The organism is Deinococcus depolymerans (assembly GCF_039522025.1).
GTDB lineage: Bacteria > Deinococcota > Deinococci > Deinococcales > Deinococcaceae > Deinococcus > Deinococcus depolymerans.
The window spans coordinates 172445-229623 of the sequence record NZ_BAAADB010000004.1; the positions used below are offsets into that span (position 1 = coordinate 172445).

Consider the following 57179-nt stretch of genomic DNA (forward strand, 5'->3'; position numbering starts at 1 on the left):
CTCCCGGGCCAGCGTCACGAGTGACCCGTCGGCGTCCAGACTGGCCACCCGCACGAACGGATGCCCCAGCCGCTCCTCGATCAGCTGCACGACCCGGCAGGCCACCTCCTGCACCGTCTGCGCCCGCTGCAGCTGCAGGCTGGTCTCGTGCATCAGCGTGAGTTCCTGCACCCGCCGCTCCAGGAAACGCCGGTCCCGCTGCTGCGCCGTCACGTCCCGCGAGTGCACCACCACCCCCCGCACCGCCGGTTCATGCAGCAGGTTCCGGCCGCGCGCCTCCAGCCACAACACCCGCCCGTCCCGGTGCAACGCGCGGAAGGTCAGGTTCACGGTCGAATCCGGCACCCGCCCAAGCGCCGCGAAAGCTTCCTGCACCCGCTCCAGGTCGTCGGGATGCACGACGTTCAACGCCGCCCGTCCCGTCACGTCCTTGGCGCTGCGGCCCAGCAGCAACCGCGCGCCTCCACTCTGGTACAGCACGAACCCCTGACGGTTGAGGACCGTCACCAGATCCGTTCCCTGATCCGTCACGGTCCGCAGCATCGCCTCGCGCGCCCGGACGCCCTCCTCGGCCTTCATGCGGCTGAGCAGCGTCCCCCACAACGCCCCGATGGTGCCCAGCACCCCCAGCCCGTTCAGGTCCGGGCGGGGCCGGTTGAACAGCAGGTTCACCGTTCCGACCAGGTCCGGGCCGTTGAACAACCCGAAATTCACGAGGTGCTGCGCTCCCAGCCGCGCGTAGTTCCGTTCCGGCGGTCCACGCCACTCGGGCGACGGCACGGCCGCACTGATCCAGGTGCCGGCCGTCAGCAGCGTCACCCACTCGGGCTCCATCACCTGCACCCGGTGAACGTCCAGCAGCGGATGCTCACCCCACGACGCCCCCAGCGTGTACTCGTGCTCCGAGACGCGCAGGTGCAGCAGCCCCAGGTCCGCGCCGAGCAGCTCCGACAGGAACGTCAGGCCCTCACGGCACAGTTCGTTCTCACTGGACTGGGCCAGCAGCTTCCGGGTCACGGCGAGCAGCAGCGTTTCACTATCGGGAGCGGAAGTGGACATAAGTTCTTAGCGGACATCCTACCGGCTGGGTCTGCCCGGCGGTACCGAATCCCCCACCAGTGTGATGATTCACACAAGAGGGGCGCAGACCACCCGCCCAACCCTCACTGGCCCGGACCCTCCGTGTGCGCGGTGCGCCGCGCGGTGCCGGAGCCGTGCCCACCCGGACAGGCGGGCCGTCGGGTGGATTTCAGCATGGCTGCAGTTCGGCATGGCTGCAGCGGCCACGCTCCATTGCCGCACTCAACTAAGAAGTTCAGTTTTCAAGCTAAGTCTGATTAGTGTGAAATCGCCGGGAGCAACCGGCCCTTCCAGGACCCCGCAGGCCTGTGGAGAACGGCCCTGACGGCCCTCCCAGCAGACAGGGGATTTCTGTGCGTGCAGGACGGCAAAAATCACTACGGAATTCACTCTGCTCCCATCCGGGTCCGTCCCAGGGTTGAAGGGAGGCGCGAAGAGCTGTGCTCTTCGCGCCTCCCTTCAACCCTGCGTCCGGCGCAGGCTGCTCAGCGGCGCCCGCCACGTCCCCGGGGACGCTGGGGTCCCACGCGGCCCGCGCCGGTCCCGGCCGCACTGTCGCCGCGGCCCTGGCCACCCTGCCGGGACCGGTCGCCCTGACTGCGGGTTCCGTGACCGGCGCCCTGATGGCTGCCCTGGCCGGCGCTCTGCGCACGGGACCCGTGACCGGACTGGCCGCCCGGTTGACCCTGGGCGCGGCCCTGGCCCTGGCGGCCACCGCCGGGACCCTGCTGCCCGCGGCCCTGGCCCTGCTTCTCCTGGATGTCCTTGTCGATCTGGCTTTCCTCGCGGGTCAGGGGCGGATGCAGCGCACCCGGCAGTTTCCGGCGCACGTTCTGCCACAGGGCGCGCTGCTCGGGGATCAGCAGCACGAGGTTCGTGCCGGGGCGGCCGGCACGGGCCGTGCGGCCGGAGCGGTGCACGTGGTCCTCGGCGGTGGACGAGATGTCCATGTGAATCACCAGACGCACCTCCGGCAGGTCGATGCCGCGGCCGGCGATGTCCGTGGCGATCAGCACGCGGGACTTGCCCTCGCGCAGCAGCGCCATGGTCCGTTCGCGTTTCTTCTGGTCCATGTTGCCTTCGAGGGGACTGACGATCTCGCCCGGCAGCAGCTCGTTCAGTTTCTCGGCGCGGCGCTTCACCAGGGACTTGGTGCGGCTGAAGATCACGACGCAACCGCCGGGTTCCCGCAGGACTTCACGGGCGCGGTCAGCGGCGAGGTCCAGCACCTGGTCGCGGGTGGTGTTCACGAGCAGGTGGGTGGCGCCGGTCGCGCCGCCCAGCACGTCGGCGGCGTTCGCGGCGGCGTCGTCGGAGCGGGCCGGGGCGATGTCGATGCGTTCCGGGTTCACCATGAACCGTTCCGCGACCGCGCGGATCTCGGCGGGGAACGTGGCGGAGGCCATGGCGACCTGCAGGTGTCCGTTGTTGGAACTCTGCTGCTGCGCGGCGCGCAGGATGTCTCCCACGTCACGCAGGAAGCCCAGCGACAGCAGTTCGTCGGCCTCGTCCAGCACCACGTAGCGCAGACCTGCGAGGCTGAGTTCGTTGCGGTTGATGAGGTCCTTGAGTCGTCCGGGCGTGCCGGAGATCAGGCCCTTGCCGGTCGCCTCGCTGCGCGTCTGTCCGGGCGTGATGCCACCCGTGATGCGCCCGGCGGTCATGCCGAGTTCGCGGGCGACGTCGCGGATCTGCACGGCGAGTTCACGGGTGGGCGTGATGACCAGCACTTCCGGGCGCATGCCGCGCACGGCGCTCATGCCGGTGCCACGCGCCGCCGCCGGAATCAGGAATGCCAGCGTCTTTCCGCTGCCCGTCCGGGCGGTCGTGATGACGTCACGGCCGGACAGCAGGGCGGGAATGGCGCCCGCCTGCACCGGGGTGGGCGTGCGGTCGCCCAGCAGGGCGCGCCAGTCGGCGTTCACGCGGGCCGTTTCCGGCTGGGGCCGGCGGGCGGGGGCCGTGCGGGAGGTCGGGGTGGCCGGGGCGGCCGCCGAAGAGTCAACCGGCGTGCGCCGGGGTCTATCCTGAATTCGGGTCATGAAACATCCTGTCGACGCCCACACAGGGCGCGCCGCGCCGGAGCGCAGCTTGAAACTAATGGGGCGCCGTCACACGTCCGTCCAGGCGGACAGAACCAGACATCCCGGCGAGAACAACACACGAGCCGGTCACCGTCGGCGACCAGTCATCCCCCCATCATGCCCCATCCGGCGCGAAAAACACAGTCTCCCGGTGCAGGACACCCGGGTGTGCGGCCGGTCAGTCGGGTGTTGCCGTGGAGGGTCGGGGGGAGGTGGGGGAAAACCTGCTATCATATACACGTAAATATTTAAGCTGACTTCCCGGAGGTTCCCATGCCCGGCCCCCACCCCGACGAACTCGCCCTCAAACTCACGCGCGCCCTCACGGACCTCGACCTCGACACCCTGGTCGCCACCCTCCAGGCGGGCGGCCACCTCACGCGCCCGCCCGCGCAGACCCGCGCCAACCTGAAACCCATCCTCGAACAGGCCCGCACCGACCACGTCAACCTGCTGCGTCCCCCCGCCGACTTCCACGCCTGGCTGCGCACGCCCCTGCTGAGCAACGCCCGCGGCGGCGTCGCCAGCAACAACACCATCATCGCCCGCACCAGCACCCTGCGCGGCCTGTACACCACCCTGCGCCGCGCCGGCCTGATCAGCAGCGACCCCCTCACCGACTTCCAGACGCCGCCCGCCGAACACGCCCGCGACGCCCTCCCCCACCCGGACGCCCTGACCCGCCTGCTGCTGAACGCCACCGACCCCGCCCTGCACGCCGCGCTGACCCTGATGTACCGCCAAGCGCTGCAGGTCACGGAACTGCTGTCCCTGCGCTGGGGCATGTACGACCACGCCCGCGGCCGCCTGCTGCGCCGCCGCACCGTCAGCGCCCTCGACGCGCCCAGCGTCCAGGCGCTCGAACCGCTGCTGGCCAGCGCGGGCGGGCCGCTGCACGTCCACGACGACGCGCACGTCTTCCCGTACCGCACCCAGGACGACCTGCGCCTCGCGGTCTTCCGGGTGTGCCAGGGCGCCAACCTGCCGTTCATCGGGCCGTCCCAGATCCGCCGGGCCAGCCTGCGCGACTTCCCGCTGTCGCAGACGGACGCCGGGTACACCGACCCGCGCTCCTTCGAACTGGCGCAGAACCTCGCCCGCAGCCTCGGCACCGCCGAACCCGGCACCTCCCCCACCTGAACCCCGGCAGGTACGCGCGGCGCGTGAACGCCACGCAGATCGTTCCGGGCGAGACGGGCCGGCGCGGGTCAGGTGAGGCTGGGCTGGCGGCCAGTGACGGTCAGGCGGACCATGTTCGCGACGAACACGACGCCGCACCCGGCGGTCAGGATGAACAGCGTCACGAAGGCCGCCTGGGGGCCGAGGGTGGGTTTGAACGCGGCGAAGATCAGCGGCAGGAAGAACCCGCCGAGCCCGCCGAGCAGGCCCACGAGCCCGCCGACGACGCCCATCTGACCGGGGTTCCACCGGGCGATCAGGGTGTACGTGCTGGCCTTGCCGACGCCCATGCCGACGCCGACGACGGCGGTCAGGAGCAGGAAGGGCGTGAGGGGCAGGTCGCGCATCAGGGGCAGCAGGCCGGCCAGCATGACGGCGAACGCGGCCACGGTCACGGCGCGCGGCGAGAAGCGGTCGGACAGGTACCCGCCCAGGGGGCGCAGGAGACTGGCGGGAAAGATGAACAGCGCGGTCAGGAGGCCGGCGCGGGCCAGGGGCAGGCCGTAGTGGTCGACGTAGTACCGGGGCAGGAACAGGGAGTACGCGACGTACGCGCCGAAGAACACCACGTAGTACAGCCCGAAGCGCCACACCTGCAGTCTGGCCAGGGGGCGCAGCCAGTCGGCCAGGGTGCGTTCGCCGCGCGGCGCGGCGTCGACGGGCGTGAAGCGGGCGGTGGCGGCGGCGCACAGCAGCAGCAGCACACTGAACACGAACGGCACGAAGTGCCACCCGCCGGGGATCAGCAGTCCGGCAGGGACGGCGGTGATCATCAGGGGCGCGAGGAGTTTGGTGAGGCTGGCCCCGGCGTTCCCCGCGCCGAAGGTGCCGAGCGCGAGGCCCTGGCGGGCGGTGGGAACCCACTGCGCGATCCAGGCGTTCCCGACGGCGAAGCTGACGCCGGCCAGGCCCACGCCGAGCGCGAGGATCAGCAGCAGGGTGTAACTGCTGGCGTAGGCGAGGGCCAGGGCGAACGCGGCGGTCAGGAGGGTGGTGGCCAGGAACACGGTCCTGCCGCCGTAACGGTCGGCCCAGATGCCGGCCGGGAGGCGCAGCAGCGAGCCGGTCAAGACGGGAATGGCGGTCAGCAGCGTGAACTGCGCGTCCGAGAGGCCGAGTTCCTTGCGGATGGGCAGGCCCACGATGGCGAACATGACCCACACCGCGAACATCAGCGTGAAGCCCAGCGTGGCGAAGGTCACGACGCGGCGGGCGTCCGGGGTCAGGGGGGCGTTCCCGGTGAGGGTCGGGGCGGGGCCGGGGGTGGGGGCGCTGGGGGCGTGCGTCATGGGGTTCCTCCTGGGGGGTGGGGGGGCCTGGGGGCCGGTGAGGGGGGCACCGGATGGGACCGGGGTGGGGGGCGGGCCAGGAGCGGCCCGCCGGTCAGGGGGTGGGGGTGGGCCTCAGGGGGCGGGGCAGGGGACCGGGGTCGGTCGTGGGGTCAGGAGCGTGCACGGGGGCGGGCCGCAGCGTGACGGGCGTGACCTTGAAGCCCGGCATGCGCGAGTGCGGGTCCAGGGCGGCCGGGTCGGTGAGCAGGTTGGCCGCGCCCGGCCAGTGGAAGGGGACGAACAGCGTGTCGGGGCGGATGCCGGGGGTCAGGGTGACGGGCAGCGTGGCCTGACCGTGCGCGGTGACCAGCGTGACGGGCTGCCCGGCTTTCAGGCTGTGGGCGCGGGCGGTGTCCGGGTGGATCTGCACGGTGTTCTCGGCTTTCAGGGCGGCGTTGCGGCGGGTCTGGGTGCCGCTCTGGTACTGGTTGCCGAGGCGGCCGGTGGTCAGGTGCAGGGTGCGCGGCGCGAGGTCCGGGGTGGGCAGGCGCGGCACGTGCAGGGTGGCCAGTCCGTCCGGGGTGGGGTAGGTGGGGGCGTAGGCCAGGGGCGTGTCGGGGCCGTCGGCGCGCGGAACGGGCCACTGGGCGCTGGCGCGGTCGAGGCGTTCGGCGCTCAGGCCGCTGTAGTCGGCCCTGCCGCCGCGCGTGGCGAGAAAGAAGTCGTCCTGCAGGTCGCGGAAGGTGGGGTACGTGAAGCCGTGGGGGCGGCCGACGGCGTGCGCGAGGTCGCACAGGATCCGCCAGTCCTCGCGGGCGGCGCCAGGGGCGGTCATGGCGCGGCGGCGGCGCTGCACGCGGCCCTCGAGGTTGGTGGTGGTGCCTTCCTCCTCGCACCACATGCTGCCGGGCAGGACCAGCGTGGCCAGCTGCGCGGTCTCGCTGGGCAGGAAGTCGATGACGATCAGGTGCTTGAGGGCGCGTAGCTTCTCGGTGACCTGTCCGGCGCCGGCGGCGCTGACGACCGGGTTGCTGCCCAGCACGATCAGCGCGTTGATGCCGCCCTCGCCGGGGTCGCCGCAGGCGTTCAGGAGTTCCTGGGCGCTGTGGCCGGGCTGGGGCAGGTGGCGTTCCGGGACGTTCCAGTGGGCGGCCATCTGGGCGCGGTGGTGGGGGTCGCGCAGGCTGCGGGCGCCGGGCAGCTGGTCGTTCTTCTGGCCGTGTTCGCGCCCGCCCTGGCCGTTGCCCTGGCCGGTCAGGGTGCCGAAGCCGCCGCCCTGCTTGCCGACATGCCCGGTCAGGAACGCGAGGTTGATCCAGGCCTGCACGGTGTCGGTGCCGTGGGTGTGCTGTTCGGGGCCGCGTCCGGTGAGGATCAGTGGCGTGCGGGCGTCGGCGTAGGCGCGGGCCAGGGTCATCAGGTCCGTTTCGGGAATGCCGCACCCGTGGGCCACGCGGGCCGGCGGGTAGTCGTCGGCGTGCCAGAGGACGTCGCTGAGGCCGTGGGCGGGCGCGGTGGGGCGGATCCTGCCCCAGGTTTTCATGAGGTGCAGCAGGCCCAGGGCCAGGATGCCGTCCGTGCCGGGGCGGGGCGCGAGGTGCCGTCCGGCGACGCGGGCGGTGGTGGTGGCGCGCGGGTCGATGGCGTACACGGCGCCGCCGCGGTCCCTGGCGCCCTTGAGGTACTGCATGACCGGTGGGAGGGTCTCGGCGATGTTCGCGCCGACGAGCAGGATCAGGTCGCTGCGGGTCATGTCAGAGAGCGGGAAGCCCAGGCCCCGGTCGAGACCGAAGGTGCGGTTCAGGGCCGCGCTGGCGCTGGCCATGCAGTAGCGGCCGTTGTAGTCGATGTTGGGGGTCTGGAGGGCCACGCGGGCGAACTTGCCCAGCAGGTACGTCTTCTCGTTGGTGAGGCTGCCGCTGCCGAACACGCCGATGCGCTGCGGGGCGCGCTGTACCAGGGGGCTCAGGGCCTCGCGGACGTGGGCCATGGCCTCGGGCCAGCTGACGGGGACCAGCTGGCCGTCGCGGCGCAGCAGCGGCGTGGTCAGGCGGTCCGGGTGGCGCAGGTCGCCCGGCGCGGCGAGGCCCTTCTTGCAGACGGTGCCGTGCGCGACCGGGCAGTCCCGGGTGGGGGTGGCGCGCGTGACCAGTCCGTGTTCGAGGTGCAGGTCGAAGTTGCACTGCACGGCGCAGTAGGGGCAGGTGGTGCGGACGGTGCGGGAGGGGGCCGCGTTCATGGGGCGAGCCTGAAGGGCAGCGTGAGAAAAGTCAAGGCCAATTCTGCAGAACGTCATCGAAAGTTCGAACAATCTGCAGGATTCTAGACAGATAGCCGGGCATATGCCCACTTCGTGTGCAATTCAATCAGAAAAACTTGACAAAACGTTCAGGATCCGGCTCAATGTGCGGCAGCGGTCGCCCCGCTGCGTCACAGGCGGCGCAGCCGCGACCCACACGGAGGACCCCATGACCCCACCCCAGGCTCCCAGCACCCCGCGCGTCGTCGTCATCGGTAACGGCATGGTCGGTCACCGCCTGGTCGAGCAACTGCGCCAGCACGCCGACCCCGACGCCCTGCACCTGACCGTGATCAGCGAGGAGAGCCGCCTCGCCTACGACCGCGTGCACCTGTCCGCGCATCTCGACGACCCCCGCCCCGACCTGTCCCTGGCGACAGAGGACGGGTACCGCGAGGCGGGCGTGACCGTCGTGCAGGGCCGCGCCGACGCCGTGAACCTGACCGAGAGGACCGTGCAGGTCGCCGGGCAGACGCTCGCGTACGACGCGCTGGTGTTTGCCACCGGTTCCTTTCCCTTCGTGCCGCCCGTGCCGGGCCGGGACGCCACCGGCTGCTTCGTGTACCGCACGCTGGACGACCTCGACGCCATCCGCGAGGCCGCCCGTGGGGCGCGCAGCGGCGCCGTGATCGGCGGCGGCCTGCTGGGCCTGGAGGCCGCCGGGGCGCTGCGCAGGCTGGGCCTGGAGACGCACGTCGTGGAGTTCGCGCCGCACCTGATGCCCGCCCAGCTCGACGCCGAGGGCGGCGCGGCCCTGCGCCGCACCATTGAGGGCATGGGCATCGGCGTGCACCTTGGCAGGAGCACGCAGCAGGTCAGCGTGGACGCACAGGGGCGCGTGACCGGCCTGGACTTCTCGGACGGAAGTCGTCTGGACGCGGACCTCGTGGTGTTCAGCGCCGGCATCCGCCCCCGCGACGATCTGGCCCGCGCCGCCGGGCTGAGTGCCGGCGAGCGCGGCGGCATCCGGATCGACGACGCGTGCCGCACGAGCGACCCGCACACGTACGCGGTCGGCGAGTGCGCCCTGCATGACGGGCGCGTGTACGGTCTGGTCGCGCCCGGCTACCAGATGGCGAAGGTGGCGGCCGTGAACGTCCTGCGTGACCTGGGCGTGCTGGACGCCTCGCCCGCGCACTTCCGCGGCGCGGACCTGAGCACCAAGCTGAAGCTGCTGGGCGTGGAGGTCGGGTCCTTCGGTGACGCGAAGGGTGTGACGCCCGGCGCGCGCAGCGTGTCCCTGAGCGACAACGTGCGCGGCACGTACAGCAAGGTCGTCGTGTCGGAGGACGGGCGCGTGCTGGGCGGCCTGCTGGTGGGCGACACCGCCCGCTACGCGGACCTGCTGGACCTGACCCTGTCCGCCGTGCCCCTGAGCGTCCCGCCCGAGACGCTGATCGTGCCCCCCCTCCCCGGCGGCGCGGTAATGACGTCATCCGACGCGCTGCTGTGCTCCTGCGAGAACGTCCGCGAGAGCGCCCTGTGCGCCGCCATAGCTGAGGGCGCGCGGGACGTCGCCAGTCTGAAGAAGTGCACCGGCGCGGGCACAGGCTGCGGCGGGTGCGTGCCCAGCCTGCACGGCCTGCTGCAGACCGAACTGCGCCGCCTGGGCATGGCGGTCACCAACCACCTGTGCGAGCACTACCCGTACTCCCGGCAGGAACTGTTCGACCTGATCCGCGTCCGTGGGCACGCCACCTGGGACGAGGTGCTCGCCGCGCACGGCTCGGGCCTGGGCTGCGAGATCTGCAAGCCCGCGGTGGGCAGCATCCTGGCCTCGCTGCATGGCGAACTGGTCGTCGCGCCGCAGCACGCGCCGCTGCAGGACACGAACGACGCGTTCCTGGCGAACATCCAGAAGAACGGCACGTACTCGGTCATGCCGCGCGTGCCGGGCGGCGAGATCACCGCCGACGGATTGATCGCCATCGGCGCGGTCGCCAAACGCTTCGGGCTGTACTGCAAGATCACCGGCGGGCAGCGCATCGACCTGCTCGGCGCGCACCGGGACGACCTTCCCGCCATCTGGGAGGAACTGATCGCCGCCGGGTTCGAGAGCGGGCACGCGTACGGCAAGAGCCTGCGCACCGTCAAGAGCTGCGTGGGGAGCACGTGGTGCCGCTACGGCGTGCAGGACTCCACCAGCCTCGCCGTGCGCCTGGAACTGCGCTACCGCGGCCTGCGCAGCCCCCACAAACTCAAGAGCGGCGTGTCCGGCTGCACCCGCGAGTGCGCCGAGGCCCGCAGCAAGGACTTCGGGATCATCGCCACCGAGAAGGGCTGGAACGTGTACGTCGGCGGGAACGGCGGCGTCACACCCAAGCACGCCGTGCTGCTCGCCAGTGACCTGAGCGAGGACGGGGTGGTCACCCTCCTCGACCGCTACCTGATGTTCTACGTGCGCACCGCCGACCGCCTGCAACGCACCTCGACGTGGCTGGAGAACCTGGACGGCGGCCTGGACTACCTGCGGAGCGTGATCATCGACGACCACCTGGGCCTCTGCGCCGAGCTGGAAGCCGAGATGGCCCGCCACATCGGCACGTACCGGGACGAGTGGGCGGCCGCCGTGAACGACCCCGCGATCCGCGCCCGCTTCCGCACCTTCGTGAACACGGACGCCCGCGACGACGGCGTGCAGTGGGTCGACGAACGCGGCCAGATCCGCCCGGCCGACGCGCCCCACCTCTCCCCGCTGCCGGTGCTCGGCGGGGACTGAAGTGCGCCCCGTGACCTGACCTGACACGCCACTGAACGCCAGCCCTCACCCTGAAGTCCGCAGCCCCCGCAAGGAGAGCCATGACCCTCACTGCCCCATCCACCCACCCCCCGATTCCCTGGACGCGCGTGTGCGCGCTGGACGACATCCTGCCCGGCACCGGCGTGTGCGCCCTGATTCATGGCCAGCAGGTCGCGGTGTTCCGCGTCGGCGGGCGCGTGTACGCCACCGGCAACCGCGACCCGTACACCGGCGCGAACGTCCTCTCGCGCGGCCTGACCGGCAGTTACACCCTGAACGGCGAGACGCGCGTGAAGGTCGCCTCTCCCCTGCTCAAGCACGCCTTCGACCTGCAGAGCGGCCTGAGCCTCGACGATCCCCGCGTGAGCGTCCCCGTGTACGCCACCCGCTTTGACGGAGGTGACGTATGGACTGGTTCGCCGGCCTGAATGTCCTGAGTCTGGAATCCCGCCGCAGCGAGGAGATGGAGACCCTGATCCGCAAGTACGGCGGCGCGCCCCAGGTCGCCCCCAGCATGCGCGAGATGAAACTCGACCTGAGTGCGCCCCTCGCCCGGTTCGAGCGGGACCTGCTGGCAGGCGACATCCACGCCGTCGCGTGCCTGACCGGCGTGGGCACCCGCCTGTTCCTGAAGGAACTCGCCGCCCGTGACCCGCAGCACCTCGAGACCCTGCGCGGCGTGCCGTTCGTGTCGCGCGGCAGCAAACCCGCGCAGGCGCTCAGGACCTTCGGCCTGAGCAGCACCCAGGTGCCCAGACCCAGCACCTGGCACGAGGTGCAGGAGCACCTGATCGCCACGCTGGAACGCGGGCAGCACGCCGTGATCCTCGAGTACGGCGAGGCCATCCCCGGCGCCATGCTGCGCGAACTCGGCTACGCCGGCATCCGCGTGACGAGCGTGCCGGTGTACCGCTGCGCGTTCCCGCAGGACCCCGGCCCGCTGGCCCGCGCGGTCCGCGACGTGGTCCTGGGCGGCCCGGACATCCTGCTGCTGTCGAGCGGCACGCAGATCCTGCACTTCCTGAAGTACGCCGAGAAACTGAACCTGCTGGAGGAGGCCCGCGCCGGCCTGAACCGCATGGTCATCGTGTCCATCGGCCCGGCGTGCAGCGAGGCCGCCGCCGACCTGGGCCTGCGCATCGACCTGGAGGCCAATCCGCACAAGATGGGGATCCTGGTCCGCTCGGCCGCCGAGCACGGCCCCGCGATCCTGGCGGCCCGCCTGGGCCGCGCGGGATAGGGCGCGGACCGCGCCACACGGACCGTCAGGGCCGTTCTCCGGAGGGAGGCATCGGACGTCTGTTGTTCCGAAGCCTCCCTTCTCTGCTTCGCAGCTCCAGTCCGGCCTGCCCGTCAACCTTCACCCGCTCTCCCGCGGAGTGGCACAGGGCCGCTCGGCCATACAGACAGCCTCCCTATGGTCACTGCTCGAAGCGGGACGGGGCGGACCCGCCGCGCCGCAGGGCGGGCCTCCGAACCGGCGGCGGGCGGAAGCGAATTCCGGTTGTCTCTCTGACCGGCTGATCCCGGGCCAGTCCCCGGGAGGGTCGACCGGCATTCGGTCAGGGGCCGTGGACCGTGACCTGTGCGGGCGCGGGGATGTCGGCGTCCGGCAGGCGCTGGATCTGCGAGACGAAGAAGGCGGGTGACCCGTCGTCGCTGAGGATCATGGAGACGTTCAGCTGCGCCCAGATGAGTTGCCCGCTGGCGTGCCGGTACCGTTTGCGCATCTCGTACTGGGTGATGTCACCGTCCACGAGTTGCCGCAGCAGGGTCAGGTCGGCGTCGAGGTCGTCCGGATGGGTGATGTCCTGGAAGGTGAGGCTCAGCAGGCGTTCGCTGGGATACCCGAGCAGGGCGCAGAGCGTGTCGTTCACGGTCATGAAACGGCCCATCGGGGAGACGAGCGCCATGCCGATGGGGGATTTCTTGAACATGGCGACGAACAGCTGCGTCTCACGCTCAGGCATGCGGCGGCCTCGGACTGGGAAGCATGGCTCATTCTACAGGCCCCCGCCGCGGGAGGCAGCTCCCTGTCCCCAGTCGGGAACGGTGCGGGAGGCTGAGACGGATGCCGTCCGCTTGGGTGACAACACGGGACAGCAGCGGGGTGTCCACTCCACGCCTGACCGTCCGCCGTGCTTCCACTCGCCCTGCTTCGCAGCCCTGCGGGGCGGCCCGGATGGAGTGGTTCTGGCCACCCCTTCCACCGGAGGCCGTCGGACCCGCAGGTTGTAGCTTGACCTAAAACAATTTTTAGGCAAGACTAAAAATATGAAGACGCTGCTGCTCTCCGCCGCTCTGCTGTGCGTGGCCGGCACCCTGTCCGCCTGCGGGCCAGCCGACCCGGCCACCCGGACCACCCCACAGGCCACCCCGCCCGGCGCGGCCCCCACCGACCGACCGCGCGTCCTGACCACCTTCACCATCCTGGCCGACATGGCCCGCAACGTCGCCGGCGACCGCATCGAGGTCGTGTCCATCACGAAACCCGGCGCGGAGATCCACGGCTACCAGCCCACGCCCAGCGACCTGATCCGCGCGCAGGGCGCCGACCTGATCCTGAACAACGGCCTGAACCTCGAACGCTGGTTCACCCGCTTCACGCAGGACAGCGAGGCCCCCACCGTCACCCTCACCGACGGCATCACGCCCGTGAACATCGCCGCCGACGCCTACGCCGGCAAACCCAACCCCCACGCCTGGATGTCCCCGAAAAACGCCCTGATCTACGTCGAGAACATCCGCCGGGCGCTGACCGACCTCGACCCGGCCGGGGCCGACACCTTCCGCGCCAACGCCGACGCCTACGCCGCGCAGATCCGCGAGGTCGACCGGCAGCTCTCCACGCAGCTGGGCCAGCTACCCCCGAACCGCCGCGCGCTCGTCACCTGCGAGGGGGCCTTCAGTTACCTCGCCCGCGACTACGGCCTGAAGGAACTGTACCTGTGGCCCGTCAACGCCGAGGAAGGCCAGGGCACGCCCCGCCAGATCCGCGCCGTGATCGACGGCGTGCGCGCCCAGGGCGTCCCCGCCGTGTTCTGCGAGAGCACCGTCCCGGACAAGGGCATGCGGCAGGTCGCCGCCGAGGCCGGCGCCCGCTACGCCGGCGCGCTGCACGTGGACTCGCTGTCCGACGAGGTCCCCACCTACCTCGACCTGCTACGCCGGGACGCCAGCACCATCCTCGCCGGGCTCACGGGAGAGCGGCCGTGAGCGGCCCCGCGCTGGACGTGCAGGGCGTGAGCGTCGCGTACGGCGGCGGCCGCCTCGCCCTGAGAAGCGCCACGCTGACCCTGCAACCCGGCCGGATCTGCGGCCTGGTCGGCATGAACGGCGCCGGCAAGAGCACGCTGTTCAAGACCATCATGGGCTTCCTGCCGCCGCTGCGCGGGCAGGTGCAGGTGTTCGGGCAGCCCGTCCGGCAGGCGCAGAAGGCCGGCGTGATCGCCTACGTCCCGCAGGCCGAGGACGTCGACTGGGACTTCCCGGTCAGCGTGCGCGACGTGGTCACCATGGGCCGCCAGGGCCGCATGGGCCTGCTGCGCCGCCCGTCCGCCACCGACCGCGAGGCCGTGCAGGCCGCCCTGGCCCGCGTGTCCATGACCGACTTCGCCGAACGGCAGATCGGGGAACTGTCCGGCGGGCAGCGCAAACGCGCCTTCCTGGCCCGCGCACTCGCGCAGGACGCCCGCCTGCTGCTGCTCGACGAACCCTTCGGCGGCGTGGACGTCGGCACCAGCGAGGCCATCACGGGCCTGCTGCGCGACCTCGCGGGCAGTGGCCGCAGCGTCCTGGTCAGCACCCACGACCTGGGCACCCTGGAGAGCTTCTGCGACGACGTGGCCCTGATCGCCGACCGCACCGTCCTGACCGCCGGCCCGACCGCGCAGATCCTCACCGCCGGGAACCTCGCCCTCACCTTCGGGGGCCGCTCGCCGCTGCACGACCCGGCCCGCATTCCCGCCCGCACCCCGGAGGTCCGCTGATGGACGCCCTGCTCACCCCCCTGCTGGCCCCGCTCGGGTACGACTTCATGCTGCGCGCCCTGCTGGTCTCCTCGCTGGTCGGCGCGGTCTGCGCGGTCCTGTCGTGCTTCATCACCCTCAAGGGCTGGTCGCTGATGGGCGACGCCGTATCGCACGCCGTGCTGCCCGGCGTGGTCCTGGCGTACCTGCTGAACCTGCCGTTCGTGATCGGCGCGTTCGTGTTCGGCCTGATCAGCGTCAGCGCCATCGGCTTCATCCAGTCCCGCTCGCGCGTCAAGGAGGACACCGTGATCGGCGTGGTCTTCACGGCCCTGTTCTCGCTGGGCCTCGTGATGATCTCGCGCGTGTCCAGCGACGTGCACCTGTCGCACATCCTGTTCGGGGACGTGCTGGGCATCAGCCAGGACGAACTGTGGCAGACCGTCGTCGCGGGCGCCGTCGCGCTGGGCGCCATCCTGATCCTGCGCCGCGACCTGCTGCTGTACGTGTTCGACGCCACGCACGCCCGCTCCATCGGCCTGAACACCGGCTTCCTGTACGCCGCGCTGCTGGTCATCCTGGCCCTGACCATCGTCAGCGCCCTCCAGACGGTCGGCGTGATCCTGGTCGTCGCCATGCTGATCACGCCCGGCGCGACCGCGTACCTGCTCACGGACCGCTTCAGCCGCATGATGGGGCTGGCCGTGGCGACCGGCGTGCTGTCCAGCCTGCTCGGCACGTACGTCAGTTACTTCCTGGACGGCGCGACCGGCGCGTGCATCGTCCTGACGCAGAGCGTGCTGTTCGGACTGGCGTTCCTGTTCGCCCCGAAACACGGCCAGCTGGCCCGCCGCCGCCAGCAACGCCTGGAACGCGAGGCGGAATTGCAGGGCTGAAAGGATTCCGATGGAACGGTCTGCAGACCGTTCCATCCGGGCGGAGCGAGCAGGAACAGAGCGGGGTCCGGGCGTGGAGTTCTCCACCCGGTGATGGTTCCGGGTGGAGGACGAAACAGACGGACTCCACACGAGGCACAGCAAGAGGCGCGCCCCTGGATTGACCGGGGGCGCGCCTCTCAACTGGATTCAGCCGCCCAGGACGGTGTCCCCGCCGATCCAGACGCGGGCGACGTCGGCGGGCGTGCCGGTGGCGAAGGCGGCGGCCAGGGCGCGCTCGGGGCTGCTGGCGTGGCGGAACACGGCGTCCAGGGGCGTGCCGGGCGCGGGGTTCAGGTGCACGGCGTCGAAGGCGCGGCCCGGCTGGAAGGACCCGGTGTGCGGCAGGTCCAGCGCCTCGGCCCCGGCGAGCGTGGCGAGGTACAGCAGGTGCGCGGGGCTCAGGGGGACGCCGCCGGGCATCAGGTTCTGCATGAAGTGCGCCTGCAGGCCCTCCTTGAGCAGGCTGAAGCCGGTGCCGCCGCCCACGTCGCTGCCCAGCGAGACGTGCACGCCGGCGTCCAGGTGGCGGCGCAGCGGGAAGAAGCCGCTGCCGAGCGCGGAGTTGCTGCACGGGCAGTGCGCGGCCGTGCAGCGGTGCGCGGCCATGACGCCCAGTTCGCGGTCGGTCGGGTGGACGTTGTGCGCCAGGACCGAGTGGCGGCCGACCAGTCCGGCGCGTTCGTAGGTGTCGAGGTAGTCGCGGGCGCCGGGGAACAGGTCCCGGACCGTCTGGATCTCGCGGGTGTTCTCGTTGATGTGGCTGGTGAAGCGCACGCCGGGAAAGTCCCTCATCAGGGCCGCGCAGGCGTCCAGGATGCCCTCGCTGGCCGACAGGCTGAAGCGGGGCGTCACGGCGTACAGGGCGCGGCCCGTGCCGTGCCAGCGTTCGATCAGGGCGCGGCCCTCGTCGTAGGCGCGCTGGGGCGTGGTGTGCAGTTCTTCGCGCAGCAGGCGGTCACTGACGACCAGGCCGGTCACGGCGCGCAGGCCGGTGCGGGTGGCCTCCTCGAAGAAGGCGTCCACGGCGCCCGCGAAGTGCGAGCCGAACACCAGCGCGGTGGTCGTCCCGGCGCCGATCAGCCCGCCGATGAAGTCGCGGGCCACGCCGCGCGCGTAGGCGAGGTCGGCCATGCGGGCCTCCTCCGGCAGGGCGCACTGGTCGAGCCAGTCGAGGAGCGGCAGGCCCAGCCCGCCGATCACACGCACCTGCGGGTAGTGGACGTGCGTGTCGATGAAGCCCGGCAGCAGCAGGCCGCCGCGCAGGTCGGTGACGGGCGCGTCCGGGTGGGCAGCGCGCACCTCTGCGAAGGAGCCGGCGGCGCGGATCACGCCGTCCTGGACGAGCAGGCCGCCGTCCGACTGGGCGTCCAGCGCGTCCGGGTGCGTGAAGGGGTTACGGGGCGTGTGCAGGTAGGTGGCGCGGTACAGGGTGGGGGCGGTGGAGGGGGAGGTCATGGGGTCCTTTCTGGGGCGGCGGGCAGCGTCGGGAGGACAGGTGCGGCCTGAATGAGCGGGAGGAGTTGAGCGGCGACGGCCAGCGCGATCACGGCCGGGTGCTTGCGCTGCGGGCCCCGGGTCAGGTCCGGCAGGCCGATGGGTGTGGTGACGCGCGCCAGCGCGGCGGGCGGGTGGCCCAGGTCGCGCAGTTGCGTCTGGAAGCGGGTCCACTTGGCGGACGAGCCGATCAGGCCCACGAAGCCCAGGTCCGGTCGGCGCAGCGCGGCGTCGATCAGGGCGGCGTCCTCGGCGTGATCGTGCGTCATGACGATCAGGTGCGTGCCGGCGGGCAGGTCGTGCAGGGTCATCTCGGGAATCGGGGAGTGGTGGACGTGCAGGGTCGCGGCGGCGTCCGACAGGACAGACAGGCGTTCCGGGGTCAGCTGCGCGGCGCGCGAGTCCACGAGGTGCAGGTGCAGCGGCAGGCGCGACAGGATCCGCGCGAGTTCCAGGCCCACGTGCCCCACGCCGAACACCGCGACGTGCGCGCGGGCCGCCTGCATGGGTTCGAGCAGCAGGGTGACCTCGCCGCCGCAGCACTGGCGGCCGTGGTCGTTCGCGGCGCGGTCGGTCAGGCGCAGCGTCAGCAGGTCCGGTGTGGTCGCGCCGGTCGCCAGCAGGGCGCGGGCGCGGTCCACGGCGGTCGCCTCGAGGTTCCCGCCGCCCACGCTGTCCCAGGTGTGTTCGGCAGTGACCAGCATCTTCGCGCCGGCCTCGCGGGGCGTGTGCCCGCGCGCGGCGGCGACCGTGACGAGCACGCCCGCCTCGCCCCGCGCGTGCAGGGCGTTCAGGGCCTCGCGCCAGTTCATGCGGGGCCGCCGCGCACGCGGGCGTCAGTCACCGGGCACCTCCTGCGGGCGGGCCGCGCGGGCCGCGTCCAGCGCCCAGTACACGGCCTCGGGTGTGGCGGGACTGTTCAACAGGGTGCTGTGGCCGGGCGGGCCGAAGGCGGCGCAGGCCTCGCGCAGCGCCTCGCGGGCCGAGATCGCCAGCATCAGCGGCGGTTCGCCCACGGCCTTGGAGCCGTACACCACGCCGCTCTCCGTGGCGCGTTCCAGCAGGCCCACGTTGAACTGCTCGGGCAGCTCACTGAAACTGGGCAGTTTGTACGTGCTGGCCGACTGCGTCTGGAGGCGACCCCGGTTCGGGCCGTCGGACTCGTCCCAGCGGAGTTCCTCCAGGGTCAGCCAGCCCAGGCCCTGCACGTACCCACCCTCCACCTGCCCCAGGTCGATCAGCGGCGAGAGGCTGTCCCCGACGTCGTGCAGCAGGTCGGCGCGGCGCACGCGGTACGCGCCGGTGAAACCGTCCACCTCGACCTCGGTGACGCTGGCCCCGTAACTGAAGTACTTGAACGGCTCGCCCTGCATCGCCACGCGGTCCCAGTGCAGGCCCGGCGTGCGGTAGAAACCCGCCGCCCACAGGGGCGTGCGCCGGTGGTACGCGTCGTGCACCAGCGTCTTCCAGTCCAGACTGCGGTCCGGATGCCCGATGGGGAACACGCGCCCGGCCTCGAAGCGCACGTCGTCCGGGTGCACGCCGAGCGTTCCGGCGGCCACGGCGGCGAGGTTCGCGCGGATCTGGTCGCAGGCGTCCTTGACCGCCCCGCCGTTCAGGTCCGCGCCGCTGCTGGCGGCGGTGGCGCTGGTGTTCGGCACCTTGTCGGTCCGGGTCGGCGCGAGGCGCACCGAGGACAGCGGGACGCCCAGCGCGGTCGCGGCGACCTGCATCATCTTGGTGTGCAGGCCCTGGCCCATCTCGGTGCCGCCGTGGTTGATCAGCACCGAGCCGTCCTTGTACACGTGCACGAGCGCGCCCGCCTGGTTGTACGCCGTGAAGTTGAACGAGATTCCGAACTTGACCGGCGTGACGCTCAGGCCGCGTTTGCGGTGCGGGTGCGCGGCATTGAACGCGGCGACTTCCGCCTGCCGTTCCCGGAAGTCGCTGCGCGCCAGCAGCTGCGCCCACAGGTCGTGCATCCGCTCGGCGTGCCGGACGGGCTGGCCGTAGGGGGTCGCCTCGCCCGGCTGGTAGAAGTTGCGCCGCCGCAGCTCGTGGGCGTCCAGGCCCAGCAGCGGGGCCACGCGGCCCAGGATGTCCTCGGTGACCAGCATGCCCTGCGGCCCGCCGAAGCCCCGGAAGGCCGTCTGCGAGGTCTTGTTCGTCCGGGCGATCCGCCCGCGCGCGTGCACGTGCGGAATGAAGTACGCGTTGTCCAGGTGGCACAGGGCGCGCGCCATGACCGGCTCGGACAGGTCGAGGCTCCAGCCGCCGTCGCTGGTCAGGGTGACCTCCAGCGCCGTGAAGCGCCCGTCGGTGTCGAAGCCGGCCTTCCACTCCGCGTGGAACGGGTGGCGTTTGCCGGTCTGGGTCATGTCCAGCGTGCGGTTCAGGCGCAGCCGGACGGGTCGTCCGGTCAGGGTGGCTCCCAGCGCCGCGACCGCCGCGTAGCCGTGCGGCTGCATCTCCTTGCCGCCGAAGCCGCCACCCATGCGCAGGCACTGCACGGTCACGGCGCTGGACGGCAGTCCCAGGACGTGCGCGGTGATCTCCTGCGTCTCGGTCGGGTGCTGCGTGCTCGACTGGATGAACACCTGCCCGGCCTCGTCCACGTGCGCGAGCGCGGCGTTCGTCTCGAGGTAGAAGTGCTCCTGCCCGCCGATGTCGAACTCGCCCGTGAACACGTGCGCGGCCTGCGCGAAGCCGACCGTCACGTCACCGCGGCTCAACGTGGACTGCGCCCCCTGGAAGGCGTCCTGCGCGATGGCCTCGCGGACCGTGATGACCGACGGGAGCGGCTCGTAGGTGACGCGCACGGCGGCGGCCCCCAGCCGGGCGGCGTCCTCGGAATCGGCCAGCACCCACGCGACCGGGTGACCGTGGTACATGGCCTCCGTGGGGAACAGCGGCTCGTCGCCCTTCACGCCCGCGTCGTTCACGCCGGGTACGTCGGCGGCCGTCAGGACCCGCACGACGCCCGGCACGGCCAGCGCGGCCCCCGTGTCCAGGCCCGTGACCCGCGCGTGCGCGTGCGGCGACCCGACCGGCCACGCGTGCAGCAGGTTCTGGAGCCGCACGCCCAGGTCGTCGGTGTACAGCGCGTGCCCCGTGACGTGCAGCGCGGCGCTCTCGTGCGGGATGGCCTCGCCCACGGGCGCGGCGTCCGGGCGTTCATGCAGACTCATGCGCCCACCTCCTGTGCCTGCGTGGCGGTGTCCTGCGATTCGAACCAGAATTTCAGCAGGCTCTGTTCCAGCATCGCGGCGCGGTAGGCGGCGCTGGCGCGGTGGTCGCTCAGGGGCGTGCCGGTCTGCCCCAGCAGCCGGGCGGCCGCCCGGACGGTCGCCTCCGTCCAGGGCTGCCCCTCCAGCGCGGCCTCTGTTTCATGGGCTCGCAGGGGCGTGGCGGCCACGCCGCCCAGGCCGATGCGGGCGCGCGTGACCACGCCCTCCTGCACGTCCAGCGCGTACCCCACCGCCACGCTGGAGATGTCGTCGAAACGGCGCCTGGCGATCTTGTGAAAGGCGGTCAGCGGCGAGAGCGGCAGCGGAATCCGCACGGCGGCGATCAGTTCGCCGGGCTGCCGCACCGTCTGGCGGTAGCCGGTGAAGTAATCAGCCAGCGGCACCTCGCGCACGCCGTCCGGGCCGACCAGCCGCACCGAGGCGTCCAGCGCCAGCAGCGCGGGTGGGCTGTCCCCGATGGGCGACGCCGTGCCCAGGTTGCCGCCCAGCGTGGCGGAGTTGCGGATCAGGCGGCTGGCGAACTGCGGGAACCACCCAGCCAGCAGCGGCACGCGGCCACCCAGGCGGCGTTCCAGCTCGCTGAGACTGTGCCCGGCGCCCAGCAGCAGCGAGTCCGCACCGGCCTCGAACACCCGCAGTTCCGGCAGGTGGTCCACCGCGACGGTCACGGTGGCCCGCGCGTGGCGCAGGTTCACCTCCACGCCCCAGTCCGTGCCGCCGGACAGCACCTTCGCGTCCGGGTGCGCGGCCAGCAGGTCCAGGGCTTCAGCCAGGGTCGCGGGGCGGTGGAACGCGCCGTCCGGGGCGCTCAGGGCTGTGGGGCGCGGGGCCGGGGCGGGCCGGGCGCGGCGCGCGGCGAGGGGGTCAGTGGCGTCCGGTGTGCCCAGGGCGTACGCGGCGTCCGCGATGGGGCGGTAGCCGGTGCAGCGGCACAGGTTCCCGCTCAGGGCGTGCAGGTCGAAGCCGTTGGCGGCGCCGTGCTGGCCGTCCACGCGGTCCGGGCGCAGGTACTCGGCGGCCATGCTGACCACGAAGCCCGGCGTGCAGTACCCGCACTGCGACCCGCCCCGCACCGCCAGTTCCTGCTGCGCCGGGTGCAGCGCGGCGGGCGAGCCCAGGCCCTCGCTGGTCACGACCTGCGCGCCGTCCACGGCGGCCAGCGTCACCAGGCAGGCGTTCACGCTGTCCCAGCGTGTTCCGCCCTGCCCGTCGTCGCGGGCGATCAGGACCGCGCAGGCGCCGCACTCGCCCTCGGCGCAACCTTCCTTGCAGCCGGTCAGTCCCTGCGCCCGCAGCGTGTTCAGGAGGTTCGTGTGCGCGCCGGCGGGCACCTCGCGCGGCTGGCCGTTCACGGTCAGGTTCACTGTCTGCATGTCGCTCCTTGACCACCCTTCGTGCGGTGGAGAACACCCGGCGCCCGGCGCCCACCGGCCTGAAGGCCATCAGGGGCGGACGCATGGTTCACGCCGGACGCGGTGTCTGGGGCGGGCCACTGGTTATCCATGCAGAACAGCGGCCTGATTGGGTACGTTTCACAGGATACCTCTCGCGGCGCCGAAACAGAAGAACCGACCCCGTGCAGGGCGCACGACCGGCGGCCTGCGTCTGTCATACGCACTCCGGTTGAACGGTTTACCCAACCCGTTCCATCCGAGCGAAACGACCCGAAGAGCGGCTCCGCAGCGTGGGAGCCCAGAGGACTGCCGGGCGCGGAGTGAGCCACCCGCTGAAGTTCCGGGTTGTCAGCGAACCAACCGGAGATCAGCCGTCTTCCAGCATCCCGCCCGGGAACCCCACCCCGGCACGGGCCGCGCGTCGCCGGGATTCCGGAGCGCGGGGGATCAGCTGGGGCAACGGGCAGACCCCGTGTGAAGAATGCCGTATTAAATGCCCAGGCCGTGAGGATTGAGATGTGGACCGCTCCCTATGGTGACAGTCAGACCTTACCTGGCTTCATTCACTGGTGACTTCAATGATTTTCAGCTCTTACATCTTCTTACTCGCGTTTCTTCCTCTGTTCCTGCTCGTCTACGCGGTCACCCCCACGCGCTGGCGCTCATGGACCATCCTGGCCGGCAGTCTGCTGTTCTACGCCTGGGCGGCACCCGCCGCGCTGGGCCTGCTCATCACCGTCATCGTGTTCGCCTACCTGATCGGCGGCCGGGTGTTCGCCAGCGCGGGCCGTGCCCGCTGGACCTGGCTGACACTGGGCGTGGTGGGCAACCTCGCGCTGCTGGGGTACTTCAAGTACGCGAACATGGCCGCCGCCAGCACCAACGCCATCCGCGACGCGCTGGGCATGGACCCGTTCCTGTGGCAGCACGTCCTGCTGCCCGTCGGCCTGTCGTTCTACATCTTCCACGCGATCAGCTACCTCGTGGACCTGCACCGCGGCACGGCCCAGCCGCCACGCAACATCATCGACTTCGGCGCGTTCGTCAGCCTGTTCCCGCACCTCGTGGCCGGACCGATCCTGCGCTTCAACCAGCTGGCCGACCAGTTCCACGAGCGCACCCACACGCCCGCCAAGTTCGCCGGGGGCACCCAGCGCTTCATGATCGGCCTGAGCATGAAAGTCCTGCTCGCCGATCCGCTGGCACCCCTGGTGAACGCCGCGTACACGACCGCGCAGCCCAGCGCCGCCGACGCGTGGCTCGGCTCGGTCGCGTACACCCTGCAGCTGTTCTTCGACTTCGCCGGGTACAGCCACATGGCCATCGGGTTGGCCCTGATGCTGGGGTTCCGTTTCCCCGAGAACTTCCTCGACCCGTACACCGCCACCTCGATCACGGCGTTCTGGCAGCGCTGGCACGTCAGCCTGGGCACCTTCCTGCGCGAATACGTGTACATCCCGCTGGGTGGCAACCGTCACGGCCTGACCCGCACCAACCTGAACCTCTTTCTGGTCATGACCGTGGGCGGCCTGTGGCACGGTGCGAACTGGACGTTCGTGCTGTGGGGCATGTGGAACGGCGCGTTCCTGGTGCTCGAACGCGTGCTGAAGAAGAAGTTCGGCCGCCCCCCGCCCCCGGTCTGGTACTCCATGCCGAAGGTCATGCTGATCGTGATCCTGGGCCGCGTGCTGTTCCGCAGTGACAGCGTCGCCCACGCCGGAGAGGTCTACCGCGGCCTCGCGGGCCTGAACGGCGGCCCCCTGACGCCCGGCGTGGCGCTGCTCGTCACGCCCGAACGGCTGGCCGTGATGCTCGCGGGGGTCGCCGTGATCTACGGCGTTCCGGCCCTGCGGGCCCGCCCGCACCTGCTGCGACCCGCCGTGAGCACCGCCGGGGCGTACGCGCTGGTCCCGCTGTTCCTGTTTGCCGTCGCGACCCTCGCCGCGCAGCAGTACGCGCCGTTCCTGTACTTCCAGTTCTGAGGTTGCCTGCCATGACGACCCCCACGACCCCGACCAAGACCGCGGCCCCGCCCGCCACGCCGGCGGATGCCCGCACCGGCACCCTGCGTGACGCCGCCCTGGCGCTGCCCGGCCCCGCCCGCCTCGCGGCCCTGACCCTGCTGCTGCTCCCCCCGGGCGGCCTGATCGCGGCCGTGGTGAGCCTGTGCACGCCCGACCCGCACCACCCGGTGCCCGTCAGTGCCCGCGCCCTGGGCAGCGGCGAGACCTTCAAGGCGCTGGAGCGGCACCTGGACGCCAACCTGCCCGGCCGGGACGCAGTGATTGGCGTGGTGAACACCGCCCGGTACCTCACGACGCGCGGCGGCAGCGACGAGGTCACGCTGGGCGCGGGCGGCTGGCTGTTCCTGCGCAGCGAACTCGCCGCGCCCCCACGGCAGGCCGCGCACCTGCGCGAGCGGGCCGACCTGATCGCCGACCTGAACCGCGACCTGCAGCGGCGGGGCGTGACGCTGCTCGTCGCGGTCAGCCCCAACAAGAGCCGCGTGCAGGCCGCGCAGCTGCCCGGCGGCGCCCTGCCGGGCTGGACGACGAACACCTACGCGGACTTCCAGGCGCTGCTGCGCGGGCGCGGTGTCCACAGTGTGGACCTCCTGACGCCCATGCAGCGGGCCGCCCGCACGGACGCGCAGTATTACCGCACCGACACCCACTGGAACCAGGACGGCGCCCGCACCGCCGCGCAGGCCACCGCGCAGGCCATCCGCGCCCTCGCCCCCGACCTGCCACCCACCGCGTTCACCACGAGCGCTGCGCCCACCGCGCCACGCCCCGGCGACCTGCTGCACCTGATGGGCCTGCAGGTCACGCCTGACGCCCTGCGCCCCCACGCCGACACCGAGGCCACCGAGACGACCGTCGCCGCGGGCGGCGACCTGGGCGGCGGCCTGCTCGGCGACGCCCCGCAGGTCCTGCTCGCGGGGACCAGCTACGGCCTGCGCGGCAACTACCACGGCGCGCTGCAACAGGCGCTGGGCAGCGCGGTCCTGAACGTCAGCCGCGAGGGCGCGGACTTCAGCGGCAGCCTGCGCCCCGCCCTGCGCGACCCGGCCTTCCAGGCCGCCCCGCCCCGCGTCCTCGTGTGGGAACTGCCTGAACGGTTCCTGCCCCTCCCGCTGGACGAGGAGGACCACATCCCCCTGGCCCCCTGACCCCCTCCTGCCCGCTCCCTGACACCGTCCTCACTCCCTCACGCGAGGTCCCCACATGAAGACTGCCCTGCCCGAGACTGCCCTGACCGCCGCCCTGCTGCTCCTGTGTGCCGCCCACGCCCAGGAGGCCCTCTACGCCCCCGCCCCGCCCGCCGGTTCCGCCTTCGTGCGGGTCGTGACCGTGGATGGCGGTCGTACCGTCACCCTCGACGGCCGCCCCTTCCTGAGCGCCGCGAAGTCCCGCACCGTCAGCCCCTACCAGATCGTCCCGCAGGGCCCCCACACCCTGCGGGCCGGGAGTACCACCCTGAACCTGAACGTGCAGGGCGGCGCGTACCACACCCTGGTGCTGCGCGGCGGGAAACTCAGCGCCCTGGGGGCCGAGCAGCCCGGCGGGGTCACCCGCGCCCGCCTGACCCTGTACAACCTCAGCGACGCGCCGGCCTCGCTGATGACCGCGGACGGCCACACGCGCCTGCTGCCGGACGTGCCGGCCGGCGCCATGAAATCGATGAATGTCAATGCCGTGAGCGCCGCGCTGGGTGTGTTTGCCGGGTCGGCGCCCCTGCAGACGTTCCCGACCGAGGCCCTGCGCGCCGGCGCGAGCTACAGCGCCTTCGTGTTCGGCACCGGCCCGGCCCGCACCACTGTGTTCATCACGCCCGGCCGAAAAGACTGAGCCCGCCCTGTTTGCCCTTATACGGATTCCGTTTGTTTCGCCGACAATCCGGAAGTTCACCGGATTGCCAGCTCCACGTCCGGAACCCGTTTTTCTCCTGCTCGCATCCGCTCGGATTGAATGGTCTTTGCAGCCCATTCAATCGGAGTCCGTATTACTGATCCGCCGCTGTGCGCGTCGCTTCGCGCGGTTGGAACGCCCCTCCGGTCCACGCCGCCCGGCGGTACCCGCACCCACCTCTTTCCGAAAGGACCCCCTGACCATGCCCCGTTCCCTGACCATCCTGACCGCTGCCCTGCTGTTCGCCCTCCCAGAGGCCCGCGCGGCCACGCCCACGCCCGCCACCGACGTGCCAGCCAGCTGCGGCACGACCCTTGCCCAGAAAGCCTGGATGTTCCAGGGGCAGCGCGGCTACTTCTTCTACGGTGACGAACTGTCTGGCCTGTGGATGCAGCGCCCGTGGGCCGAGGCCCGCAGCACCTTCGTGCCCGGCGCCGTCAGGCTTGCGGCGACCCTGAAAGCCCGGGGCGTCACGCTGGTGCTGGCCCCCGTGCCGCCCCGATCCTTCGTGACGCCCGGGCAGCTCAGTTCCGCCAGCCCCGCCCAGAAGGCCTTCGACACCAAGGCCGCCCAGGCTTTCTACGCGGGACTGGTCGCGGACCTGCGCGCCGCCGGCGTGCCGACCGCGGACCTCCTGACGCCCGCCGTGCAGCAGGGGGACGCCGGGCTCTTCCGTCAGGACATCCACTGGACGCCGCAGGGCGCGCAGGCCGCCGCGCAGGCCGTGACGGCAACTGTCGGGACGCTCAGGCTCCTGCCTTCCCAGGACGCGTTCGTGAGCCTCAGATCCGGCACCGTCACCCGTCAGGTGCAGGATCAGCCGGTGCTGGGGCAGCTCGCCACGCTGTGCGGTCTCACGGTCGCGCCGGAAACGTATGCGGAGTACCAGACGCGGCCCGCCGGCGCGCTGGTGGCCGCTCCGGGGAATTTCGGCGCGAGCGAGGGCACGGTACGCTGGGCGTTCGGGCCGGTTGCGGGCGTGTCGTACGCGGTGAAGGCGGCCGGTCCGGTCACCGTGGACGCCACCTTCGAGACGCCCCTGGAGGGGCAGGGGGTCGAGGTGCGGGCCGGCGGGAAGGTGCTCGACACCATCCAGGGCCTGAAGCGGGGTGAGAACGTCACCCGCCGGTGGACCGTGGACGCCGCGGCCGGCGGCAACGACCTGGAGTTCCGCTTTGCCGATTACAACGGTGGCCGCACCACCTTCGCGCCCGGAGACGGGCGCCCGATGGCCGTGATCTTCAAGAAGCTGACCGTGACGTCCAGCGACGTCACGGTGGACCTGGTGAAAGGGGACAGCGCGGGCAGCGGCCTGCTGGCGGGCGCGGCGGATGTGGTGCTGGTCGGGGCCAGTTCATCGCTGCCGTCCCTGAATTTCGCGGGTTTCCTTCAGGAGGGACTGGGCGTCCGTGTCGACAACGTGTCGTTCGGGGGAGCGGGGGTATTCTCGAGCCTGAAAGACTACCTGCTCGACGACGCATTCACGCAGAGCCGACCGAAGGTGCTGATCTGGCAGGTGCCGCTGCTGGGCGGGGAGGATACTGCCGAGGCGGACCTGCGTTTCGTGACGGCCGCCGCGCTGGGCGCCCGCGGCGGCGTCACGGCCAGCGGCACGGGTCAGGTCGGACTGGACACCGGCAACCTGACCCCACGTGCGGTTCGCGTGCATGCCGCCGACGCTGCCGTGCAGGCCGTGACCGTCACGGTCACGACCGACAGCGGCACGAGGACCTTCCGGATTGTGAACTCAGATCGCATGACGCACCGCCAGGACTTCCTGCTCAGCCTCGACGGCCTGGGGAAGGTAAAGCGCGTGGACGTGAAGGCCAGCGGCGCACTGACACTCGACGTGACCCCCTGACCACGGCGCCCGGCGCGGCCACCCGGTGCCCCCGCCCTCTGTGGGGCACCGGGTGGCTCATGCCCTGTCCCGGGCGCCGGCTGCCCGACGAAGGGGGGAGCGGCGCCGGGCATGCGTCACAATGGGGAACAGACGCATGGCGCAACGGAGGGCCACAGGAATGGACGCAGACATCATCGTGGTGGGAGCCGGACTGGCCGGACTGGTCGCCGCGGCCGAGGCCGCCGACGCCGGGAAGCGCGTGCTGCTGCTGGACCAGGAAGGAGAGCAGAACCTGGGCGGGCAGGCATTCTGGTCATTCGGGGGCCTGTTCCTGGTGGACAGCCCCGAGCAGCGCCGCCTGGGCATCCGCGACAGCCGCGAGCTGGCCCTGAGCGACTGGATGACCACCGCCGGTTTCGACCGGCCCGAGGATCACTGGCCCCGGCAGTGGGCGCAGGCGTACGTGGACTTCGCGGCGGGCGAGAAACGCGCGTGGCTGGCCGCGCAGGGCCTGAAACTGTTCCCGGTGGTCGGCTGGGCCGAGCGGGGCGGGCAGGGCGCGCTGGGGCCGGGAAACAGCGTGCCGCGCTTCCACATCACCTGGGGGACCGGGCCGGGCGTGGTCGAGCCGTTCGAGCGGCGCGTGCGCGCCCACCTGCTGTCCGGGCGCATCCGCGCGCACTTCCGGCACCGGGTGCGGGAACTGGTGTTCGACGGTCCGGCCGTGGCGGGCGTGCGCGGCGACGTGCTGGAAGCCTCGCAGGTCGCGCGAGGCGAGGCGAGCTCCCGCGTGGTCGTCGGGGACTTCGACCTGCGGGCCGGGGCGGTCATCGTGACCTCCGGCGGGATCGGCGGGAACCACGACCTGGTGCGCCGCAACTGGCCGCGCGAACGGCTGGGGGAACCCCCGGCGTTCATGGTGGCGGGCGTCCCCGCGCACGTGGACGGGCAGTTGCAGCAGACGGTGCACGCGCAGGGCGCGAACCTGATCAACCCGGACCGCATGTGGCATTACACCGAGGGCCTGCGCAACTGGAACCCCATCTGGAAGGGGCACGGCATCCGCGTGCTGCCGGGGCCCAGCAGCCTGTGGCTCTCCCCGGGCGGCGAGCGGCTGCCGTACCCGCACGCACCGGGCTTCGACACGCTCGGCACCCTGACGCACATCACCACGCGCGGCTGGCCGTACACATGGTTCGTGCTGAACCGCGCCGTCATCAAGAAGGAATTCACGCTCAGCGGGAGCGAACAGAACCTCGACCTGACGGAACGGGACATCCGCGCCACGCTGGGCCGCGTGGGCAGCCGCGTGTCGCCCAGCGTGCAGGCCTTCATGGATCAGGGCGAGGACTTCGTGGTCCGCGACACCCTGGACGACCTGCTGCGCGGCATGGCCGACCTGACCGGCGACGGCCTGCTGGACCCCGAACAGGTGCGCCGCGAGATTCACGCGCGCGACGCGGCCCTGGCCAACCCCTTCGGGAAGGACCCGCAGATCACCGCGCTGCGCGGCGCCCGCGCCTACCTGGGCGACCGGCTGGTGCGCGTGGCGAAACCGGGACCGCTGCTGGACCCGCGGGGCGGGCCGCTGATCGCCGTGAAACTGAACATCCTGACCCGCAAGACCCTCGGCGGCCTGGAAACCGACCTGAGCGCGCGCGTGCTGGGTCAGGGCGGGCAGCCCATTCCCGGCCTGTACGCGGCGGGCGAGGTCGCGGGCTTCGGCGGGGGCGGCGTGCACGGCTACCGCGCGCTGGAAGGCACCTTCCTGGGCGGCTGCATCTTCAGCGGCCGGATCGCGGGCCGCGCCGCCGCCGGGGCCGTGTAATCGGACTCCGGTTGAAGGGCTTGCAAAGCCGCTGGGTCCGAGCGGACGCGACTCGGAGAGCTGCTCCGCAGAGGAGCCACAAGAAGGGAGGCGCGGCCGCAGTGGCCGCGCCTCCCTTCGAACGGTCAGGCCGTTTCTTAGAGGTTGCCCTTGAGGGTGCTGGCGACCTTGAAGGCCACTTTCTTGCCGGCGGGAATCTGGATCTTCTCGCTGGTGCCGGGCTTGACGCCGGTGCGGGCGGCGGTGGCCTTGACGCTCAGGGTGCCCAGGCCGGGCAGGCCGACGCTCTGGCCGCCCTTGATGGCGCCCACGATGACGTCCAGCATGGCGCTGACGGCTTCCTCGCTCTGCTTCTTGGTCAGGCCGGTCTTGTCGGCGACCATTTCCACGAGCTGGGTCTTGGCGACCTTGGTGCTCTCGGCCTTGGGGGCGGCCTTGGCGGCGGGAGCGGCCTTGGCAGCGGGCTTCTTGGCGGGGGCTTTAGCAGACTTTTTCGTCATGGTGAGCAGCATGACATACCGCCGCGCCCTTGGGAAGGGGGGGGAGGGAACGGGAATGCCCGCCAGCACGTTCTTCCCGCTGACGCAAATCGAAAAAACGCGTGTCACACGCTGATTTGCCGAATCCCTGAATTCGTGCGTGTGGCACGGCAGAACCGCTTGATGAAGGTCCACTCCGGCTGCGGGGCAGGTGCGTGAGAAAACCGGCGGGTCAGGACGGAGCCTGCACGCGGCGCCGCGGGGAGCAAAACGGGTTCCGGGCGTGGAGCTGGCATCCCGGTGCGGAAGCGGGCGGTCAACGGACCCGACGGCATCCGTTATAGACAGGTGCGCGGATGGGGCGGACCGGCCTGAGACGCACGAATTCCACCCGGCCGGGCGGTCCGCTGCCGGGGGCGGGTGACCCGGCGCGCAGACGCTGCGTCCACACCAGGAGAACTGCGCTACACTCGGTTCATCCACAACCTGTTTCTGGCGGTCCAGCGGCACTTGTTGGGCTTCGGCGGGCCGCCACGCATCTCACGGAGGTACCTATGACGACCGCTCCCGCTCCGACCCGCTACTGGCCCGCCGGTAAACCCCGTTCCCTGACGCTGCCTGCCACCGGCCTGATGCACAGCCTGCACGTGACCGCCGAACGCTACCCCGACAAGGTCGCCCTGTGGCACTACGGGAATGAGATCACGTACCGCGAACTGCGTGAGCAGGCCGAGCGGCTGGCCGGGCACCTCGCCTCGCAGGGCGTCGGGCAGGGTGACCGGGTGGCCGTGTGGATGCAGAACAGCCCCGCGTGGGTGATCAGCGCCTTTGCCGCGTGGCACCTGGGCGCGGTGGTGGTGCCGCTGGCGCCCATGCTGCAGGCCCGCGAGTTCGGGTTCTTCCTGCAGGACGCCGGGATTCGCGTGGGCGTGGTCGGCGCGGAACTGTACGAGCGGGCCAGGCAGGGCGGGCTGGCGCACGCGGTCGTGGCGAACATCATGCGCGGCACGGACCCCGCGTGCGGCGTTCCCATCCCCGACGGTCTGGACGTGGAACCCGAGCTGCAGGGCGACGACGTGACCCTGGAAACCGCGCTGAAGGCCAACCCCGTCCCGATGGCGAACGTGACGGCCGCGGACCTGTGCATCATGCCGTACACGTCCGGCACGACCGGGCTGCCCAAGGGCTGCATGCACACGCACAGCAGCGTGCAGGCCAACGTGTTCGGCGCGGGCGTGTGGGTGGACAGCACCGTCGAGGACGTGTTCCTGGCGGCCCTGCCGTTCTTCCACGTGACGGGGTTCATCAATTCGCTGATGGGCGGCGTGACCAGTGGCGCGCGCGTGGTGATCATGTCCCGCTGGGACCGGGACGCGGCCCGCACCCTGATCCGCGAGCAGGGCGTGACGCTCTGGACGAACACGCCCACCATGATCATCGACCTGATGGCCTCCCCGAACTTCGACCCGGCGGACCTGGGGTCGCTGCGCAGCGTCACGGGCGGCGGGGCCAGCCTGCCGGCGTCGGTCGGGCAGCGCCTGCTGGACCTGACGGGCATCATGTTCCTCGAGGGGTACGGCCTGTCCGAGACGATGGCGCAGTCGCACAGCAACCCCAGGGGCCGGCAGAAACTCCAGTGCCTGGGCATTCCGCTGTTCAACGTGGATTCCCGCATCGTGGACATCGAGACCGGGCAGGAACTCCCGGCCGGGCAGACGGGCGAGATCGTGATCCGGGGACCGCAGGTGATGCAGGGCTACTGGAACCGCCCCGACGCGACCGCCGAGGCGTTCATGGAGATCGACGGACAGCAGTTCTTCCGCACGGGCGACCTGGGGTACATGGACGACGAGGGGTACTTCTTCTTCGCGGACCGCCTCAAGCGCATGGTGAACGTGTCCGGCATGAAGGTCTGGCCGGCCGAGGTGGAGAACCTGCTGCACGGCCACCCGGCCATTCAGGAGGCCTGCGTGATCAGCGTGCCGGACGAACGCAGCGGCGAACGCGCCCGCGCGCTGGTCGTGCTGCGCCCCGGCATGAGCGCCACGCCCGCCGAACTGGAAGCCTGGGCGCGCGAGCAGATGGCCACGTACAAGGTCCCGCGCGACTGGCAGTTCGTGGACAGCCTGCCCCGCAGCCCCACCGGCAAGGTCGCGTGGCGGCAGTTGCAGGAGGCCGCGCGGGCCCAGATGGCCTCCTGAGCATCCGCAGCCCGGGCAGCGGGCAGGCGCGTCCCGGTCACGATCAGCCGGGACGCGCCTGCCCGCTGTCAGAATGGGCGTCCGTCCGGCTCCACTCCCCCCCCTCGCGAGGTGCCCTGCATGACCTACCAACCGAACCCGCAGCGTTACGAGGCCCTTCCCTACCGCCGCGCGGGCCGCAGTGGCCTGCGGCTGCCGGCCGTGTCGCTGGGCCTGTGGCATAACTTCGGCGGCGTGGACCGCTTCGAGAACGCCCGCGCGATGGTCCGCACGGCCTTCGACGCCGGGATCACGCACTTCGACCTGGCGAACAATTACGGGCCGCCGCCCGGCAGCGCCGAGGAGACCTTCGGGCGGCTGCTGCGCGGGGACCTCGCGCCGTTCCGGGACGAGCTGATCGTGTCCAGCAAGGCCGGGTACACCATGTGGCCCGGCCCGTACGGCGACTGGGGCAGCCGCAAGTACCTGCTGGCGTCCTGCGACGCGAGCCTCAGGCGGCTGGGTCTGGAGTACGTGGACGTGTTCTACCACCACCGGCCGGACCCGGACACGCCGCTGGCGGAGACGATGGGAGCGCTCGATCAGATCGTGCGGAGCGGGCGGGCGCTGTACGTGGGTGTCAGCAACTACCCGGCGGCGCGGCTGCGCGAGGCGGCCGCCATCCTGCGGGACCTGGGCACGCCGTTCGTGCTGAACCAGCCGAGTTACTCGATGTTCAACCGCTGGCTGGAACCCGACGGCCTGATCGGCGCGCTCGACGACGAGGGCGTGGGCGCGGTCGTGTTCAGTCCGCTGGCGCAGGGCCTGCTGAGCACCCGTTACCTGAATGGCATTCCCGGCGATTCCCGCGCGGCGAGCGCCACCGGGTTCCTGAAGGCGGACGCCGTGACCCCGGAGCGGATCGCGCAGGTCCGTGCGCTGAACGACGTGGCCGCCGCGCGCGGGCAGACGCTGGTGCAGCTGGCGCTGGCGTGGGTGCTGCGCTGGCCGCAGGTGACGAGCGCCCTGATCGGCGCGAGCCGCCCCGAGCAGATCACCGACGCGGCCGGAGCCCTGAACGCCCCGCCCCTGACCGAGGCGGAACTGGAGGCCATCGAGGCGATCCTGAGCGGGGCGCCCGCGTGACTCCTGGGTACACTCTTCAAGACTGACCCGGCTCTCCAACCCTGCCCCCACTCCCCAAAGGACGCCCGCCATGACCCACCCGACCAGCGCCGACCTGCCCGCCTTCCTGCCGCTCACGCCCCGCTACCAGGCGCGGGTGTGGGGCGGTGACCGCCTCGCCCCGCCCGCCCCGGACGGCACGCCCATCGGGGAGGCCTGGATTGCCGACGGGCAGAGCGTCGTGAGCGGCGGCCCGCTGGCCGGGCGGACCGTCGCGGCCGTCATGCAGGCGCACCCGGCCGCGCTGCTGGGCGCCGGGCAGGACGCACGGGACGGCTTCCCGCTGCTGATCAAGCTGCTCGACTGCCGCGACTGGCTGAGCGTGCAGGTCCACCCGGACGACGCGCAGGCCCGCGAGATGGTCGGCCCCGGCGAGCGCGGCAAGACCGAGGCGTGGCACTTCCTGCACGTGGAACCCGGCGCGGAACTGCTGGCCGGCGTGCAGCCCGGCACGACCCCGCAGGCCCTGGCGGACGCCATCCGGGGGGGCGGCATCCTGAACCTCAGTCAGCGGCACCGGCCGCAGGAGGGAGACACGCTGTTCATCCCGGCCGGCACCCTGCACGCCCTGGGGCCGGGGCTGCTGCTGTACGAGGTGCAGCAGGCGAGCGACACCACGTACCGCGTGTTCGACTGGGACCGCCCCGCCAGCGCCGGACGCGCCCTGCACCTAGAGGAGAGCGTCGCCGTGACCGACCCGGCCCGGCAGGGAGAGCTGCGCACGGCCGCGCAGACCGGCGGGCTGGGGGAACTGGTCCGCTGCGGGCCGTTCACGCTGAACGGCGTCGCGGGCGGAATCGAGCAGAACACCGGGGGCCGCTTCGCGCTGGTGACGGTCGTGAGCGGCACGCTGACCCTGCGCGCCGGCAACGAGACCCTGACCCTGGACACGCACCAGACCGCGCTGATTCCCGCCGCGACCGGCCCGTACCGCCTCGACGGGCACGGACGGGCGCTCGTCGCGCAGCCGGGCGTGGGGCCAGCGGAGAGCGGGGGCAGCGATCCCTCACGGGGCTGAACCGACATCAAGCCTGAGCACAGGCCCCCGGCGTGATCTGCCGGGGGCCTGTGTTTGTGTGCCTCTGTATGGACCGGGGCGAAGGTCAGCCACCCACTCCTCGTCCGTCATACGGATTCCGTTTGTTTCGCCTACAATCCGGAACTTCACCGGATTGCCGGCTCCACGTCCGGAACCCGCCCCTCTCCCACTCGCTTCGCTCGGATTGAACGGGCTTTGCAGCCCCTTCAATCGGAGTCCGTATCAGTCGGCGGCGCTCTCCCCCACCTGCTCGGCAGCGTGGACGGTGATGGGGGTGCCGTTCACGGCGGCGTTGCCGGTCAGGGCATCGATGCGCGTGGGGTCGGTCAGGTCGTTCAGGCTGGCTCCGGCGTGCCGGGCGGCGGTGCTCAGGCGGGTGCCGCCGCGGGCGTGGCCGAAGCCGTGCGGGAGGCAGGCGACGCCGGGCATGACGGTGTCCGTGATTTCCAGCGGCGCGGTGATCTCGCCGACGCGGGAGCGGATCAGGACGGTCTGGCCGTGTTCGAGGCCCTGGGCGTCGGCGGGGTTGAGTTGCACGGTGCAGCGGTCGGGGCCGCGCATCAGGCGGGGCGTGTTGTGCATCCAGGAGTTGTTGCTGCGCAGTTGCCGGCGGCCGATCAGGACCAGCGGTTCCGGGGGCTGGTCGAGCGTGGCGCGCAGGCGGGGCAGGTCGGCGAGCATGGGGGCGGGCGCGAGGTGCAGTTCGCCGGTGGCGGTCAGCAGGCGGCCGGGCAGGCAGGGTTGCAGCGGGCCGAGGTCCACGCCGTGCGGGTTGGCTTTCAGGTCGTCCAGGGTCAGGCCGCTGCGGCCATGGGTCAGGCCGGCACTCAGGCGCTGTTCGGGCGTGGCGAGGGCCCGGCCGGTCAGGCGCTGCACGAGGCCGTCGAAGATCTGGAAGTCGAAGCGCTGGTCGGGGCGGATGGGGAAGACCGGCTGGGAGTAGCGGGCGGTGTTGCGCACGGCGAAGTGGTGGAAGATCACGTCGTAGTGCGGGACTTCCAGGCCGAAGGCGGGCGGCAGGATCACGTGGGCGTGGCGGGTGGTCTCGTTCAGGTACGGGTCGATGCTGACCATGAAGTCCAGGCTCCCGAGGGCGCGGTCCAGGGCCTGGCCGTCCGGGACGGACAGGACGGGGTTCCCGGCGACCGTGATCAGCGCGCGGATCTGGCCGTCGCCGGGCGTCAGGATTTCTTCGGCCAGGGCGACGTTCGGGAGTTCACCGTCGAATTCCGGCAGGCCGCGCACGCGGGTGTGGTGGCGGCCGTGGTGGGTGGCGCCGGCTTTCGCGCCGGCGAGCAGGTCGAAGGCGGGGGCGGGGAACATCGCGCCGCCCACCGCATCCAGGTGGCCGGTGACGGCGTTCAGGGCGTTCACGAGCCACTGGCACAGCCCGCCGAATTCCTGGATGCTCAGGCCGATGCGGCCGTACGCGGCGGCGCGGGGCGCAGCAGCGAAGGCGCGGGCGAGTTCGCGGGTCACGCCGGCACTGACGCCCGTGCGGGCCTCCACCGCTTCCGGCGTGAAGGGAGCGGCGGCGGCCTTCAGGGAATCCAGGCCGGTCATGACGCCGCCCAGGTGCGCGGTGCGCTGCAGGCTGCTGGCGAAGACCTCGTTCAGCAGGGCCAGCAGGAACAGGGCGTCGGTGCCGGGGCGGATGTGGTGGAAGTCCGTGGCGTACTCGGCGCTCTCGGTGCGGCGCGGGTCGAGCAGCACGACGCGCCCGCCGCGTGCGCGGATGGCTTTCAGGCGGTCGCGGATGCCGGGCGCGGTCATGATGCTGCCGTTGCTGGCGAGCGGGTTGGCGCCCATCATCAGGAAGAAGTCGGTGCGGTCCACGTCCGGTATGGGCAGCAGGAGCGGATGCCCGAACATCTCGGCGCCCGCGAAGTGGTGCGGCAGCTGGTCGATGCTGGTGGCGGTGTAGCGGCTGCGGCTGCCCAGGGCTTTCAGGAACGCCCCGGCGGACAGCAGGGTGCCGCTGTTGTGCACGCTGGGGTTGCCCTGGAAGGTGGCGACGGCGTCCGCGCCGTGCTGCTCCCGCACGGCCCGGAGTTGCGCGGCGACGTGGTCGAGGGCCGCGTCCCATTCCATGGGTTCCCAGTGGTCACCGACGCGGCGCATGGGGGTTTTCAGGCGGTCGGGGTCGGCGTGCAGGTCCGGCAACGCCGCGCCCTTGGGGCAGATGTGGCCGCGGCTGAGGGGGTCGTCGGGGTCGCCGCGCACGTCGGTGACGCGGCCGCCCTGCACGGTGATCTTCAGGCCGCAGATGGCCTCGCACAGGTTGCAGGCGCGGTAGTGAATGCCGTCGGGGGCGGGGGGGCTGGCGTGCGGGTGGGTGGGATCGGGTGTCATGGGGGACCTCCGTGGGGTCCGGTCGGGCGACCGGGGAAGCGGGCGGGGGCCGGCGTGCCTTGCGTTGGTGCGGCGCGTGGGTCCAGCAGGGGGGCGGGATGAGGCGGCAGGTGGAACCAGGCCGCGCCCGGGGGCATGGGGGTTCCGGCGTCCGTCCGGACCACGGCGGGCGAGACCGGTGGCCTGAGCGGTGAACTGTGGACTGGGTTCAGTATGGCAGTTCTCTGCACGGCCGGTCATGCGGGACACCCTGGCCGTTCCGGGTGGGCGCGTCCCCCGGGGCGGTGGGCGTCAGGTCTGCCTTCGCGGCCGCCACTCAGGAACGGGAGGTGCGCCACGACGCTGTTCCCGCGGGCAGCAGTGGTGCGGACCACAGCAACGGTGACTGGGCGGGCTTCCACACCCCTCTAGTCAGGTGAGTGGACGCCCAGCTGACACCTTGACAGTTCTGCTTGACCCGCCCCCCCGGTCCCGCGTAGGCTCCCCCTCACGAGTCATACACGATTCGGCCAGCTTTCTCAGACACTCCCTGGAGCTTCTGAACCAGAAACCGGCCGTCCATCTCTGCTGTTCAGTCTGTGCGCCCGGACCTGAACCGGCACGGCCGCCCCTCCCCGCGCGCCCTCATCAAGGAGTCACCCCACCCCATGGCCCTGAAACCCAGCTCCGTCGGCACTGCCCTTCTGCTCGGCACCCTCCTGATCGGTTGCGGCAGCACCCCGCCCAGCGACACCGCCGCCCCCACCCTCAACCTCGTCGCCACACCCAACCCCGTCACCGCCGAGGGCACCTTCACCCTGAACGCCGACGCCAAGGACGACACCGGCGTCACCCGCGTCGAGTTCTTCGAGGGCAGCACCAAACTCGGTGAAGACACCGCCGCGCCCTTCGAGTGGCCGGTGCCCGTCAACGCCGTCATGAACGGCAAACGCACCTACGCCGCCAGCGCCTACGACGCCGCCGGCAACAAGACCAGCACAAGCACCGAAGTCACGGTCGCCATCACCGCCACCACCGCCCCCCTCAGGGGCACGGTCGTGGACCAGAACATCGGCGCGCCCGTCGCGGGCAGCACCATCACCGTGCTGCGTGAAGGCAAGGCGCTCGGCACCGTCACCACGGGCGCCGACGGCACCTTCACCCTCAGCGGCCTGAGCGCCGGCACGTACGACCTCAAGGCCCGCAAGAGCGGCATGGCCGGCTCGGACCTGTACGGCGTGACGGTCGGCACCGACACGCCCAGCGTGAGCCTCGTGCAGCGCCCCGCCTTCGAGACGAGCGCCACGACCGACCCCACCAAACTGGTCATCACCCGCGCCGACGGCAGCCCCATCGCGGGCGCGACCTTCACGGACAAGGTGGACTTCCGCATCAAGACCGCCGCCGACAGCAACCACGTCGGCCCGGTCCGCATCATGTACGCGCAGCTGGGCCGCACCCCCGGCAGCGGCAGCGTGACCGGCTCCACGACCGCCAGCAACTGGAACTACTCGCCGCCCCAGGACCAGACCGGCGTGATCGACACGGACAAGGTGACCACCAGCGGCAACTTCACCGCCGGGTTCGGCAGCGCCACCGGCGAGCGCGTCTACCTGGAAATCATGACGGTGGACTTCAACTACAACTACGCCCGCTACGTCGTGCCGATCAACCTGATCAACACGGGCGCGGCCGCGGCCCCCACCGTGACCGCCCCGACCGGCGTGGCCGCCACCGCCTTCACCCTGAAGCAGGAAGGCTCGTGGACCACCCCCTACGGCGTGCCCACCCCGGACGCCGCCCCGAACGGCAGCGGTGTGTTCGTGGAGGTCCGCTGGTGCTACACCAACGTGGCCGCCAAGCCCTTCGCGTTCGACATCGAGCGCTCCAGCGACGGCACGACCTTCACGAAGATCGGCACGGTGGGCGGCGGCGCGGACGCGGCGGCCTGCAACGCCGACCAGTCCCTGCGGCCCTTCAACTTCAAGGACACCAGCGCTGACCTGAGCGTCGGGAAGACCTTCACGTACCGCGTCAAGGCGCGCGGCGCGAACACCGTGGCCGGCACGGACAGCAAGACCACGCCCCTGGCGCAGTTCACGCCGACCTTCATCGCCCCGGCCGACGAGACGACCGGCGTGAGCCTGACCCCCACCTTCGTGATCGGCCAGAACCAGACCGCCATCGGCGCGGACGGCGCGGCATACAACCTGAGCGTCACGGACCTGATGACGCAGGGCGGCTACACCCTGCCCGGCAGCGCCGGCAACGCCCTGATCCGCGTGGAGGAAGGCACCGGCACGGCCGGGAACGGCATTCCCGCCGGGCAGTCCCTGGTGTTCACCCGCACCGGCACCCGCTTCGGCGGCCCCACCACCGCCGCCAGCATCCTGACCGACACCAGCGGACGGTACCTGGCCAGCAAACCCAACCTGTTCCCGGTCGACACGGCCGCGCATACCGTCAGCATGCCCTGGAACGTGCTGGTCAGCACGCCCCTGCAGGCCCTGCGCCCCTACAAGTGGCAGATGAACTCCGGCGTGGCGTACAAGTACGCGCCCACCGAAGGCAACCGCATCTCGGCGTACTCGGTGTACACCTGGCAGTCCGGCCTGGTCGGCCCGATCAACCAGACGCGCGCCGTGAACCTCAACTGGGATTTCATCACCGGCGAGAAGTGACCCCCGGCCGCCCCCGTTTCCCCACCGCACCGACACTCCACAGCGAGGCCCCACGATGCCCATGAACCCGTCCACCCTTGCCCGCACCCTGGGCGTCCTGAGCGTGACCGCCCTGCTGGCCGCCTGCTCGCAGCAGACGCCCGCCGCCGCCACCCCCAGCCCCGCCACCCCCGCCAGCGAGATCGCCCTGAACGCCGGGCAGTCCTACGTGAAGAACGAACTGGTCGTCGGGTACGACAGCGAGGCCAGCCTGAACGCCGCCGCCGCCAGCCTGGGCGGCACGGTCGTGCGCACCATCCCGGAAATCCGCACCGCGCTGATCCGCGTCAGCGGCGACGCCCTGAAGGCCAGCGCCCTGGCCGCCAACCTGAACGGCCTGCGCTACGCCAGCGTGAACACCGTCGTGCAGCCCGAGAAGGCCCCGACCGTCCAGCCCACCAGCCTGACGCCGCAGGCCGCCAGCGCCGACCAGATCTTCGACAAACTCCCGCAGTACGCGCTTGACCCCCGCCACCTGAACGCCAAGGTCGCCTGGGACAAGGGCCTGACCGGCAAGGGCGTGCTGGTCGCGCTGATCGACGATCCGGCCGACGTGACCCACCCGGACCTCGCGCCCAACTGGGCCGGGAAGGCCTTCGACCCCCTGGAAGCGAAGGTGTACACCGACGGCGCGGCCTGGAAGGCACACTTCCAGAAACCCGAGAACGAGCACGGCACGTACGTGTCCTCCAGCATGATCGCCGCGAAGAACGGCGAGGGCATCGTGGGCCTCGCCTACGAGGCGAAGTTCATGCCGGTCGTGATGTTCGATCCCGGCGGGTACTCCAGCTTCAACATCGCGCTGGGAGCGGTGTGGGCCACGAACAACGGCGCGCGCGTCATCAACAACTCCTGGGGCGGCGGCGTGAGCTTCGGACCGGTCAAGGACGCCTTCGACTACGCCATGTCGCGCGGCACCACTGTCGTCGCCAGCATGGGCAACTCGTACCACGACGAGTTCCAGTACCCGGCGGCGCTGCCCGGCATCATCGCGTCCGGCGCGATCGACGGCAGCAACCGCAAGGTCACCTTCAGCACCAGCGGCCGTCACATCTCCAGCAGCGCCCCCGGGCAGGACACCATGCTCGCCAACCCCACCTGGCTGGGCGGCGGGTACGCCCTGATATCCGGCACCAGCTTCTCGTCGCCGTACACGGCCGCCGTGGCCGCGCTGGTCCTGCAGAAATGCCCGGCCGCCACGCCCTACCAGGTGCGCCGCGTGATGGAGATGAACGCCAACGGCGCCATCGGCAGCAACCCCACGGGCTTCGACCGTGACACCGGCTGGGGCGGCCTGGACGCCGGGAAGATCGCGCAGACCCTCACCGACTGCGCCGCGCTGCCCGAGAAGGGCGCGAACGTGCACGTGAACCTCGCGTACGTGAACGGCAACGGCACCCAGAAGGGCCTGCTGGGCGACGTGATCCTGCGCGGCCAGGGCATGCGCGCCGGCGCGACCGACGACCCCACCCCGCTGTACGTCAGCCCCACCGACGAGAACGGCGACGTGCGCTTCAGCGAGATCAAGCCCGGCACGTACGACGTGTACGTGGCTGGCCCCGACCTGAGCGCCACCGGCGGCGCCACCGAGGACCGCGGCCGGTTCACGGGCACGCTGGTCGCCACGAGCGGCAGCACGTACTTCAAACCCGACGAGGCGCGCGTGCTGCTGCCCGCCACCTTCGTCGAAACCAACCCCACCGACCCCTACGAACCCAACGACAGCGAGGCGGACGCCAAACCCATCGCCTACGGCCAGACGACGCAGCAGGCGTACATCTACGGTCAGGACATGGACTACGACTACTTCACCTTCACGGGCGCCGCCGGTGACGCCATCAAGGCCGAGATGCTGGCCGCCGCGCAGCTGGGCGGCAAACTGGACGCCTACCTGTACCTGCTCGACAGCACCGGCAAGGTCATCGCCGAGAACGACGACCGCGGCACCCCCCGCATCGACAGTGACAGCGAGATCACCTTCACGCTGCCTGCCGCCGGCAGGTACTACCTCGTGGCGACGAGCTACAGCATCACCGAGGGCGGCGTGGACAGCGACCCCTTCAACAAGTACCGCCTGAAACTCAGCAAAACCAACTGACCGCTGCCGTCAGAGGCCCCGAACAGCGGGTGCAGGCGGAGTCGACAGACGCGCCGACTGCCCCGCGACGGGACCGAAAGCCGCTGTGAGCGCGGGTACAGCAACTCCCCCCATCCGCAACGGTGGGGGGAGTTGCCGTACCCGCGCCGGAGGGACGACGGCAGGAGCGCCGGGCACCCCGCTGGTTCGTGCGCCGGGTCATACGGACTGTCGTCTGTTTCGCCCTCCACCCGGAACGTCACCGGGTTGCCAACTCCCGGCCCGACAGTCCTCTGTGCTCCCACCCTGCGGCGCAGCCCTGCGGGTCCGCCCGGGTTGAACGGGGTTGGTCGACCGTTCAACCGGAGTCCGTAGCGAACAGGGGCGGCGGGACGCGCGGCCCGTCGCCTGAACGCTAGCCTGGGCGCATGACCTTCCCCGAGTTCACGGCCGAGCAGGCGCAGGTGGTGGCCCGCGCCGTCCACGCCATTCAGGAACACGCGCCCGAGTGCGAGGCGGCGCAGGACGTGACGCCGGGGGCGGCACTGGCCCTCTCGCAGAGCGGGTACACGCGCCTGACCGTGCCCACGGACGCAGGTGGACTGGGCGCATCCCTGGGCGTGTTCGCGCGCGCGCAGGCCAGGGTGGGCCGCGCGGACGCCAGCCTCGCGCTGATCCTGGCGATGCACGGGCACGTGACGGGCGCGGCATTCCAGGGGGGCAGCCTGCCGCCGCACCTGCTGGACGCCGTGGCGGGCGCGGGCGTGCGCGGCGAGCTGCTGAACGCCCTGGCGAGCGAGCCGGAGCTGGGCAGCCCGTCGCGCGGGGGGCTGCCGCGCACGGTGGCGACCCCGGACGGCAGCGGCTTCGAGAGTGGCCTGTGGTTCGTGACGGGCCGCAAGACCTGGAGTACCGGCGCGCGGGCGCTGCGCTGGGCGCTGGTGTCGGCCGCCACGCCGGACGGCCGGGTGGGCCGCTACTGGGTGGACCTGCGCGGTGAGGGCGTGCGCGTCGAGCCGACCTGGCAGGGCGCGCTGGCCCTGCGCGGCAGCGGCAGTCACGACGTGGTGTTCGACCGGGCGCCCGCCGCGCTCCAGGCACCGCCGGCAGCGTCTCACCCGGCGAGCAGCGCGTGGTTCTGGACGGCGGTGGCCGCCACGTACCTGGGTGTGGGTGAGGCGGCGCTGGACGCCCTGCGCCGCTACGCGCACGAGCGGGTGCCGACCGCGCTGGGCGCCCCGATCGCCACGCTGCCGCGCGTGCAGGAGACAGTGGGTCGCGTCGGGGCGCAGCTGCTGGCGGCGCGGACGCTGCTGGCACACGCGACGGCCACCTGGGACGCGCAGCCGGAGGCCGGGGCGGTCCCGCTGATCGGCGCGGCGAAGGCGGTCTGCACGAACGCCGCCGTGGACGCCACGGACCTCGCCATGCGCGCGGCCGGGGGCGGCGCCCTGACGGCCGCGCTGCCGCTGGGGAAGCTGCTGCGGGACGCCCGCGCGGGCCTGACGCACCCGCCGGGCGAGGACGCCGCCTTCACCGCGTACGGCGCGGCGCTGCTGGACGCCCCCAACCGGGCGTAGGCTTCAGCGCCAGGAGATCAGGTCGGGCGGCAGGTGGTGCGTCTCGTTGAAGGAGTCGAGGCTGACGCGCCCGCCCCCGAAGGTCAGGCGGGTGACCGAGGCGTTCTTCACGCGCCAGTTCAGGGCCAGCGCGGAGGCGTCCGGGGCGTCCAGGGCGAGGGCGACGGTCAGGCCGATCACGCCGCCGCTGGTGAAGGCCAGCACGGTCGAGCCGCCGCCCAGGCGCAGCACGTCGGCCAGCGCGGCCCGGACGCGCGCCCGGAACTCCGACCAGGGTTCGACCTGGCTATCGGTGAGGGTCCCGGCCTGCCACGCAGCCGCCAGGGCCTCGAGGTATTTCTGGAAGGCGCGGTTGCGTTCCGGGCCGCCGGTCTCCGCGGCCAGTTCGTCGGCCAGCGCCGCGAAGGCCGGGTCACGCCCGGCCAGGAGGGGGGCGAGGTGGCCGACCAGTCCGTCCCCGTCGAATTCCGCGAGGCGGGCGTCGAGGGTGGGTTCGGGCCAGCCGTCCTGATGGGCGAGCTGCGCGCTGCGCCGCTGCCTGACCAGTGGGCCGTGCAGGACGTGCGTGGGCCGCACGCCTGCCGCGTGCAGGGCCGCGCCGACCGTGCGGGCCTGCTGCTCACCCAGCGGGGAGAGGCGGTCGGTGTCCGCTTCGAACGGCGTGGCCTGCCCGTGGCGGATCAGGATCAGTTCGCTCACGCGCGGGCGTCCTGCTCCCGGATGCGCCGCCACGCCTCGCGGATCAGCCACCCGGCCTGACCGGCCAGCGGGGCGAAACGCGGGTCGCTGGTCTGCCCGGCGCGGTACCGGGCGAAGATCTGGATGACGATCACGGCCAGCTTGAAGTGCCCCAGCACCTCGTACCACGGCAGCGCCCGCTCCAGCACCGCGAGGTGCGCCTGCGGGTCGCTCGTCATGTGACGAGCAGCGCGCTCCGCGTAGCGGGCGACCAGTTCGTCGCGGCCCAGGAAGCCCGGCGAGGCCGCGCCGACCTCATTGGGTGCCCCGCCGGGCATCTCGGGCATGGTCCAGTAGGTCAGGGTCAGGCCCAGGTCCACCAGGGGATCACCCACGGTGGTCATCTCCCAGTCCAGCAGCGCCGTCACGCGGCCCGGATCGGCCGGGTCCAGCATCAGGTTGTCCAGCTTGAAGTCGTTGTGCACCAGCGTGTGCGCGCTCTCGGGCGGCGTGTGCGCCTCCAGCCACGCGATCACCAGTTCGTCGCGCAGGTCCGCCTGGGAGGGCAGGTCACCCGTGTCCCGCAGCGCCTCACGTGCGCGCCGCCAGCGACCGGCCCAGCCTGCCACCTGCCGCGCGTTGAAGCCCTCGGGCTTGCCGATCTCCCGCAGGCCCGCCGCGTCGATATCCACCGCGTGCAGGTCCGCCAGGGTGTCGGCCAGCGCGCCGGACATGCGCCGCGCCGCGTCCGGAATGTCCCGGTACTCGGCCGGCAGGCGCGTGCGCACCACCGTGCCGTGACGGCGTTCCATCAGGTAGAACGGCGAACCGATTACGGCCGGGTCCTCCACGATCAGCGCCGGGCGGGGCGCGACCGGCAGCACCGGGTGAATCTTCTCCAGCAGGTGCGCCTCACGGGTCATGTCGTGCGCGCCCTTCGGGACCGGCCCCAGCGGCGCGCGGCGCAGCACGTACTCCTGCCCGCCCCGCGCCGGATCGCCCGCCCGCACGAGGTACGTGAGGTTCGAGAACCCGCCGGGGAACTGCTCGACGCTCAGGTCGTCCACGTCACCCGCCACGTGGCCGCGCATGGCTTCCCGCAGCGCGTCCAGCGGCAGTTCCTCACCCGGCCGGACCGGAGCGGTCTCTGGGCGGGTCACGCCCGTGACTCCTCCGGGTGGCCCGCCCCGGGCTGCGCCGCGAACGCCTGCCCCTCCAGCAGTTTCATGGCCTTGCCGCGCAGGTGCCGCATCTTGCTGATCCACTCCTCGTAGTTGTTCGCCTTGTTCTGAAAGGACTTCAGGGTGCTCGGGTGGGTGGTCACCAGGAAGCCGTCGGCACGCAGGACTTCCAGGGTCTTCTCGACCAGTTCATCCGTGGTGATCGCGGTCTGCTGAAGCAGCGGCGCGTTCTGGATCATCGGCGTCCACACGCCCTCCGGGCACAGCGCGGCGACCTTGATGCCCCGGTCGCCGTACGTGATCGCCAGCCACTCCGCGAACGCCAGCGCCGCGTGCTTGGTCACGGCGTACGGCGCGGAGTGCAGTTCGGTCAGCAGGCCAGCCGCCGACGCCGTGTTCAGCAGGTACCCCTCGCCGCGCTCCAGCATGTGCGGCAGCACGTGACGGGCCGCCCACACGTGACTCATCACGTTCACGCGGTGAATCAGGTCCCAGTGCTTATCACTCGTTTCCGGTCCCTCGCCGATGGCGATCCCGGCATTCGAGCACAGCAGGTCGATACGGCCCTCGTTCGCCAGCACGTCGTCGATCAGGCCCTTGACGCCCTCCTCCTGCCCGATGTCGGCCGCCAGGAACCGCGCGCCCATCTCGGCCGCCTTCTGCGCGCCGACCTCCGCGTTCCGGTCGGACGCCACGACCACCGCGCCCTCCTTCACGAACCGCTGCGCCAGCGCCAACCCGATCCCGGACGCCGCTCCCGTCACCACAATCACTTTTCCGTTGAATTCCATGGTTTCGCTCCTCAGTGTTGTTGAATCGATGTCCCAGCGACCTGCTGGTCAGTGAAGAGCAGCCGTAACGCTCGGTCACTGCCTCGACAGCCTCTTCCAGCTTCATGTCCCACGCGGTTTAACTACAGATGACGACAGGGTACCTGATCCCTGTCACTCGCCGTCACCGAGGCGTTGCAGAAGACCAGACTTCTCAGTGAACAGCCGGGTTGCCGCCTCGGTGAACGTGAGACCGACAGGTCGGACCTTCACGCCACCGATCACCGGAATCAGCTCCACGACGCGTCCCGGCTCGTACACCTCTCCCAGGCCTTCGGGCAGAAACAGCACCCGCTCGCCGGACACCGTCTTCAGACTGACCTTCATCGACCTTCAGCCCTGACGGGCGGCGTGGCGTTTCATCTCGACTTTCGCGACGGTTTCGGTGTGCACGATGTCCGGGCCGTCCGCGAGGCGCAGGGTGCGGGCCTGGGCGTACATCATGGCCAGCGGCGTGTCCTGGCTGACGCCCGCGCCGCCGTACACCTGGATGGCCCGGTCGATGACGCGCAGCGCGACGTTCGGTGCGACGACCTTGATGGCCGCGATCTGCCCGCGCGCCTCCTTGTTCCCGACGGTGTCCATCATGTGCGCGGCGTTCATGGTGAGCAATCTCGCCTGGTCGATCTCCATGCGGGAGTGCGCGATGGCCTCGCGGACGTGCTGGTGGCCGCTCAGGGGTTTGCCGAAGGCGGTGCGCTGCCCGGCGCGTTCGATCATGAGTTCCAGGGCGCGTTCGGCCTGCCCGATCAGGCGCATGCAGTGGTGGATGCGGCCCGGCCCGAGGCGGCCCTGCGCGATCTCGAAGCCGCGGCCCTCGCCGAGCAGCATGTTCGCAGCGGGCACCCGCACGTCCCGGAAGGTCATCTGCGCGTGGCCGTGCGGGGCGTCGTCGTAGCCGAAGACGGTCAGCATGCGTTCCCTGGTGACGCCCGGCGCGTCCAGCGGCACGAGGATCATGCTCTGCTGCAGATGCTTGGCGGCCGTGGGGTCGGTCTTGCCCATGAAGATACTGATCTTGCAGCGCGGATCGCCGGCGCCGCTCGTCCACCACTTGTCGCCGTTGATGACGTACTCTTCGCCGTCACGGACGATGCTGGACTGGATGTTCGTGGCGTCGCTGCTGGCCACGTCCGGTTCGGTCATGGAGAACGCGCTGCGGATCTCGCCGTTCAGCAGCGGGATCAGCCACTGCTCCTGCTGTTCGGGCGTGCCGTAGCGGGCCAGGACTTCCATGTTGCCGGTGTCGGGCGCCGAGCAGTTGAACACCTCGGGCGCCCACCAGACGCGGCCCATGATCTCGCACAGGCCCGCGTACTCCAGGTTGTTCAGGCCCGCGCCGTACTTCCCGTCACGGCTGCTGGCGGGCGGCAGGAACAGGTTCCACAGGCCCGCCTCCTGCGCTTTCGGTTTGAGCTGGTCGATCAGCGGCAGGTGCTCCCAGCGGTTCCCGGTGTCGATCTGCCGGTGCACCTCAGCGTCGTTCGGGTAGATGTGTTCCTCCATGAACGCGGTCAGGCGTTCGCGCAGGTCGCGGGCGCGGGGGGTCACGTCGAATACGGTCATAGGGGTTCCTCCTCGGGAGTCAGGGGGCGGAAGCTGGCGCCGCCGCCCTCAATGCTGATCAGAAAGGTGCGGTACCCGGTGTTCCCGTCGCCGCGCAGCACGAGGTTCAGGGCCAGCAGGCTCTCCTGGATCGCCCCGGCCTGTTCCAGCAGCGCGGGGTCGTCGTCCTGCGCGATCAGGTGCGCGTAGCGGGCGTCCTCGTCGAACAGCACCCGGTACGGCTCGAAGGCGGGCGTGGGATTGAAGCTGGCGTCCACGGCGAACGGTCCGGCCCCGGTGACGGTCAGGGTGCCCAGGACCTCTGCGCCCCGCTCCAGGGTGTAGACGGCGCCGGGGTTCACGGCACGTCCGCGCGGGCGATGGTGCCCAGCGCCGTGGCGACCAGTTTCTCCTGCCCGCCCTGCGCGGCGTAGAGGTCGCAGCGGGTCACGGCCTGCCGTTTCCCGGCGCTCAGGACGCTGCCGCGGCCGATCAGGGTGTCGCCCTGCGCGGGCCGCAGGAAGTTGATCTTGAACTCGCTCGTCAGGACGCTCGGTCCCAGCGCGGCGGCCCCCATGAACGTCAGCGTGATGTCCGCCAGGGTCGCCTGGAGGCCGCCGTGCGCGAACCCGTGATGCTGGGTCAGGTCGGGGCGCAGCGCGAGGCTCACCTCGACCCCTTCGGGCGTGAAGCGGGTCGCGCGGGCCCCGACCAGGGTGCTGAACGGCTGGGCGTCCAGCACACCCTGCGCCATGGCGAGCATGTCGGCGGGGGCGGTCACAGGTAGACCCGGAAGACGCTCTCGGCGGTGCAGGCGGGTTTGTCGGCGCCTTCGATCTCGATGGTGTTCGCGACCGTGATCTGCACGAAGCCGGTGCCGGGTTCGGCGGACTGGAGGACGGCGCGGTTGCGCAGGCGTGCCCCGGCGCGGACGGGGGCGATGAAGCGCACGCGGTTCAGGCCGTAGTTGACGACCATCCGCGCGCCTTCGATGTGGGGGGCGCCGCCGTGGGTCATGAATTCCCCGGCCAGCAGTGAGAGGGTCAGGAAGCCGTGCGCGATGGTGCCGCCGAACGGTCCCTGCGCGGCCCGTTCGGGGTCGACGTGGATGAACTGGTGGTCGCCCGTGGCGTGCGCGAAGGCGTCGATGCGGGTCTGGTCGACGGTGATCCAGTCGGACAGCGCGACTTCCTGCCCGACGTGCGCGGCCAGCTCGTCCGGCCGGAGTCCGGCAGGCGCGGTCATACGACGCCGGCGCCGCCGTCCACGGCGATGTTCTGGCCGGTCATGTAGGCGCTGGCGTCGCTGGAGAGCAGCAGCGCGAGGCCCTTGAGGTCCTCCTGACTGCCGAGGCGGTGCATGGGCGTGGCTTCCAGGATGTTCTGCTCGCCGTACGCCAGGGTGCCCTTGGTCATCTTGGTGGGGAAGTAGCCGGGGCAGATGCTGTTCACGGTGACGCCGTGAGCGGCCATCTCGGCGGCCAGGGCGCGGGTGAAGTTCACGACGGCGCCCTTGCTGGTGTTGTACGCGACGGTGGGCGCCATGCGGGGGTCGTTGCCCTGGAGGCCGGCGACGGACGCGACGTTCACGATGCGGCCCTTCCCGGCGGGCAGCATGCAGCGTTTCAGGACGCTCTGGGTGATCAGGAACAGGCCGTTCACGTTGACGTTCATGACCTTCATCCACGCTTCGAGCGGGTGGTCGACGGTGGGTGATCCCCAGGTGGCGCCGGCGTTGTTCACGAGGATGTCGATCGGGCCGACCTCGGCGTGGATGCGTTCCACGAGGGGGTCGATGGTGTCGAACGCGCCGAGGTCGTTGGCGTACACGTGCGCGGTGATGCCCAGGCCCTGCAGGTGGGCTTTTGCCTCGTCGAGTTCGTGCTGTTTGCGAGCGGTCAGGACGACGGTGGCGCCGTACTCGCCGAGGGCCTCGGCGATCTGCAGGCCGAGGCCGCGGCTGCCTCCGGTGATCAGGGCGGTCTTGCCGGTCAGGTTGAACAGGTCTTTCAGGGCCATGGGGTCCTCCGGTTGGGAATGAATGGGGTTGCCCGGTCAGCATAGTCGAAAATTTACGTGCGCGTCAATTTTGAACGCGCGGGGATATTTTCTGCTGCCCGGCGGGGCGGGAGGGACCGGCGGGGGGCTGGCCAGATTGACTTTGCTCCTTACCTACCGTACGGTAAGGAGCGTACTTACCGACCGGTAAGTCAAGCCATCAAGTAAGGGAGATGCTATGTACCTGGCCCTGCGCGAACTCCGCCACCACCGCCTCCGCTCGCTGCTGATCGGCGGCATCGTCACCCTGATCGCCTTCATGGTGTTCATGCTCATCGGCCTCACCCGCGGCCTCGCCCACGACAACGCCGCGCTCCTGATCGAGACGCCCGCCACGCACTTCGTGACCACCCGCGACGCCGGGGGCGTCTTCACGCGCTCCTTCCTGACGCCCGACACCGTCACGCGCCTTCAGGCCGTCGCGGGACCCGATGCCACGCCCCTCGCGCAGAGCTTCGCCACCCTCAGCCGCGGCGACCGGCAACTCAGCGGCGTCCTGATGGGCGTACAACCCGGCAGCTTCATGAATCCCGCCGCCCAGCAGGGCCAACCCCTGAGCGCCGGCAGCACCGGAGCGGTCGTCGACGAATCCCTGCGGGAAGACGGCGTGACCCTCGGGGACACCCTCACCCTCAGACCCGGCGGCGAGACCCTGAAGGTCATCGGCTTCACGCGCGCCGCCCGCCTCAACCACCAGCCGGTCGTGTTCGTCACCCTGCAGCACTGGCAGACCCTGAACCCCCGCCTGCACCGCACCGTGAACACCGTCGCCCTGAACACGGAAGGTGCTGCGGCGCGCGCCGCGCAGCTGGCCGGCGTGACCGTCCACACGCGCGCCGCCGCCCTTCAGGAACTGCCCGGCTACCGCGAGGAGCAGGGCAGCCTGATCATGATTCAGGTGTTCCTGATCGTCGTGGCCGCGTTCGTGCTGGCCGTGTTCTTCTACGTCCTGACCCTCCAGAAGACGCCACAGTTCGGGCTGCTCAAGGCGATCGGGGCCAGCACCCGCACCCTGGCCGGCAGTCTCGTGGCGCAGATGATGGTCCTGAGCATCCTGGCCGTCACGGTGGCCGCGCTGGTCACGCTGGGCGCCGCCGCCCTGCTCCCGGCCGGTCTGCCGTTCACCCTGACGGTCCCCACCGTGCTGGGCGCGGCGGCGCTGCTGGTCGCGGTCGCGGCGTTCAGCAGCCTGCTCAGCCTCGGCAGCATCGCCCGCGTCGATCCGCTGATCGCCATCGGCGCCTCCACCTGACCGCCCGCGTGACCCGCCCCAGCCCCCCCTCCCCCACCAGACCGCCCAGGAGTCCCGCATGACCATCCCCCTGCCCACCCAGCCCATGCACACCCAGCCCACGCCCGCCCCGCCGCACAGCTCACTGTCCACCCCGCCCACGCTGTCGCTGCGCGCGGTCAGCAGAATCTACGGGGACGGCGACGGCACCGTCACGGCCCTGCACCCCACCACGCTCGACGTGCGCCCCGGCGAACTCGTCGCGGTCAGCGGCCCCAGCGGCAGCGGCAAGAGCACCTTCCTGGCGCTGGCCGGCGCGCTCCTGCGGCCCACCACCGGTCAGGTCCTGATCGCCGGTCAGGACGTCACGGCGCTCCCGGCCGCCGCGCGGCCCGCCTTCCGCCTGAAGCACCTGGGATTCGTGCTTCAGAGCAGCAACCTGATCCCGTACCTGACCGTGCGCGAACAGCTGACGCTGGTCACCCACCTCGCCGGTCAGGACGCCGCCGGCCGCACCCGCGCGGACGCCCTGCTGCGCACCCTGGGCCTGGGCGACCGGGCCGGGCACTACCCGGCAGCCCTCAGCGGCGGGCAGCGGCAGCGGGTGGCCGTCGCGCGCGCCCTGATGAACGACCCGCAGCTGATCCTGGCGGACGAGCCCACCGCCAGCCTGGACGGCCCGCGCGGCCGTGAAGTGGTGCAGATGCTCGCGCAGCAGGTCCGGGAGCGCGGCCGGGCCGCCGTGATGGTCACGCACGACGACCGCGTGCTGGACCTGTGCGACCGCGTGGTGCACATCGTGGACGGCCGCCTGAACTGAGGCCGGATCCCGTGATACGGACTCCGATTGAACGGGCTGCAAAGCCCGCTGGGTCCGAGCGAAGCGAGTGGGAGCTTGGCGGGTTCCGGACGTGGAGTCGGCAATCCGGTGAAGTTCCGGATTGTAGGCGAAACAAACGGAATGCGTATAACACAATCCTCACCTGACCGCCCGTGAAGCTGTGCAGCACACCCCCCCCGTTGCCGAGCGCCCTTCTGCACGCCCGGGCAATGACGGTCAGCAACACGCCGCGGGACCTCCAGCGGCACGATTTTTTCCTGTGCAGCACGCCAGAAATCCGGAACGTCACACCAGAATCCGGCTGACCCGCTCTTCATCTTCTCGGCCGTGACAGGGGTGAGACGGCCCCCGCCGCACACTGGGCCTCAGTTGCATCGCCCCCACGGACTGTCGGACGGGCAGGTGCATCAGGAGGCCCCTCATGAAACAGTTCCTGACCACTGCCCTGCTGCTCTCCGGTTCCGCCCTCGCCGTCTCCACCACCGGCACCCTCACCATCACGACCACCGTGAACGCCTCGTGCACCCTGGCCAGCGCCACGCTGAACCTCGGCAACTACAACTTCGTTTCCGGCAGCACCGGCACCGCCAACCTGGCCGTCACCTGCAACGTACCCACCCTGTTCACGGTGAGCACCAACAACGGCCAGAACTACAGCGGCGGCCTGCGGATGAAACACAGCACCCTCGACAAGTACCTGAACTACACCATGGTGACCACGCCCGTCGGGTTCTCGACCGGCGCGACGCCCCTGACCGGCGGGGACTTCACGACGAACGTCGCGGTTGCCATCACCGCCACCGGCGCCCAGGTGACCAGCGCCGGCACCTACTCCGACGTGGTGACCCTGACTCTGGAATACTGAGGGGCATGATCCGGTTCCGTTCAGAAGGCAGCGCCTCCCGGTCCAGCACCGGGCGGCGCTTTCTGCAGGCCACCCTGCTGGGCCTGCTGACACTTGGCCCGGCCGTCTCCGCGCAGGGCGCGGGATCGTTCTCGCTGAGCGTCAGTCCGACCACCCTGAACTTGGCGCCGGGCGCCCGGACGGTCAGCGTGACCGTCTCGAACTCCGGCACGCAGCCCGTCACGTTCAGCGCCCAGCTGATGGGCTGGACACAGTCCGGCACGGACGCCCTGACCCCCACGCCGGACATGATCGTCGCGCCCGCCCAGCTGACCCTCCCCGCCGGCGGGCGACAGGTGCTGCGCCTGGCGCGGCTGGGCACCCCACCCACCACCCAGCGGGCCTACCGGCTGCTGCTCACCCAGCAGCCGACCGCCGGCGCGACCGGCGTTCAGACGCTGCTGCGCCTGAGTGTGCCGCTGTTCGACGGTCCGCGCGGCGAGGCCCAGGTGAAGGCCGGGCAGCTGGGCCGCGTCCTGACCCTGCGCAACGTCGGCAGCGGCCACGCGAAACTCGGGGCGCTCGAGGCGCAACTCGCCGGCCGCTGGGTCCCGCTGGGCCTGACATACGTGCTGCCCGGCACGCAACGCTCCCTGACCCTGCCGGCCGAGGGCGCCGTGACCGGCCTGCGGTACACCGACGAGGACGGCCGCCTCCAGTCGCTGCCGATCGACCCGGTCCGTCCGTGACCTGGCGGGCCTGCCCCCTGGCCCACCTGCTGCTCACGCTGTTGCTGCTCGCGGCCCCGCCGGTCACGTGGGCCGCAGCCGCCCCGGCCACCCCGCTTCCCGCGGCGCTCGCCTGCGTGACCGTCCCGGCCAGCGAGCAACTACCGGTGGAACTGACCGACGGCCGCACCGTGCTGGGCGAGACGCTCGCCGCGCAGCTCGGCGAGCAGCTGCTGATCCTGGCGGCCGACGCGCCCCTGATCGGGCTGGACAGCAGCTGCGGCCCGCTCCTGTTCACGCCGCTGACCCTGCCGGCCGAGCTGCACCTGGACACCCTGACCCTGACCGTTCAGCCCGGCGCCGCCTTCTACGGCGAGCGGAGCGCGGGGTCGGCCACGCCCGCCACGCCGAGCAGCGGCGCGGTCCTGCACGCCAGCGTGGCGGCGCAGACGACCGCGCCGGGCAGTCTGGGCGTCAGCGGCGCCCTGCATCTGGAAGCGCAGCTGCCGGGCGGAGCGGGCCTCGTCGCGGCTGTCAGTGGCGCGGCCGTCAGCGGCGCGGCGCCTGCCGCCGTCCCCACGGCCGCCGCGCCGCCCGTCTCGGGGCAGGTCGGCGCGGCCTACGCGTACCTGCGCCGCCCCGACGCGCAGGGCGGCACCTGGGAGGCCCGGGCCGGCCTGCTGCCCGGACCGGCCGGCAGCGCCCCCGGCTTCAGCGTGCAGCGCCGGGCGCCGCGCCCGCCCACCCCGGACGTGTGGATCGAGACGGCCACCCCCGCCACGTACTCAGTGCAGCTCGGCGCGGCGGTCCTGTCCGCCGGGACCGTCCCGGCCGGCCGCACACAGCTGCGGGACCTGCCGTTCCCCGCCACGGCCGGCACCGCCACGCTGACCGTCACCGACGCCACCGGCACCCGCGAGCAGCGCCTGCCCTTCGACGCGCGCGCTGACCGCCGCGCCCCGGGCGAGGTCGAGGGACGGATCGAGTACCGGCGGACCGCCCGCGACGAGTGGGCCGCGCAACTGCGCTGGACGGCCCGCGAGGTCGAGTACACCCTGGACGGCGACCTCGGCCCGCAGGACCGGCTGGGCCTGAGCGCGCAGGGCAACCTGAACGCGGCTGGCGTGCCCGTGACCCTGAGTGCCCGCCTGACCGCCCGGCGCGAGGCGGACAGCCCGCACCTGACCGCCGAGACCGGCCTGCAGGCGGACCGGCGGGGCGTTCAGTTCGGCGCGCGCACCCTGACCGACTGGACGCCCGCCGGACTGGACCGCTGGCAGGTGCAGACCAGTGTCGGCTGGCAGGGTCCCTGGGGAGCGGCGCAGGCGCAACTCAGCGGCGGGCAGGGCCGGACCGGCCCCGAGGTGAGCGCCTCGGCCCGCACCGCCCTGCCCCGCGGGTGGCTCCCGGCCGGGTGGAGCGCGCGACTGGGCGCGACCGCCACCCGCGCGGGCGGGCAGCTGACCGGGCAACTGCTGCTCACCCTCAGCCGCGCGCAGCCGGACCTGACCGTCGAGAGCGGCGCCCGCACCGACAGCGACGGCACCCGGACCCAGCTGAGCGCGCAGGGCCCGCTGTACCTGCCGGGCTGGAACGCCTCCTACCGCGCGGACATCCGCCCGGACCCGGCCCTGACGGTCAGCGCCAGCGGCCCGGTGTCACTGCGCCTGAACGGCACGCTCGGCCCGCCCGGCACGCTGGCCGTCACGCTGGGCGGTTCGCTGGCCCTGACACCCACCCCGGACCTGCTGCCGACCGGCTTCAGCGGCGTGCTGAAGGTGCAGCTCGGACAGCCGGGAGTCCCGGTCCGCGCCAACGGGGCCCGCGCCATCAGCGACAGCCGGGGCGTGGCGCACCTGCCGTTCCTGCTCGGCCAGGAGTTCCTGGTGGTCAGCATCGACACCGAAGGCCTGCCACTGGGCGTCACGGCGCTGCGCGAGGACGTGCGCGTGGCGCTGGGCAGCGCGACCGTGCAGCTCGTGGACCTCGGTGGCGAGCTGCGGCGTGAACCGTTGCGCCGCGTGCCGGTCCCGCCCGGCGCGCAGGTATGGCTGCGCGGCCAGCCGGTCACGCTGCTCGACGGCAGTTACGTGCTGTTGCCCTCCGCGCGGGACGGCGATCCGCTGGTCGTGCTCCTGCCGGGCGGCGCTCAGCTGACCTGCGTGTGGGGACCGGCGGAGGTCCTGCCGTGCCGCTGATCTCCGCCCGGCGTGCCCGGGCCTGGCCGGCCGCGCTGTTCCTGGCCGCGCTGGCGGCCCTGGGCGGTGGAGCGCAGGCGGCCGTCACCTGCCTGCTGACCGTCACGCCCCTGTCGTTCGGGACGTATGATCCCGCCTGGCCGACCCCCACGACCGGCAGCGCGTCCCTGGGCCTGTCGTGCCGGGCGTCCCAGGTCACCGATCCGCTGAGCGTTCCGTTCCGGGTCTCGCTCGGTTCCGGTCAGCAGGGCAGTTACGCCGCGCAGGCCCTGCGGGGCAACGTGTCCGGCACGCTGAACTACCAGCTGTTCACCCCGCTGGGCGCCCGCTGGGGCGACGGGAGTGCCGGGACATCCACCGTGACGGGCACCGTCCTGCTGCCGGTCACGCTGGGAACGCTGGGCAGCGCGGTCCTGACGGTCAACGGCGTGGTCCCGGCCGGACAGCGGGTTTTTGCCGGGACGTACAGCGACACCGTGACCGTCACCGTCGAGTTCTGATCCGGACAGCCGTCTGTCCCGCCCTCCAGGAACACCACCGATCTGTCAACTCCACGTCCGGAACCCGCCCAGCTCCCACTCGCTTCGCTCGGATTGAACGGTCTTGGTCAACCGTTCAACCGGAGGCCGTATCAGTCGTGCCCGACAGGTCTGACCTCGTGCGTGAGCGTGTCGGCCTGTCCGCGTTTGAACAGGGCGCCCAGCACCAGGTACGCGACCGGCGCGGAGGCCAGCAGCGCCCCGGCCAGCCCCAGGAAGGACGGGCCGGAGTCCAGGACCGTGCCCCGGACGGCCAGAACGATGATGAAGGTGGGGAGCAGCGCGACGAGCAGCACGCCGGGCAGGCCGCCGGGCACCCGGAAGGGACGCGGCATGTCCGGCGCCTTGACACGCAGGACGATCAGCGCCGCGAACTGCAGGATCAGGGACACGCCGTACAGCAGCACCGTCGTGACGGCCAGCGTCTGGAACGGCCCGACGACCAGCAGGGCGTAGATGACGGCGCTGAGGATCACGGCCCGGAAGGGCGTGCCGTACTGCGGGTGCCGCTCGATGTAGCGGGCGGGCAGGTAGCGGTCGGCGGCGAACACGAACGGCAGGCGGGAGTTCGAGAGGATCATGGCGTTGAACAGGCCCATGGCGCAGAACATGCCGCCCAGCGCCACCCAGATGCCCAGCCAGCGGCCGCCGATGGCGCTGGCGAGTTCCGGGAAGGAGACGGTGTCGCCCCACTTGGCGTAGTCCACGCCGGCGCTCAGGCCGGCCACGACCGGCAGCAGGTACCCCAGGATCACCAGCGGAACGGCGATCAGCATCGCCTTCGGAATGACCTTCAGGGGGTTCTTGATCTCCTCGAGGATGGTGCTGATACCGTCCCAGCCGAGGTAGTTGTACATGACGATGAACAGCCCCAGGCCGAAGGCGCCGGTGACGCCGGTGTCGGGCGGCGTGAGAGGCTGCCAGAAGGGCGCGGGGTTTTGCAGCCAGCGGATCAGGGCAATGACGATCATGATGATGAACGGCACGAACACCATCGCGGCGAACACCTTGCTGGAGTCCCCGACGGCCTTCGCGCCGCGAATGTTGATCCAGGCGAAGACGGCGATCAGCGCGGCGGCGACCAGCCAGCGGGCGACCGGGTACACGTCGAGCAGGTCCATCCCGAACGCGAGTTTCAGGAAGGAACTGCTGTAGTCGGTGAACAGCGCGGCGAAACTCGCGGCGACGACCATGCCGTACAGCCACGCGGTCCAGCCCTGCACGAAGCCCCAGAAGCGGCCCAGGGCGCGTTTGACCCACACGTAGTAGCCGCCCTCGACGGGCATGGCGGTGGCGAGTTCCGTGACCATCAGCACGGTCGGGATGCTCCAGATGAAGGGGGTCAGCAGGACCAGGATCAGGGCCATGCCGGGCGCGCTGGAACCCACGAGGCTCTCGATGCCGAAGGCGCCGCCGGCCACCGTGAAGTAGATGACCATGACGACGCCCCACAGACCGAGTTTCGAGGGTGCGGGCGCGGCGGGCGGTGCGGATACGGTCATGGGAACCTCGCGGGGGGAGCGTGGGAAGCAGGGCAGGGGGGCGGCCGGGTTGGAGTGTCACGCAGCGTACGGGGCGGCCGCGCCGCTGCCTTTGGACATTCCCCCCAGCAATTGCCTGTTTTCCCTGGAGGTCTTGC

Annotated in this window: 45 protein-coding genes (1 of these 45 cut by a window edge); 24 read left to right on the top strand and 21 right to left on the bottom strand. The window is 71.4% G+C overall.

The window, feature by feature from the left end; genetic code table 11:
* Both ABDZ66_RS03525 and ABDZ66_RS03530 read right to left on the bottom strand, forming a co-directional pair.
* Nucleotides 1–1059 carry the 5' portion of an HD domain-containing phosphohydrolase gene (locus ABDZ66_RS03525; protein WP_343756127.1) on the bottom strand. It extends 924 nt beyond the left edge of the window, so only the first 1059 of its 1983 coding nucleotides appear in the window; its start codon is at nucleotides 1057–1059; its stop codon lies off the left edge, out of view.
* 506 nt (nucleotides 1060–1565) lie between these two features.
* Nucleotides 1566–3122 carry a DEAD/DEAH box helicase gene (locus ABDZ66_RS03530; protein ID WP_343756129.1) on the bottom strand — a complete coding sequence of 519 codons (1557 nt, stop codon included), beginning with the start codon at nucleotides 3120–3122 and terminating at the stop codon, nucleotides 1566–1568.
* Between the two features lie 315 nt (nucleotides 3123–3437).
* Between ABDZ66_RS03530 and ABDZ66_RS03535 the strand changes: the two genes are divergently transcribed.
* On the top strand, nucleotides 3438–4304 hold the full coding sequence (locus ABDZ66_RS03535; protein ID WP_343756131.1) for a hypothetical protein: 867 nt from the start codon (nucleotides 3438–3440) through the stop codon (nucleotides 4302–4304).
* Between the two features lie 68 nt (nucleotides 4305–4372).
* Here ABDZ66_RS03535 and ABDZ66_RS03540 read toward each other — a convergent pair whose 3' ends face one another.
* Nucleotides 4373–5632 (bottom strand): MFS transporter, encoded by a 1260-nt coding sequence (locus ABDZ66_RS03540; protein ID WP_343756133.1) that lies wholly within the window; start codon nucleotides 5630–5632, stop codon nucleotides 4373–4375.
* A gap of 94 nt (nucleotides 5633–5726) precedes the next feature.
* A complete protein-coding gene (locus tag ABDZ66_RS03545; protein ID WP_343756136.1) occupies nucleotides 5727–7853 on the bottom strand; it encodes a molybdopterin oxidoreductase family protein in 2127 nt (708 codons plus the stop codon).
* A gap of 229 nt (nucleotides 7854–8082) precedes the next feature.
* Between ABDZ66_RS03545 and nirB the strand changes: the two genes are divergently transcribed.
* The 3 genes from nirB (at nucleotide 8083) to ABDZ66_RS03560 (ending at nucleotide 11893) form a co-directional block, all read left to right on the top strand.
* Nucleotides 8083–10632: a nitrite reductase large subunit NirB gene (gene nirB / locus ABDZ66_RS03550; protein ID WP_343756137.1), complete on the top strand. Its 2550-nt coding sequence runs from the start codon at nucleotides 8083–8085 to the stop codon at nucleotides 10630–10632.
* 80 nt (nucleotides 10633–10712) lie between these two features.
* Nucleotides 10713–11081, top strand: coding sequence for a nitrite reductase small subunit NirD (gene nirD / locus ABDZ66_RS03555; RefSeq protein ID WP_343756138.1), 369 nt, complete (start codon nucleotides 10713–10715; stop codon nucleotides 11079–11081).
* The gene (locus tag ABDZ66_RS03560) at nucleotides 11060–11893 is read left to right on the top strand and encodes a uroporphyrinogen-III synthase (RefSeq protein ID WP_343756140.1); all 834 of its coding nucleotides are present in this window, start codon (nucleotides 11060–11062) and stop codon (nucleotides 11891–11893) included. Before nirD ends, ABDZ66_RS03560 begins: the two co-directional genes overlap by 22 nt.
* Before the next feature lie 322 nt (nucleotides 11894–12215).
* Here ABDZ66_RS03560 and ABDZ66_RS03565 read toward each other — a convergent pair whose 3' ends face one another.
* Entirely contained in the window at nucleotides 12216–12623 is a 408-nt protein-coding gene (locus ABDZ66_RS03565) for a PAS domain S-box protein (RefSeq protein ID WP_343756142.1), read from the bottom strand.
* Nucleotides 12624–12927: 304 nt separating this feature from the next.
* Here ABDZ66_RS03565 and ABDZ66_RS03570 point away from each other — a divergent pair, with 304 nt between their 5' ends.
* The 3 genes from ABDZ66_RS03570 to ABDZ66_RS03580 are packed head-to-tail and all read left to right on the top strand — an operon-like array spanning nucleotide 12928 to nucleotide 15517.
* Nucleotides 12928–13869: a metal ABC transporter substrate-binding protein gene (locus ABDZ66_RS03570; protein ID WP_343756144.1), complete on the top strand. Its 942-nt coding sequence runs from the start codon at nucleotides 12928–12930 to the stop codon at nucleotides 13867–13869.
* Nucleotides 13866–14642 (top strand): metal ABC transporter ATP-binding protein, encoded by a 777-nt coding sequence (locus ABDZ66_RS03575; protein WP_343756146.1) that lies wholly within the window; start codon nucleotides 13866–13868, stop codon nucleotides 14640–14642. The genes ABDZ66_RS03570 and ABDZ66_RS03575 overlap by 4 nt, the downstream gene beginning before the upstream one ends.
* The gene (locus ABDZ66_RS03580; protein WP_343756148.1) at nucleotides 14642–15517 is read left to right on the top strand and encodes a metal ABC transporter permease; all 876 of its coding nucleotides are present in this window, start codon (nucleotides 14642–14644) and stop codon (nucleotides 15515–15517) included. The genes ABDZ66_RS03575 and ABDZ66_RS03580 overlap by 1 nt, the downstream gene beginning before the upstream one ends.
* Nucleotides 15518–15706: 189 nt before the next feature.
* On the opposite strand, the gene guaD is transcribed toward ABDZ66_RS03580, so the two are convergent.
* The 4 genes from guaD to ABDZ66_RS03600 are packed head-to-tail and all read right to left on the bottom strand — an operon-like array spanning nucleotide 15707 to nucleotide 21674.
* Nucleotides 15707–17014 (bottom strand): guanine deaminase, encoded by a 1308-nt coding sequence (gene guaD / locus ABDZ66_RS03585; protein WP_343756150.1) that lies wholly within the window; start codon nucleotides 17012–17014, stop codon nucleotides 15707–15709.
* Entirely contained in the window at nucleotides 17011–17865 is an 855-nt protein-coding gene (gene xdhC, locus ABDZ66_RS03590; protein WP_343756153.1) for a xanthine dehydrogenase accessory protein XdhC, read from the bottom strand. The genes guaD and xdhC overlap by 4 nt, the downstream gene beginning before the upstream one ends.
* Nucleotides 17866–17889: 24 nt before the next feature.
* Nucleotides 17890–20241, bottom strand: a complete 2352-nt coding sequence (gene xdhB / locus ABDZ66_RS03595; RefSeq protein WP_343756155.1) for a xanthine dehydrogenase molybdopterin binding subunit — start codon at nucleotides 20239–20241, stop codon at nucleotides 17890–17892.
* Nucleotides 20238–21674, bottom strand: coding sequence for a xanthine dehydrogenase small subunit (locus tag ABDZ66_RS03600; RefSeq protein WP_343756156.1), 1437 nt, complete (start codon nucleotides 21672–21674; stop codon nucleotides 20238–20240). The genes xdhB and ABDZ66_RS03600 overlap by 4 nt, the downstream gene beginning before the upstream one ends.
* Before the next feature lie 599 nt (nucleotides 21675–22273).
* Here ABDZ66_RS03600 and ABDZ66_RS03605 point away from each other — a divergent pair.
* The 5 genes from ABDZ66_RS03605 to ABDZ66_RS03625 all read left to right on the top strand — a co-directional run bounded on the left by ABDZ66_RS03605 (nucleotide 22274) and on the right by ABDZ66_RS03625 (nucleotide 29277).
* On the top strand, nucleotides 22274–23677 hold the full coding sequence (locus tag ABDZ66_RS03605) for an MBOAT family O-acyltransferase (protein ID WP_343756292.1): 1404 nt from the start codon (nucleotides 22274–22276) through the stop codon (nucleotides 23675–23677).
* A gap of 11 nt (nucleotides 23678–23688) precedes the next feature.
* Nucleotides 23689–24867 (top strand): alginate O-acetyltransferase AlgX-related protein, encoded by a 1179-nt coding sequence (locus tag ABDZ66_RS03610; protein WP_343756158.1) that lies wholly within the window; start codon nucleotides 23689–23691, stop codon nucleotides 24865–24867.
* Nucleotides 24868–24922: 55 nt separating this feature from the next.
* Entirely contained in the window at nucleotides 24923–25546 is a 624-nt protein-coding gene (locus ABDZ66_RS03615; protein WP_343756161.1) for an alginate O-acetyltransferase AlgF, read from the top strand.
* A 262-nt stretch (nucleotides 25547–25808) separates the two neighbouring features.
* Nucleotides 25809–27467: an alginate O-acetyltransferase AlgX-related protein gene (locus ABDZ66_RS03620; protein ID WP_343756163.1), complete on the top strand. Its 1659-nt coding sequence runs from the start codon at nucleotides 25809–25811 to the stop codon at nucleotides 27465–27467.
* Nucleotides 27468–27627: 160 nt separating this feature from the next.
* Nucleotides 27628–29277, top strand: a complete 1650-nt coding sequence (locus ABDZ66_RS03625) for an FAD-binding dehydrogenase (protein ID WP_343756165.1) — start codon at nucleotides 27628–27630, stop codon at nucleotides 29275–29277.
* A gap of 137 nt (nucleotides 29278–29414) precedes the next feature.
* Here the strand turns inward: ABDZ66_RS03625 and ABDZ66_RS03630 are convergent, their stop codons facing one another.
* The gene (locus ABDZ66_RS03630; RefSeq protein ID WP_078305186.1) at nucleotides 29415–29789 is read right to left on the bottom strand and encodes an HU family DNA-binding protein; all 375 of its coding nucleotides are present in this window, start codon (nucleotides 29787–29789) and stop codon (nucleotides 29415–29417) included.
* A gap of 521 nt (nucleotides 29790–30310) precedes the next feature.
* On the opposite strand from ABDZ66_RS03630, the gene ABDZ66_RS03635 reads away from it, so the two are divergent.
* The 3 genes from ABDZ66_RS03635 (at nucleotide 30311) to ABDZ66_RS03645 (ending at nucleotide 34139) form a co-directional block, all read left to right on the top strand.
* Nucleotides 30311–31957 (top strand): long-chain-fatty-acid--CoA ligase, encoded by a 1647-nt coding sequence (locus ABDZ66_RS03635; RefSeq protein WP_343756171.1) that lies wholly within the window; start codon nucleotides 30311–30313, stop codon nucleotides 31955–31957.
* Nucleotides 31958–32077: 120 nt separating this feature from the next.
* Nucleotides 32078–33082, top strand: a complete 1005-nt coding sequence (locus ABDZ66_RS03640; protein WP_343756173.1) for an aldo/keto reductase — start codon at nucleotides 32078–32080, stop codon at nucleotides 33080–33082.
* A 70-nt stretch (nucleotides 33083–33152) separates the two neighbouring features.
* Complete coding sequence (locus tag ABDZ66_RS03645; protein ID WP_343756175.1) at nucleotides 33153–34139, top strand: type I phosphomannose isomerase catalytic subunit; 987 nt, start codon at nucleotides 33153–33155, stop codon at nucleotides 34137–34139.
* 243 nt (nucleotides 34140–34382) lie between these two features.
* On the opposite strand, the gene ABDZ66_RS03650 is transcribed toward ABDZ66_RS03645, so the two are convergent.
* Nucleotides 34383–36512 carry a molybdopterin-dependent oxidoreductase gene (locus ABDZ66_RS03650; protein ID WP_343756177.1) on the bottom strand — a complete coding sequence of 710 codons (2130 nt, stop codon included), beginning with the start codon at nucleotides 36510–36512 and terminating at the stop codon, nucleotides 34383–34385.
* Nucleotides 36513–37090: 578 nt separating this feature from the next.
* On the opposite strand from ABDZ66_RS03650, the gene ABDZ66_RS03655 reads away from it, so the two are divergent.
* The 3 genes from ABDZ66_RS03655 (at nucleotide 37091) to ABDZ66_RS03665 (ending at nucleotide 42868) form a co-directional block, all read left to right on the top strand.
* Nucleotides 37091–39172: a carboxypeptidase regulatory-like domain-containing protein gene (locus ABDZ66_RS03655; protein WP_343756179.1), complete on the top strand. Its 2082-nt coding sequence runs from the start codon at nucleotides 37091–37093 to the stop codon at nucleotides 39170–39172.
* Nucleotides 39173–39233: 61 nt separating this feature from the next.
* A complete protein-coding gene (locus ABDZ66_RS03660; RefSeq protein WP_343756181.1) occupies nucleotides 39234–41309 on the top strand; it encodes a S8 family serine peptidase in 2076 nt (691 codons plus the stop codon).
* A gap of 407 nt (nucleotides 41310–41716) precedes the next feature.
* Nucleotides 41717–42868 carry an acyl-CoA dehydrogenase family protein gene (locus ABDZ66_RS03665; protein WP_343756183.1) on the top strand — a complete coding sequence of 384 codons (1152 nt, stop codon included), beginning with the start codon at nucleotides 41717–41719 and terminating at the stop codon, nucleotides 42866–42868.
* Nucleotides 42869–42871: 3 nt separating this feature from the next.
* Here ABDZ66_RS03665 and ABDZ66_RS03670 read toward each other — a convergent pair whose 3' ends face one another.
* The 9 genes from ABDZ66_RS03670 to ABDZ66_RS03710 form a co-directional block, all read right to left on the bottom strand.
* The gene (locus ABDZ66_RS03670) at nucleotides 42872–43567 is read right to left on the bottom strand and encodes a histidine phosphatase family protein (protein ID WP_343756185.1); all 696 of its coding nucleotides are present in this window, start codon (nucleotides 43565–43567) and stop codon (nucleotides 42872–42874) included.
* Nucleotides 43564–44706: a phosphotransferase family protein gene (locus ABDZ66_RS03675; protein ID WP_343756187.1), complete on the bottom strand. Its 1143-nt coding sequence runs from the start codon at nucleotides 44704–44706 to the stop codon at nucleotides 43564–43566. The genes ABDZ66_RS03670 and ABDZ66_RS03675 overlap by 4 nt, the downstream gene beginning before the upstream one ends.
* Nucleotides 44703–45518 carry an SDR family oxidoreductase gene (locus ABDZ66_RS03680; RefSeq protein WP_343756189.1) on the bottom strand — a complete coding sequence of 272 codons (816 nt, stop codon included), beginning with the start codon at nucleotides 45516–45518 and terminating at the stop codon, nucleotides 44703–44705. The genes ABDZ66_RS03675 and ABDZ66_RS03680 overlap by 4 nt, the downstream gene beginning before the upstream one ends.
* Before the next feature lie 153 nt (nucleotides 45519–45671).
* Complete coding sequence (locus ABDZ66_RS03685; protein ID WP_343756191.1) at nucleotides 45672–45884, bottom strand: hypothetical protein; 213 nt, start codon at nucleotides 45882–45884, stop codon at nucleotides 45672–45674.
* Between the two features lie 6 nt (nucleotides 45885–45890).
* Nucleotides 45891–47123 (bottom strand): acyl-CoA dehydrogenase family protein, encoded by a 1233-nt coding sequence (locus ABDZ66_RS03690; protein WP_343756193.1) that lies wholly within the window; start codon nucleotides 47121–47123, stop codon nucleotides 45891–45893.
* Nucleotides 47120–47464 (bottom strand): hypothetical protein, encoded by a 345-nt coding sequence (locus tag ABDZ66_RS03695; protein WP_343756195.1) that lies wholly within the window; start codon nucleotides 47462–47464, stop codon nucleotides 47120–47122. Before ABDZ66_RS03695 ends, ABDZ66_RS03690 begins: the two co-directional genes overlap by 4 nt.
* A complete protein-coding gene (locus ABDZ66_RS03700) occupies nucleotides 47461–47883 on the bottom strand; it encodes a PaaI family thioesterase (protein WP_343756197.1) in 423 nt (140 codons plus the stop codon). The genes ABDZ66_RS03695 and ABDZ66_RS03700 overlap by 4 nt, the downstream gene beginning before the upstream one ends.
* Nucleotides 47880–48347 carry a MaoC family dehydratase gene (locus tag ABDZ66_RS03705; protein WP_343756199.1) on the bottom strand — a complete coding sequence of 156 codons (468 nt, stop codon included), beginning with the start codon at nucleotides 48345–48347 and terminating at the stop codon, nucleotides 47880–47882. The genes ABDZ66_RS03700 and ABDZ66_RS03705 overlap by 4 nt, the downstream gene beginning before the upstream one ends.
* Nucleotides 48344–49120 carry an SDR family oxidoreductase gene (locus tag ABDZ66_RS03710; RefSeq protein ID WP_343756201.1) on the bottom strand — a complete coding sequence of 259 codons (777 nt, stop codon included), beginning with the start codon at nucleotides 49118–49120 and terminating at the stop codon, nucleotides 48344–48346. Before ABDZ66_RS03710 ends, ABDZ66_RS03705 begins: the two co-directional genes overlap by 4 nt.
* Before the next feature lie 217 nt (nucleotides 49121–49337).
* Here ABDZ66_RS03710 and ABDZ66_RS03715 point away from each other — a divergent pair, with 217 nt between their 5' ends.
* From ABDZ66_RS03715 to ABDZ66_RS03740, 6 genes are all read left to right on the top strand, one after another.
* On the top strand, nucleotides 49338–50411 hold the full coding sequence (locus ABDZ66_RS03715) for an ABC transporter permease (protein ID WP_343756203.1): 1074 nt from the start codon (nucleotides 49338–49340) through the stop codon (nucleotides 50409–50411).
* A gap of 58 nt (nucleotides 50412–50469) precedes the next feature.
* Entirely contained in the window at nucleotides 50470–51210 is a 741-nt protein-coding gene (locus ABDZ66_RS03720; protein WP_343756205.1) for an ABC transporter ATP-binding protein, read from the top strand.
* 442 nt (nucleotides 51211–51652) lie between these two features.
* Nucleotides 51653–52096 (top strand): spore coat protein U domain-containing protein, encoded by a 444-nt coding sequence (locus ABDZ66_RS03725; RefSeq protein WP_343756207.1) that lies wholly within the window; start codon nucleotides 51653–51655, stop codon nucleotides 52094–52096.
* A 5-nt stretch (nucleotides 52097–52101) separates the two neighbouring features.
* Nucleotides 52102–52824, top strand: coding sequence for a fimbrial biogenesis chaperone (locus tag ABDZ66_RS03730; RefSeq protein ID WP_343756209.1), 723 nt, complete (start codon nucleotides 52102–52104; stop codon nucleotides 52822–52824).
* On the top strand, nucleotides 52821–55001 hold the full coding sequence (locus ABDZ66_RS03735; RefSeq protein ID WP_343756211.1) for a hypothetical protein: 2181 nt from the start codon (nucleotides 52821–52823) through the stop codon (nucleotides 54999–55001). The genes ABDZ66_RS03730 and ABDZ66_RS03735 overlap by 4 nt, the downstream gene beginning before the upstream one ends.
* Nucleotides 54992–55501: a spore coat protein U domain-containing protein gene (locus tag ABDZ66_RS03740; protein WP_343756213.1), complete on the top strand. Its 510-nt coding sequence runs from the start codon at nucleotides 54992–54994 to the stop codon at nucleotides 55499–55501. Before ABDZ66_RS03735 ends, ABDZ66_RS03740 begins: the two co-directional genes overlap by 10 nt.
* A 131-nt stretch (nucleotides 55502–55632) precedes the next feature.
* Here the strand turns inward: ABDZ66_RS03740 and ABDZ66_RS03745 are convergent, their stop codons facing one another.
* Entirely contained in the window at nucleotides 55633–57042 is a 1410-nt protein-coding gene (locus ABDZ66_RS03745) for an APC family permease (protein WP_343756215.1), read from the bottom strand.
* Nucleotides 57043–57179 lie beyond the last annotated feature (137 nt).

Excerpts from the sequence above, each read along its gene's own strand:
- ABDZ66_RS03720 (WP_343756205.1), top strand. The coding sequence starts at position 50,470 with ATGACCATCCCCCTGCCCACCCAGCCCATGCACACCCAGCCCACGCCC.
- ABDZ66_RS03680 (WP_343756189.1), bottom strand. The coding sequence starts at position 45,518 with ATGGAATTCAACGGAAAAGTGATTGTGGTGACGGGAGCGGCGTCCGGG.
- ABDZ66_RS03710 (WP_343756201.1), bottom strand. The coding sequence starts at position 49,120 with ATGGCCCTGAAAGACCTGTTCAACCTGACCGGCAAGACCGCCCTGATC.
- ABDZ66_RS03685 (WP_343756191.1), bottom strand. The coding sequence starts at position 45,884 with ATGAAGGTCAGTCTGAAGACGGTGTCCGGCGAGCGGGTGCTGTTTCTG.
- ABDZ66_RS03620 (WP_343756163.1), top strand. The coding sequence starts at position 25,809 with ATGCCCCGTTCCCTGACCATCCTGACCGCTGCCCTGCTGTTCGCCCTC.
- ABDZ66_RS03705 (WP_343756199.1), bottom strand. The coding sequence starts at position 48,347 with ATGACCGCGCCTGCCGGACTCCGGCCGGACGAGCTGGCCGCGCACGTC.
- ABDZ66_RS03630 (WP_078305186.1), bottom strand. The coding sequence starts at position 29,789 with ATGCTGCTCACCATGACGAAAAAGTCTGCTAAAGCCCCCGCCAAGAAG.
- ABDZ66_RS03640 (WP_343756173.1), top strand. The coding sequence starts at position 32,078 with ATGACCTACCAACCGAACCCGCAGCGTTACGAGGCCCTTCCCTACCGC.
- ABDZ66_RS03540 (WP_343756133.1), bottom strand. The coding sequence starts at position 5,632 with ATGACGCACGCCCCCAGCGCCCCCACCCCCGGCCCCGCCCCGACCCTC.
- ABDZ66_RS03610 (WP_343756158.1), top strand. The coding sequence starts at position 23,689 with ATGACGACCCCCACGACCCCGACCAAGACCGCGGCCCCGCCCGCCACG.
- ABDZ66_RS03535 (WP_343756131.1), top strand. The coding sequence starts at position 3,438 with ATGCCCGGCCCCCACCCCGACGAACTCGCCCTCAAACTCACGCGCGCC.
- ABDZ66_RS03635 (WP_343756171.1), top strand. The coding sequence starts at position 30,311 with ATGACGACCGCTCCCGCTCCGACCCGCTACTGGCCCGCCGGTAAACCC.
- ABDZ66_RS03580 (WP_343756148.1), top strand. The coding sequence starts at position 14,642 with ATGGACGCCCTGCTCACCCCCCTGCTGGCCCCGCTCGGGTACGACTTC.
- ABDZ66_RS03660 (WP_343756181.1), top strand. The coding sequence starts at position 39,234 with ATGAACCCGTCCACCCTTGCCCGCACCCTGGGCGTCCTGAGCGTGACC.
- ABDZ66_RS03645 (WP_343756175.1), top strand. The coding sequence starts at position 33,153 with ATGACCCACCCGACCAGCGCCGACCTGCCCGCCTTCCTGCCGCTCACG.
- ABDZ66_RS03690 (WP_343756193.1), bottom strand. The coding sequence starts at position 47,123 with ATGACCGTATTCGACGTGACCCCCCGCGCCCGCGACCTGCGCGAACGC.
- ABDZ66_RS03605 (WP_343756292.1), top strand. The coding sequence starts at position 22,274 with ATGATTTTCAGCTCTTACATCTTCTTACTCGCGTTTCTTCCTCTGTTC.
- nirD (WP_343756138.1), top strand. The coding sequence starts at position 10,713 with ATGACCCTCACTGCCCCATCCACCCACCCCCCGATTCCCTGGACGCGC.
- ABDZ66_RS03615 (WP_343756161.1), top strand. The coding sequence starts at position 24,923 with ATGAAGACTGCCCTGCCCGAGACTGCCCTGACCGCCGCCCTGCTGCTC.
- ABDZ66_RS03745 (WP_343756215.1), bottom strand. The coding sequence starts at position 57,042 with ATGACCGTATCCGCACCGCCCGCCGCGCCCGCACCCTCGAAACTCGGT.
- guaD (WP_343756150.1), bottom strand. The coding sequence starts at position 17,014 with ATGACCTCCCCCTCCACCGCCCCCACCCTGTACCGCGCCACCTACCTG.
- ABDZ66_RS03730 (WP_343756209.1), top strand. The coding sequence starts at position 52,102 with ATGATCCGGTTCCGTTCAGAAGGCAGCGCCTCCCGGTCCAGCACCGGG.
- ABDZ66_RS03650 (WP_343756177.1), bottom strand. The coding sequence starts at position 36,512 with ATGACACCCGATCCCACCCACCCGCACGCCAGCCCCCCCGCCCCCGAC.
- ABDZ66_RS03625 (WP_343756165.1), top strand. The coding sequence starts at position 27,628 with ATGGACGCAGACATCATCGTGGTGGGAGCCGGACTGGCCGGACTGGTC.
- ABDZ66_RS03715 (WP_343756203.1), top strand. The coding sequence starts at position 49,338 with ATGTACCTGGCCCTGCGCGAACTCCGCCACCACCGCCTCCGCTCGCTG.
- ABDZ66_RS03665 (WP_343756183.1), top strand. The coding sequence starts at position 41,717 with ATGACCTTCCCCGAGTTCACGGCCGAGCAGGCGCAGGTGGTGGCCCGC.
- ABDZ66_RS03725 (WP_343756207.1), top strand. The coding sequence starts at position 51,653 with ATGAAACAGTTCCTGACCACTGCCCTGCTGCTCTCCGGTTCCGCCCTC.
- ABDZ66_RS03565 (WP_343756142.1), bottom strand. The coding sequence starts at position 12,623 with ATGCCTGAGCGTGAGACGCAGCTGTTCGTCGCCATGTTCAAGAAATCC.
- ABDZ66_RS03570 (WP_343756144.1), top strand. The coding sequence starts at position 12,928 with ATGAAGACGCTGCTGCTCTCCGCCGCTCTGCTGTGCGTGGCCGGCACC.
- ABDZ66_RS03530 (WP_343756129.1), bottom strand. The coding sequence starts at position 3,122 with ATGACCCGAATTCAGGATAGACCCCGGCGCACGCCGGTTGACTCTTCG.
- xdhC (WP_343756153.1), bottom strand. The coding sequence starts at position 17,865 with ATGAACTGGCGCGAGGCCCTGAACGCCCTGCACGCGCGGGGCGAGGCG.
- ABDZ66_RS03600 (WP_343756156.1), bottom strand. The coding sequence starts at position 21,674 with ATGCAGACAGTGAACCTGACCGTGAACGGCCAGCCGCGCGAGGTGCCC.
- ABDZ66_RS03560 (WP_343756140.1), top strand. The coding sequence starts at position 11,060 with ATGGACTGGTTCGCCGGCCTGAATGTCCTGAGTCTGGAATCCCGCCGC.
- xdhB (WP_343756155.1), bottom strand. The coding sequence starts at position 20,241 with ATGAGTCTGCATGAACGCCCGGACGCCGCGCCCGTGGGCGAGGCCATC.
- nirB (WP_343756137.1), top strand. The coding sequence starts at position 8,083 with ATGACCCCACCCCAGGCTCCCAGCACCCCGCGCGTCGTCGTCATCGGT.
- ABDZ66_RS03545 (WP_343756136.1), bottom strand. The coding sequence starts at position 7,853 with ATGAACGCGGCCCCCTCCCGCACCGTCCGCACCACCTGCCCCTACTGC.